Here is a 48486-nt window from a genome sequence, read left to right as displayed (position 1 = left end):
TTCACGCCATTTTTACTGATATTGCTGGACTGACACTTAGGACAAATCATATTTTCTAGAGGTAGAGGCTACCTCCTTATCATACCATAGATGTGCAACGCCTCTTTTATCCAACAACAACAATCGCTGTTTTCCCTTCCTCCGGTACTGCGGCAATATGGGAAAACTCTATGAGATTTACAATTTAAACTGACTGACTATTAAACACCCTTTACTCTCGTAGACGTTCAGAAATTTGAATCAATAACCGCAAGGCTTCATTCACCGATTCCTGGGTTGGGAACGCACGGGCTACATCTGGATCTAGCAGGACCAAATTCGTTCCTTGTTGATAACGCTCGACATATTTTCCCCGGACCCCTCCGCTTAATTGGGAAAAGTCATATTCATCCAACAATTCATCGTTAGGCATTATGATCAATCAATCAGTTGATAATCAAAAATAAATAATTTTACCCGTTGTTCCCCCCATAAATGGCCTGTTTTTGTGCGGCGACTAATTCCTGAATTCCGGATTCAGCCATATCTAAAATGCGGTTGAGTTCGGTGCGATTAAAACTGCCTGCTTCGGCAGTTCCTTGTAATTCCAGAATATCCAACCCATCGCTCATCACCACATTAAAATCAATATCTGCTGCCACATCTTCCGGGTAGTTGAGGTCCAGATAGGGTTCACCCTCAAATAACCCCACGGAAACAGCGGCGACTTGGCGACAAATGGGCGATTGTTCTAACTCTCCGGTTTGCACCAGTTTCTCGATCGCCAAGGCTAGGGCCACAAATCCCCCGGTAATCGATGTGGTTCGGGTTCCGGCATCGGCTTGGAGGACATCGGCATCAATCAGAATTGTCCGTTCTCCCAGTGCTTTTAAATCCAGTGCCGCGCGTAAACTGCGCCCGATGAGGCGTTGAATCTCTTGGGTGCGTCCCGACAGTTTCATGAATTCTCGGGATTGCCGTTGGGGGGTGGCACCGGGAAGCATTCGATATTCTGCGGTTAACCAGCCACTGCCTTGATTAGCAAGGAATCGAGGGACTCCGGGTTCGATGGTGACGGTACAGAGGACCTGGGTATCGCCACAACGGGTCAGGACGGAACTGTTCGCAAAGCGGGTAAAGTCTTTTTCAAACCGAATCGGACGCAGTTGTGCCGGTTCTCGGCCATCGGGACGCTGCCAAATCATGATTAGGATTGCGTTTTGTTAGGGTTGACCGTTTTCCAGATTTCTTTATGGATTTCTGTCGAGGGCCGATCGCCATCGAGGGTGAGGAGGCGATCGCCATAGTTGTAGTAGTCCAAGATGGGAGTCGTGCGTTCTTGGAATAACTGGATCCGACGACGCAGAAATTCCGGTTCGTCATCGGGACGCCCTCTTTCCGGTTTCGCCTGCGATCGCTCTAGGGACCGGCGCATTAACTCCGCATCGGATACGTTCAGCCAAATCGCCCAATCTAGGGTCTGCTGCAAGGATTCCAGTAAAAAATCCAGTTCTTCCGCTTGGAATGAGGTGCGGGGATAACCATCGAGTAACCACCCGTTTTGTGTATAGGGTTGGGTTAACTGTTCGCGAATAAATTCAATCATGATGGGGTCCGGGACCAGTTCCCCACGTTCTGCATAAGGTTGCGCCTGCCTGCCTAATTCAGTTTGGGCGGCGATCGCCTTAAACAGGATTTCCCCGGTTGAAATGCAAGGAATATTCAGGCGACTGCATAGCTGACTCGCCTGGGTCCCCTTTCCTGCTCCTGGCCCTCCCAGAATTACCAATCTCACGACAAAAACTCCTCATGTTGGCCCAAAATAGACTCTACCACTGTTACCCTTCTCAGGGAATAAATCTTAATTTCTCCCTAACTTTGTCCCAAGTTCCCACGCCTCGGGCATTTCGCGGGATTTTGTACATTTAGTGTTTTTTCGTGGCATAATCGGGTTACCAAACACTACATATTGACTTGATGGGATTGCCCGAATTCACTTCCTGGCAGTCTATCGGTCTATCTTTTCGGTTTCGTCACCCATCGGAAATATTGCCACAATGATTGCACAGCTAGAAAGTCCCACTCTCGATACGCCTTGTCGTCTACCCTACGCCGTGGAGGGGTTGCTACAAGTTTTTACCAGCAGCCATCGCAACTTTTTTACCAGTGTTATGGCCCAGGCCCTAAGAATTTCGGGTCAGGGGACCCCGGTCCTGGTCGTCCAGTTTCTCAAGGGAGGAATCGGTCAGGGTCCAGAGGCCCCGGTTCAACTCGGCCAAAACCTGGATTGGGTTCGTTGTGACTTACCTCGCTGCATTGATACGCCGGAGTTAGATGAAATTGAGGCCGGTTCTCTGCGAAAATTATGGGACTATACCCAACAAGTGGTTTTTGAAGGAAAATATTCTCTCGTCGTTCTGGATGAGTTGAGTGTAGCCATTAGTTTTGGCTTGATCCCCGAAGCGGAAGTTTTAAAATTTTTAGAAAAACGCCCGAGTCACGTTGATATTATTTTAACGGGACCGAATATGCCCCAACCAATTTTAGAATTAGCGGACCAAATCACTGAAATTCGCCGCAGTCATCGTCCGTAGGACAGGCAAGAATTAAGAATTAATGGGGGGCTAACTCTTAATTCTTAATTCTTTTAGATGAGGGATTGGTTGGCTACAGAGGTTGGGTTGATCAGAAAGGTGGCAGCTTTTTGGGCGATCGCCTCAGAAATATGAATTTGTTTGAGGGTAACTAACCCATCCTGAATAAACGAATCTCGCACTAACAGGCTGTTTCCACTGTTAAATCCGGTCTCGAAAAACACTTCATGAATTCCGGCAGAAATAATTAATTTTAAGCAAGATAAACAAGGTTCCAGAGTGACATAAATGCTGGATCCTTCAGTGGAAATTCCATGTTTAGCCGCTTGGGCGATCGCATTCGCTTCCGCATGAACCGCCCGAGAAGGCAAAGACTTACTTTCTGCACAGCTACTCAATCCGGGATAACAGTATCCCTGCGCCGTACAATGGGCCGTACCCGACGGGGAACCATTATAACCCGTTGCTACAACCTGCTTATTTTTAACAATCACTGCACCCACAGGAAAAGCAAGGCAAGTTGATCGCATCGCCGCCAATTTTGCCAACATGATAAAATATTCATCCCATGTTGGTCTCAGTTCTTCCAGTTCCATTAATTTTGAGCTATCCAATCGTTTCTATTCATAGTAACAGTTTGAGGCAGAAAATACTAATAAATCCAGGTTAAAATCATCGGTTTATAAGGCTTTAGATGCTGCTGAAGATGAAGCAATAAAGGGTTTATCATCAGGATGAGCTTGAAACCATAAGGCATCAGCACAAAAGTTAATTTCTCCCGGCCACTCAATAAAGCGACCGTCTTTTGAACATTTGATTTGTGAAAAGAAGGCCGTATCGGATAATCTGTAAACCACTCCACCACGCTCAATAAATGGGGAAAAGTCAATCCCAATAACCGTTCCATTACTGTAGAGGATGTGGAGGTGATAATTGGCTTCTGGGGTGACAATTTGAATGAAATAAGGCATCATAGTTTAATTGTACTGAGTTAAAAAGTCACTGAAACCGCCCAAGATGAAACTAAAAATTTATCCCTTGCATCCGGATGCCATTATTCCAACTTATGCCCATGACAACGATTCCGCAATGGATTTATCGGCGAATGAAGAGGTGACGCTACATCCGGGGGAACGGAAGTTAGTTGGAACCGGAATTGCGATTGAGTTACCGCCTTTGACGGAAGCACAAATTAGGCCGAGAAGTGGGTTAGCTTATAAACAGGGGATTACAGTTTTGAATACGCCGGGAACCATTGATGAAGGATATCGGGGGGAAATTAAGGTGATTTTAATCAATCATGGACAAGAAGTTTTTCAAGTCCTCAAAGGGATGAGAATTGCTCAAATGGCAATTACTCCAGTTTTAAGGCCAGAAATTGAGGTAGCAACCACGGAAATTATGGCAACTACAAGAGGTGCAAATGGTTTTGGATCGACGGGGGTATAGAGAGAGGGTTGGTCTCTCTATACCCTTCGGAAGTTAGGGAGATAAACGACCTTTTTTGAGACGATGTTTCTCATACCATTCTGCTATAGCGGGGACCCATTCTTGAAAATGCGGCCAAATCAAATCGCAGAGTTTTTGGCATTCGAGTTGGGCGTCGGGTTTGGCGCGCAGATCGAGTAAATGCATAAGACTTCGCGCATTGAAGGAAACCACCCAGTGTTGACGGACATCAAAGGGAATAATGCCTCGGGCGTGTTCTTCTGATGTCCCTTCTTCAATCAAAACCTGATAGCGTTTGGCGGCATCTAAACACCAAGCTAAATCGCGATCGCGTTGTTGTTGGGTATATTCATAGCGTTTTCCCTGGCGATCGGTATAGTAGCCAACGGGACGTAAATAAAACACATCTTCAATGTCGCGAATTCCTTTTGCCGCATCAACAATACGGTTACCCGTGTAACGATTAGAATTATGAACAACTACGCCATTCGCTACGAAATTATGCCAAGGACCTTCTACTTCGAGATCGTAGGTCGTTTGGTAACCTAAAAAATCAACACTAACCACATTAACTGGGTGCGCTCTTAATTTATTGCCCGGGGGTTTAGGTTTACCTTTCCAGTTTTTTGGTTCAAGAATCGGCTGATAGTTTTTAGCAAACTCAGCTTCTTGATTTTTACTATGAATCTCCTCGTGACAAGCTTTACACACAGTCACCAGATTATCAAAATCATAAGCGAGAGATTCATCCGCATATACAGGTACTAAATGATGCGCGTGCAACACCCCTCCTGTTTGTCCACAAGACTGACAAATGTAACAGAACTTTTTATGAACTTGGGGCGCTATTTGCCTTGTCCATGCTCCAATCAGTTCGCGCTCATTGGAGGTTCCCCCTTTCCAAAAATGAGAATCTTCTCCCCTCTTCGTGTAAAGTTTTGCGTTTTCTCGTCTTTTTTCAAAACTTTCTACAGAAAGGTTCAAACGGTATCCTTTCTTACCTTTATTCCAAGGATTTTTAGTTCCTTTAGGACGTTTATTTACCGATAACCCATGAAAATATACCCATTTTTTAACTGATTCTATTGAACAGCCTGCCATTTGAGCTATTTCATTAACATACAGCCCTTCACTTAATCGATGTTGGAGCCAACTTTTATCTCTGTAGAGACCTTCGCCTACTACAGTCCCATTACACATCAAACTGCAGTCTTTAGTGAATCGGAGAACTTTGCCATCTTTATCGGTTACTAAACCAACAGCTTCTCCCATTGTTCGCCAACCTTCCGATGTAAATAGACGGTGTTTGGTCGTACAATCCAATGTTTTTCCATCTTTTAGAGTTACTCGATAAACAGGCTGGACACCCTTAATAATAACGTTATTAATGTGTCCAATTTCAAAAAATCCTGTGGTTTCATTTAAAACCCTCAACCGAATTTTTTTGAGTCGCGTTTTGCAATCCCGGCGGTATTCTCCTGGTGGTTCTCCGTTTCTACCTCGTTTTAATCGCTGGCGGATAGCTTTTTCTCCGTTAGCCCACAAATCGTAAAGTTCAGCAATTTTTATTTTGCGTAAACTTCCACCAGCGTGTAAAAAAGTAACCTCGGTGTCTCCAGCCAGACATTGCACATCGAATGAAATTCCAACTCTGTGAGTCCTAATTTGCTGCATGACACTATGGGGAAAAAAGCCGCAATTGAACACAATTCCCACGTGTTCAATCGGTCCATAATGACCCCGTTCCCCGGCTAACAGACGCTTGACAATGAGTTCGCCACATTTGGATTCTGACGGCCAAGTATCTTGGTCATCATAGACAAAATCCTCGCTATAATCTTGGTGCATTGCTGCATAAATGACTTGCTGAGGATTGGGGGTTTTGGTAATTACTTCTACTCGAAATCGATCCATGATTTATTCCTAACTTCTAAATGGTTTCCCCTGGGGGAATCTCCCGATCGCGGATTGGTTCTGGGTTGCACTTACCGGGTTCTTAGATTTGCCAAATTTTTCATCCTATCATGACTTGCTGTCATCGGACACTTACAAATTGGCGATCGCCTCCGCAAATTTCTGGAAATTCTCCGGTTCTTGTTGGGATGCCAGGACGAGATAGTGCAAGGAGACGATCGCCAAGTCGGCGGATAAGCTACATTTGCGCGAATCGCTGACTCTCCAATCGTTGTTGACAAAGATATCCTCTAGTTTTTTATAAGCATCTCGAATCGCCTCAAAACAGCCTTGATAGCTAGATATCTGCTGCCATTGTTCGGATGATTCATACCTTTGAATCAGTAATTTAGAAGTCGGGTCGAATCCTTCGTTATGCCAGTAGGTTTGTAAGTCTTCAGCTATGGAATAGGGTTGAATAAATTCTTGAAACATTTCAGGATAATGTTCCGCCAGATAGGTTAAATATTTGGTGGAATAGACGGCTAAATCGGCAAAGGTATCCAGTACCGATTCGTCCGCAGTGGGTTTGACATTTTCAGTGAACATGGTTTCGAGGCGGTCGTATTTGCGGGAAATTCCAGCAAATACGCCGAGGGCTTCTCCATGTTTTTTCCAGCTATTTTTATAAACTAGAGTTTTCTTGTAATGGAGGGTGCTTAATAACTCGAATATACTTAAAAAAGAATAGGCGTGAGTTGGTTCTCTTCGTTGCCAGAGATAATCGAAGTAGTCTTTTTCCTGGGGGTCTAGGCGGATGATTTCGTAGTCGTTCCAGAGTCGGGAAAAATATTCGATTACGGCAATTTTGAAATCATTTTGAGGTAATTTGGCGATGAATTGGGCGATTTTTTCCGGTTTGTCTCCCTGGAGGTGTCGATTGTAAATGTACAGTAATTCCAAGCTATTTTTAACTAACTCATCGGGGATATCCTGGAGTTCATCCCAGACTGTCAATGACCCTTGCCGCATTTGATGTTCTAACTCAAACCAGCGTGATAGGGTACTATCAATTTCGCGAAATGGGGTGGTAAATTGAGGGGGTGTAAATCCGAATTCATATAAGGTTTTGGGAGTGTGGGAGTCTAGGACTTTTTGCGCCTGGGTAGCGTGGCGATCGCCGAGATGCAATTCGCTGATGAAGCAGCAATATTCCCCCACTTGGGTTCCCGTCCAATAGGCAACAGCTTCCTGAAAAATGCTCAATCCAAACGGATTAATTCCCGAAGTCCCGGACAACAGATCATGGGACTGAATACAAACATTCAAATGCAGTTTACCATTTCTGATTAAAAATTGCATCCAATTCTGGGCAATATTTCCGGGCTTTCCTAAGTCTGTTAGTTGAGGTTGTGATAAATTAATCACTGCATCTCGGCTACTGGAATCGGTGTTCAAAATGCAGACAATTTTTTGAATTTCTTTGCTGAGATGCCAGGATTTTAAACTGGGATTTTCATGGCTGTTCTGGGATGGGTCTTCTTCAAAAAAGTCGAGGGCTTGGGGTAAATAGTGATATAAGAATCTTAAGTCTTTACGACCGGCCATTTCCCAAAAGGTGGCGGCAATTTGAGCAAAGAGGTTAGAGTTGAGATGAGGAATGATATCAACTCGTTCGCGGGGAGAGGTAATTTTCATGAGGCGCGATCGCCCTGCTTTGAGTTCAATCCCACCCCACAAAACCGTTTCATTAGAGTCTAACAGTGCTTTCAGTTCGGAGTAGAATGCCTGAGTGGTATTTCTAAACATTTTTATAAACCTTTTTTCTTGGATGGCTTGCGATAATTAGGGTTCAATCGGATATTAGAATAATCGAGATAATTCCCGACTCTAACTTTAAAGTTAACTTAGAAAGCCATAAAATTTTGCAATTTTAGGTTAGAATAATTCCTTGTATTTCCCTTAAAAATTAACCCGATAATCGGAGAGTGAAGGCCGGTTATTATCCTGCCTTCCAATGAAAAACAGGGCCAAAACTATTTGGACCAATCGCGATGTTCAATATATCATGAAATTGACACAATAGAAAGAGGGATTGAGGGGGAACCCGCCGGATGCCAGGGGACCCAATGACTTACAGCTAATTTCCGTTAGGGTTTCAAGAGGCGATCGCACCGCCATCCCTTATGTTGGCTTGGGGGGTTCATGTTCAACTACAAACACATTGGCGTAAAGATTAGCAATAATTTGTTTTCCCTGTTGAGTCAACTCCAGACAAGTCAACCCATTTTTAATATATTGATGAACCACTCCCCAATAAAATTTAGGATAATTTTTTCTGAGATCTCCGGGATTTCGATAGCCAACTTTTTGATTAAACCCCGTTTCCTCAAACTCATAAAATAGCCCAGAAATCTTCTTAAGATAGCGGGGATCACTCAATTGACCGATGAGGTCAGCAGCCCGAACTAAACCGGGATAATTAACCGTATCTTGATGATCTGCCTCTGCCGGAACCGGAAAACGAGTGAGTTCGATGTTGAGTTTAATTTCTTCAGAATTGATTAACTTATGGCCGCCAAACCGTTCTTCAATAAACAGTTTACCGCGATCGACATGATAGGGAGTCAAACTGGCATCCGTGCAGCCCGGATCAAGAGAAACCATTATACCATTGATTCCGGTGGCATACAATCCTTCACTATCTTCTCGACAAACCCCCTTGACATAGCCAATATCATGGCATAACAAAGAAATGGTGAAATGCAGCCAATCTTCACAAGAAACCCCGCCTTCACGGATGTGTTTCCCTCGGAGAATTTCCTGACCAACAAGGGTAACTAAAATGGTATGCTCGACATTATGGTAAAGGGCGTCACTGTTGGCAATATTCTCTAAGGCCATGCCTCCGGCCCAAGCAATAATATCGGCATAGTCCGGCTTCAGTCCGCCATACATCCGGTAATAGCCTTCGCGGAGTTTTTCAACAAAGTCGGAAATTAATATCTGTGTGATGCTGTACATATCGGGTGGTTTCGCTATCAAGGCAGGCTATAGGGTAGGAATGGGAAAAGTTTCGCCCTGGTTCCCTTGGTTCGATCTCCCTTGGTGTTCTATGGACCTTCTAGGTTGCTGTTAGAGTTGACCCCACTCTGTAGGATCTGCGACAGTTGGGACGACCACCCAACCCGTGACTCTACTGGACTGTTAATTGCCCTTGTCTTTACCCCTAATATTAATCATAACTGTCCCCCTGGGCCAGTTGAATTTTTGAGATGGAATTCGCCTTTCCCCGGATTAGGGGGACTTTAAAACATCAAATTTTCTAGCAGAGATCCCCCCAACCCCACCAGCAGCAGGGAAATAATTTTTTGAAACCGCTTGGGCACTCCCTGGGATGGGTTGGTTTATGGGAATCTCCCCTCCCGATTTGCAACGGGGTGGGAAACCGCTGTGGATGTTGGGGTTGTGGAGAGGACGAGGGGAGATTATCCCGGTGATTTTGCACTGAGGCTCCCTTGTTCCGGAGAGGAAGGCCAGCCTTTTTAAGTTTTAGGGTGAAAAAATCAAATGGGGAAACCGGGATGCTGAGACCGGATTAGGAGCGTTCTACAGGTTTGGAGCGGGAGGCTTGGGCCTCGGCGATCGCCTCGTCAGAAAATCCCAGTTGATGCAACAAATGCTGCGCTTGTAGTGGAGTCAGGGGGGAGATTTCCTGGAACTGGGCAAGGGCAGTAAGCCATTGTTGAAACTCCATCAGACTGACGGGTTTGGAGGCGATCGCCTGGGGTCTTCCAGAAGCCGGGGTCAAATCGGCGGGTTGGGTTTTTAACAGGGTGATCAACTCCCGGACCTGTACCAGTTGTTCCGGGGTTAACCCCTCTAACTCCAGGCGGTCCCCTTCACTGGCCGACAATTCTTGATTTCCGCTTCCCGAGAGGCTTTTCCCTTTGGGGTGGCGGGTAGCAATTCCCGCCAGAAATGCCCCCAAAATCGTCCCCGTCCACAATCCAGCGGTGCCACCTTTGAACATTGCGGGACTATGCTGCACTCGGCACAAGGTATTTAACCACACATAATCGCTCGTGTTGCACTGTTGAGCATGGGCCAACCACCGCATTTGTCCGCCCCAAAATGAACCCAAGGCACCGGATAAGAGAGCCACTCCCGTGCAGATCAACATCCGTTTTTTTGATTTGTTCATAATCCTATCCTTATCCTGAATCAGGGTGGCTGGAGGGTGAACGCTCAACCGGACATTCCCTGTGTTAACTCAGAACTGAGGGAAACTGGATTCAGTTTCTGGTTGATGGGTGGGTTGCGATCGCCCTCCCCTGGGCGTGATTCACCCACAGAATCAACTGATAAGGGAGGGGATTGAAGGACCCCACCCTATACCCTCCCCTTGGCAAGGGGAGGGGACCGGAGATTGTTTCCACTGGAATCAGTTTAGCGAATCCCTGAAGGCATCAGCCGGTATTTCTCATCCCCGCAGCGATCCCGTTAATGGTTAACAAGGCACCCCGTAGCAATTCGCCCTTGCTGTAACGGGAGTGAATCACTCCCGTTACGGACTGACTTTGATGTTCGCGCAGGCGTTTGAGTAGGGACACTTGTAATAAACCCAGGGGAACGATAGTGGCATTTCGCAATTGAACCGATCGCTGTAAATCTGGGTCTCCATCTAACAGCCGTTGATGTTCAGTGATAGCGAGCACTAAATCGCGGGTGAGGTTAAATTCCGTCGCAATTTGAGTGAACAGGGCTTCAAAGCGATCGCGATTTTCCGGTTGAGTCAGTTCCCGAACATAGTGATGGGCAATTTCTAAATCCACCTTGGAGAGGGTCATTTCTACTTTAGAAATCACCATCTTAAAGAACGGCCATTTTAGATAGAAATAGCGCAAGAGTTTCAGATGTTCTTCCGGTTCCTGTTCTAGGAAATTATTCAGGGCAGTTCCGACGCCGTACCAAGCAGGGAGGAGGAACCGAGTTTGAGTCCAGCTAAAGACCCAAGGAATGGCCCGCAGAGAACCTAAATCCCGTTTGCCGCTACTGCGTCTTGCAGGGCGCGAGGAGATTTGTAACTTGCTGATTTCATCAATGGGGGTGACTTCATGGAAGAAATCAATAAAATCAGGTTGTTCATAAATCAAGGCGCGGTAATGTTGGCGAGAGCGATCGGCCAACTCTTCCATGATTTGATTCCAGGCTTCAATATCATCAAAGCCGGACCCGAGTAAGCTACTTTGAACTACCGCACTGGCGATAGTTTCTAAGTTATAAAGGGCTAACTCGGGTAAGGTGTATTTACTGGCTAAAACTTCCCCTTGTTCGGTAATTTTAATCCGCCCGTTAATACTGCGGCCCGGTTGAGCTAAAATCGCCTCATAAGCTGGACCGCCCCCGCGACCAACAGACCCGCCGCGACCGTGAAAGATGCGGAGGACCACACTGAAGCGATCGCCAATGAGTTGGAGCGCTTTTTGGGCTTTATGAATTTCCCAGTTACTGCTTAAAAATCCCGAATCTTTATTACTATCGGAATATCCCAGCATCACCTCTTGTAATTTAGGAACCTGAATGTGAGAAGATTTCAGGTTAGAAATGTTGGGGACATCCGTCTGAGTGACACTGGCCGGGAGAGCTTTTTGGTATCCGCCGGAGAGTAAAGCATGATAAAGTGGCAGTTCAAACAGATTCTGAATGACCGTCGGTGCGCGTTTTAAGTCCTCTACGGTTTCAAATAAAGGAACGACTTGAATGGTTCCCATGCCGGTAGCGGGGTCATAAAGACCGGCTTCTTTGGCAAGCAGGAGGACTTCTAACAAATCACTAACATCACGGCTCATGCTAATGATGTAGGTTTGACAGATTTCCAAGCCAAACTCTTCTTGAAGGGCCCGCAGCATTCTAAAGGTAGAAATAATCTCGCTGGTTTGCTCCGAAAAGGGCAGTTCTGCGGGGATTAAAGGCCGCCTGGTTTTCAGTTCTAGGGTCAACCATTCGGTTTTTTCGGCTTCCGATAGGTCATCGTAAGGGCGGGGTAAGATTTGCAGATATTCTGCTATTTCTGTAATCGCTGTACTGTGGCGGGAGGATTCTTGCCGAATATCTAAGTGGGCTAAAATAAAGCCATAGATTTCTACTTGGCAAATGAGTTGTTCTAAGTCTCGACAGCTTAAGCCCGTTGCGGCTAAATTGCGTTGAATCAGGCGTAATTCATCGAGAAATTCTGCACCGGAGTGATACATCGGAGCATTTTTGATATCACTCAAATGGCGATTCCAGTCGGATTCGGTATAAAGACGCTGATTGCGATCGCGGGTATTTTCCAGGCGATGCCAGATATAGGCGAGTTTTAACCGATAGGGTTCTTGTCGATAGCGAATTGCCAGTTTTTCATAAATGTCTGGCATTTGTAGTCGGTCTTGTTCCAGGGATTCCAGGAGTTCTGGTAAGACGTCACTCCAGTGCAGAGACAAGGACAAAAGTTGGGTCAAGCGATCGAGAGAACCCATGTATTTATCTAGGATTAACTGCCGCTGATAGCAGGCAGTTTTCCAGGTAATCGAAGGAGTACAATAGGGATTGCCATCGCGATCGGACCCGACCCATGAGCCAAATTTGCAGAAATTGTAACGGGGGGGTTGCAGATAGGGAAATGACGCTTGCAACGAGCGTTTTAGGCGGTGGTGGAGTTGAGGGACGGCATCAAATAGAACCTCTTTGAAATAGTGGAGGGTATAATCTACTTCATCGAGGACAGATGGTTTAAACTGATGTAATTCGTCTGTTCGCCACCACAGGCGAATTTCTTCAGTGAGTGCCTCTAGGAGGTCTTTCGTTTCGCAGGATGTTGTTTGGCTATCCGGTTGCCGACCTTCTTCTAGGGTGTCGAGTTCTTGTAAAATTTGAGCCAACCGCCGCTGTTTGGTCCGCAAGGTATGACGAACAATTTCCGTCGGGTGAGCGGTAAAGACTAAGCGAATATCCAGACTTTCCATAATTTTCTGGATTTGCTGGGGCGGGACATTCAACTGCTTTAATTTAGGAAACAAAGCAGAGAAATTGGCTAATTCTCGACGGCGCGTAACAGTTTGACTCGCAAAATAAGGGCTTTCTTTGGGAACCTCAAATTGCTCAGTTTCGGGGACAACGGGGTTAGTTGTTCCCGCAAATCGCAGGCGATCGCGCTGCTCGTAATGTTGCTCAACAATGTTAATCAGTTGAAAATACAATGCAAAGGCACGAGCGGCTCGAATTGCATCATTAAGGTCCAACTGTTCTACTAATTTCAGAACACTGGATTCTGAAAAATTGTAGGCTTGTCCCTCGGCGGAATACATCGATCGCAATTGCGCCAGTAGAACCACTAATTCCTGACCGCATTCAGTCCGTAGGACGGACTCCCATAAGTCCTCGACGACTTTGAGACGATGGCGTAAAAATAAGTCGGACGAACTAACTGTCATAACAGAATTTGAGGGTTCGAGTCGTAAAGTCATCAGAACCTCCTGAACGATTGGAAAACACCCGGTCTACACTGGGTAAAAACGACTCAAGGGACTGTGATCCCGGTGAGGGAATAAATGGTATTTGTGCGCTGATCCGGGGGAAGTTGGTGAACCTCAATAAACCCAACCTGTAGTTATTCAGACCAAAGAAAGGCTGTTATCCCGCCGCTAAAGCTGGATAACCTAGTTTTTCTGTCCCCAATTCTATTTTTACCTTGATTCGGTTCACTTCCCTTCAATCCAATTCATCAAAGCGCGGGTCGATGTGAACGGGTTAAACTAATACGTTGGTTGTCAGAATACGATTACGGTCCTGCCTTGATCCCGAGTTCCTATAATTTAATCGTGATTAAGGCGCGGCCCGAATCCTATGACCGACTTAAGCACCTGTGCCAGGACAGGCTCCCAACTCGTTGACCCCCCTCGCTCCGAGCGAGGGACTTGCAAGGCTTAGACGGGTAGGGTGACTCAACAAACTTTAGTCGGTTAAAACGAAAGGTGAGTCGGCGCTATTCTGCGGAATCGAGGGATACCCCCGGGTTGTTCAGAATGGGATACTGGACCTTCCCAGCCTGCTGAGGTCAGATATTAGCTAATTTTACGGTCGATCCGGGGATTTTTAGCAGGCTTCGTGCCAGGAGGCGATCGCAGTCTGGACGGACTCAGTTTACCCCCTAACTGCTCCTAAATCTCGCTTTCTTCTCGATCCACTCTTGTCAAACTCCTGAGGATTAGCGCCTTGAATCAACTAGATTTCCTGACAATTGCAGTCGGTGGCCCTGGAAAATCCTCCAGATGGCCCCCTCGGTTTGACCGTGAATTTACATAACCCTTAAAATAGAGACAACACCCGGGGATTTTACCCGGGTCCTGTCTCGGGGTTGAAGAACATCCAGGGAACTGCCAAAGCTGAACTCCCAGGGTGGAATTCCTCCCCTGGCGATCGCCGGGGATCTGGCTCTAGCAAACCCTGGATTGAGATTCAGTCCTCCTCAGCATGGGGAAAATTGAGGACCGGGAGGCGATCGCCTCGAAACACTTCTTCACTCGCTTGACCCATCGATTGCAGCATTTCACTCACGGCTTTTCCCCCCAGCAAAGCCCCTAAGAAAGGCGGGGTGAGTAACGTAATCAGCCATTCTGAGGAAATTTTGACAAAGGGTTCTTGGGTATCAGGATTCAAGGAGGTAGGTTCGCCATTCGGTGAGTTGGATGAGTTCATAGGGACCTCTTTTCTAGCTTGACAACATTATTAAAATGAGAATCGGAGAATGACCCGGTTAGGTCATCTCAACTATGACAAAATTTACGAGTTATGCTATTTGGAGCAAACCCAGTCCGCACCCCTCCCCCGTGGAAGGGACTTCGGGCAACCCTCGGGACTTCTATGCTGAGATTGCCCAAGGGTTACTGGGTCAAGGGTCCAACGATCTCCCGAGGTCAGATTATCTGCTGTTTAAGCAGTTACCAGACTGGTCTTGAGCCGCCATAAGGCGGACATCTGGCTCGGGTTTAACCCATTAGCACAGAGGGTTTCGGAGAGTTCCCGGGATGATATTCCCGAAAAAAACTTTCCACTTAATCGCCGTAAATGACGGGGTTTCAAACCCGTTTTGAACAGATGAGGAGCGGGGAGAGGAATCATTAAGATGGTAAACACACAGGAGCTGGTCCAAACTAATACAGGGACAACCCTAACCCAATGGGCAGCCCAAGCCCTAGGGGTAACGGAGGACAATATTCATCTGCGTTTCCGTGGGAACACGCTGCACATTCTCTGGGAAAGCGAAAGCTGTCCATCGATGGCGATCGCCGTGGCAACGCTGACGGATGCGCTCAAAAAACAGGGCATCGACAGCCTGCTACCCCCGGATCATCCCCCCATTGATGAAATCTTCCTCTACGGTCGCACCCTGGGGACGAAGCGTCCAGATTGGAGTGTCAGAATTGAATCCAGTCAGCCGCATTTCCCGACATCGGAGGACTCGCTGTTATCCGAAAATGAACCCTCCTGTGCCGAACTCAAACCCACTGAGACTCTCCCCACGCCACCGCCTTCTCCCACTCCCCCGACAGAAAATCTCCCCTTCTCCATTACCGATGCGCGGATGATGCTTAAGGTGCAGAGTCGGGCTTCCCTGGGAAATCCCGAAGCTGAAGCGCTGCTGGCAAAAGGGATAGGGCGGTATCTCACGGAAACCCTCAGCCTTTATTCTATCTCCGTCAAAGTCCTGATCCGACCCCTGAAACGAGCCGATCGCACCTGGGGCGATCGCCCCTATCCCCCGCGTCGTCTCTGGATCTTCTGTCAGTCCCCGGATTCCCCAGATGCCAACGCCCTCACCTTGCCGATCGCCGAACGGTTGCGAGAACTCCAGTTAACCGGATGCACCGATGCGGCGCTTCTCGGACGCACCACCCCCGAGGGCAAACCCGAATTACTCCGACGCGTGGACCTCACTCCCACCGGAGAACGCCTTAAAAACTGGGCCAAATGGGGGGATCTCCCGGCCATCACGCGGCTGTTAAATCAGGCCCTCGCGCCTCGGGGTCTGGAAGTCGGCGCAGTCCAAAAAGATGCGACGCTGCATCTATTCTGCGGCAACTCCGCCCCGGACTCAGACCTAGCCGCTGCAGATAAGTCCCTCTGCATTGATGCGATCGCCCCCATTCTCAAATCCCTCTCTCCCCAAGGACTCCACGCCGTTACCCTCTATGGCTGTCGTTACGGTCGCCACCTGGACACCCCCTCTAACGCCCCACCGCTTTGGGTCGATTGGCTCGACTTACCCGCCGCCCGGGACCCCCTCCTAGCCCTCTCCCCCCGGGAACTCGCCACCCAAGGCAACCTGGACGCCCTCCAGTTCTTGCTCGATCGCCTCGTCAATCCCGATCTCGATGCCAAACTCAACGGCAGTGGTCTTTCCATCTTCCTGCGTCAAGACCCCGACCTCCTGCATCTCATGGTCGAAGGCTCCACCTGTCCCGACCAAGACACCCTCGCTCCCCTCGTCCTGGAATTCCTCCAGGAATTGAACCTCAATGGGGTTGAAGAGCTTCGTCTCTATGGTCGTCGAGGGGGAGATAAGCATCCCTCTTGGCGCTACCATACCTCCATTTTTGCCCCCTCTAGCCTGGTCCCCCTAGAGCCGGAACCCACTTTAGCCCCCTCCGAAGACCCAACTCCAGAACTACCCGAAGCCCCCGAACCTGAGTTAGTCGAGGAAACTCCCGAACCTGTCATCGCCTTTACCCACGGGGAACCCGATGCCACGGAGGACCTTCCGGAAGCGGTAGAGTCCATGTTTGCCTCGGACCCACCGGAGGAATTACAATCCTGTCTGACCAAACAGGTGATCCCCCCTGCGCCTCGGGAGCGTCCCTCCCCGGGTTGGGTCACCCGACTGCTGTTGCTCACAGGTTTGTTTATTCCCGCTAAAACCTTCCGTCGGGGTCCGGCAAGCAGCAGTAAAGTCGCCTTTATTTGGGGCTTCCTCGGTTTATTAGGTCTATTCCATGCTGATTGGCTCCTGGGTCGGGCTGCCTTGTTCCCTGTCTCCCCCTCGTTAGAAACCGCCACGGTAACCGAACCCTCCCAGGCCGACCCCAATCCCCTATCGGATGACAGTCCCCAGGCTGAATTGAGCTTCGGTGAACTCTCCCGGAATCCATCGGCGGACGACGAGGATGACCCCATTTTTAATGGTTCTAGCTTTACGGAGTTTCAGGAGGACCCGGCGATCGCTGCTAATCCTGAGACTGTGCCCACCTTTGAATATCCAACCTTTAACTCTCAGCAGTTAGATGAACAACTGCGGTTGTATTTGCAATATTTAGCCACTTCGGGTCCCCCGGATGTGTTGATTATTGGCAGTTCCCGTGCCTTACGGGGAGTGGCTCCCATGACGATTCAGGAGTCTCTCGCCGCCCGTTATCCGGGACTGAAGGTGTTTAATTTCGGGATTAATGGGGCCACCGCTCAAGTGGCTGACTTTGTGGTTCGTGAACTGATTCCTCAAGAGCAATTACCGAAACTGATTCTCTGGGCTGATGGAGCCAGGGCCTTGAATAGTGGTCGGAGCGATCGCACCTTTGAGGCGATTACCCGGTCCCCAGGATATCGCCATCTCCTCCTCGGCAATCGACCTCAGATCCCGGAAATGGCGAAGGATGATGAGGACAGTCAGTCCCTTTCATCCCTGAGTGAAACCCTGGTCCAACGCGCTCGAACTGGGTTAAATGTCAAGGAAAGTTATGAAAAACTTGACCTTTGGATTAATGAGCAACTGGCATCCTTGTCCGCCAATTATGAAAACCGCGATCGCCTCCAAGGGTTTCTGAGGAGTCAACTCCTCTTACCCCTAGCGGACATCGCGAACAATTTCATTCCCGAACCCAGTCGTCCCTCGGAAGAGGCGGAGGAAGAAGCGATCGCAGAAACCACCACCGACCCCACCTTGGATTCGGTGGAACAAAGCATCATCGCCTTGAGTGAAGAATCCGCCGCGTTATCCAGTCCCGAAACTCTCGAAGCTGGCACCCTTTCTAATGGATTCTTACCCTTGTCTGTGCGGTTTAATCCCATGACCTATTATGAAAAACACGCTCGGGTTTCAGGGGACTATGATGCGGATTACGAGTCGTTCCAATTAGCGGGAATTCAAACCGCTGCGGTTACTAACCTACTAGAATTTACCCGCCAGCATCAGATTCCCCTGGTGTTTATTAATATGCCTCTAACTCAGGAGTATTTGGACCCAGTACGCCTAGAATATGAGCGGGAGTTCCAAAAATATATGCTGAGTTTATCCTTAGAAAAAGAAGGACTCAGTTTCCGCGATCTCAGTCAACTTTGGCCTACCGAAATTGATCGCTTTTCCGACCCCAGTCACCTCAACCGCTATGGTGCATACGAGGTTTCTAACCGTTTATCCCAAGACCCCATGATTCCTTGGCCCCAAACTCAGTGAGGATGAATAGGCAATACAAACCTCAACTCTTCTCCCCTGTTTTTGATGATATTCAGTCGTCATGGGGATGGGGTATTTCGGTGTGGATTAGTCCCGACGCATCCAGCTTAATAGCCAAGAAAATAAGGCAAAAACAATAGTACCCACGGCAATACTAATGAGGATTACCAGGATAAATAATGCGACGGAGGGGAACCGATCGGGGGAATTGAGGGCGGTGACGGGTTGATCGAAACTGAGGTAAATGGAACTGGCAGCGACAACAGCAGCCGTTCCAACTCCAACGGCGATCGCTTCGAGTTTAGTTTCCAGATGTCGTTCGTGATCAATGCGTTCGATTTCGACAATCCCCCGAATTGTGGCGATCGCCCGATCAACCAGTCCCTTTCCATGCACAAAATAATCTAAATCCGCTTTAATTCGTTCTTGAAAATAAGGCACTTCTTGTCGGGTAAAATTTTCTACAAAACTTAAATCAATCGGTTTTAAATAAAACACATCTAAATTTTGCTTGCGCTGAATTTCATCAAGGGCGGCATCATATTTTTTAGCATCAATGGCAATCGTATTTCGATTCCGTTCTAAAACCTGCTGCAATCGGGAATATTCCAACGCCAGTCCTGGCATGATTTTGAGTTTATGCTTCAGGCTTTCTAAATATTTATATCCTAGCCTTTTATTCGGAACTAAGTTAGAAATTTGGTGATTTACCTCTGAAATAATTCTTTCAATTTCCTCATATTTCCGATAAGTTTCTTGATATCCACTTCGCGTAAAATCAAAACTGGTTAATATTTTATTCCGATAATAAAACAATTCAATTAAATCCCAATAGGCGGATTCAAACTTACGTTTGAGGGTATCATCTCGAAAGAACAAAACTAAAACATGACGATAATCAGATTGAGTTTCTAAGGTTTCAATATCTCCAAATTCAAAAATGGGACTCCCAAATAACCGACCTTTGTTGCTGTAAGCAGGCCGTTTTTTGGGGTCCTCAATCAATTCATCTACACATTGGCAAGCCAAGTTTTTTAACCCTTCGGGAGAAAACTGTTTTTGTTCTTCTGTTAAATCCGCAGTGAGGAGGAGTGTTTGGCCTAAAGAACTTTGAATAAAGTCGGGGAGTAACAGATTGGCCTGGGTATTAAATTCCCCATAAATTGAAATAGGAATTGCATCGGTTCGACGCTCATTTTCTTTTTCGGGCCGACGAATATTCAAGGCTAAGGCATAACTATCATAAACCCGCCGGGGACAAGCAATCCCGGTGAAATTGACGGGATATTCATCGAGTTCTAAAGTGCCTTTAAAGTCAATCAAGCCATTTTTGTGGAGATTGATGATATTGCCCGGTCCTTCTTCTTTGGGGTCGTAAGCCTGTTCTCCTTTCGGTGCATAATACCCCAACAAATCCAGAGGATTATCATACCCATATTGGTGGAGAATTTTACCAAGTTTTTCCCATAATTTTTCGGCATTAGGTACGATCCGGGGTTCGGAACGAATGCCGCTTTCATGGCGTAAATGAAAAGCAAATAAATGAATATTTGGAGCGTTTACTTTTGGAGAATTCATCATTAATTATGTATATTTTTTGATTAATGCTGTTGCCAATGACAAGGTAAAATTTAGAAATTTACAAGCCTGGAGACTGATGGATTGGGTTTAAGTTCCATCCTATACAGTCCCTTTCTTGAGTGGTTTCAAACCCTTGTATCTTAGCCGAGGGGTTTATTTCTGGCAATCCGTCGAGAGGGGGAAAGTCTCCTGTTTTTTTGAGGGCTTCTCCCGCTTGACTCCGCCTGAACTAACCCCCGATCGCCTGATTGCTGAACTTTAATTTATGCCATGAACTGTCCTAATCATTGTGATACAATATTAGACTCTTAAAGTTAGAGGGTTTTAGCCCTCGCCAGAGGGAGTGGAAAACCGCTCCGTAAACTTTTGTATAAAATGTTATAAAATAGCCAAAAATCTCCAATCCGTAAAGGGTTAAAGAGGTGAATGGATCCTGAAATATTTTTGCAGGCCCATACCAGACCCGATGGCGATCGCGACCTGAATTAATTTTATCATCTCCTTGCCATCAGGCGGCTATTTTTAAACCCTCTTAACTCCCATTGCAATTGTTCAATATCCCTCAGCTTCAATTTGCCGAACCGCTGTGAGTGCGGAATAACTCACCCCAGCCGTTCCTTCCCCGGGATGGGTTGAATCTCCCACTAACCAAAGATGCGGAATGGGAGTGCGAGTCGCTAGTCCAAAGGGTCCAAATGTTGCCACACGCTGACCCACACCTCCCACAATCCCGCGATCGCGTCCGGTAAACCGGGCAAAGGTGCGCGGAGTCGCCGATTCCTGATAAACAATCGTCTCTGGATTCAGGGTAAAATACGCTCCCAACCGGGCGATCGCTTCGGTTTCATACTGTTGCTTTAACTGAGAATAATCCTCACAATTGGTCCAAATTTGTGTATCGGTAAACGAGGAAGCCGTAATCGTTGCCATGCCTTCGGGCGATCGGCCATCTCCAACGCGACTCACGGACACAAATAAAGAATTATTCTCCCCAATTTCTCCCTCATAATCATACAAAAATTGTAAATGTGGCGGACAATTCTCCGGAATCGCTTCCTGTTTCACCCCCAAATAAACCACAAATGCCCCGGATGCCGGAGGTAAATTCTCCACCCGACGGCGATACAACTGCTGAAATAAATTTTCTGAACCTTGGGGCAACTCCACCAGGTTAACAAGATTTTGCACCGGCACATTAGCAACCATTAAATCCGGTTGTTCGGTCCAAATCTCCCCGGTTTTTTGATTGAGAATCGTCACCGTGGATGAGCCGGTTTCTGTAACCTGAATCTGTTTGACCGTATGGCGCATGAACAGTTCACCCCCATGTTTTTCTAACCCTTCAACGAGGCGATCGCTCAACACCTGCATACTCCCTTTTAAATGGGATAACCCTTGAGGAGATTGGGACACCCCTAACGCCGTTGCTGCATACAATAACGCCGTTTCCTGGGCATTCACCTGGGAATATAATTTCAGTTGCAAATCCAGAAAAGTTTTCAGCCGCTTATCTTGTTTTAATCCCAACCATCCCAAGGTATCCCCCACGGTCATTAAGGTAAAGGGAACCGTAACCATTGTATCGAGACGGAGGGCTTTAATTAACTGCCAAACATCCCAAAAATTCCTCGGAGGTAACACCGGATCTCGGCCTTGAAACTGCCAAGAAGCCCGAAATAAAGTCGCCATTAACTGCCAAAAGGGTTCGCTACCGGGAAACTGGCGCTGCCGTTCCCTCTGCCATTGTTGCGGGTCCCGCCAAATATTAATTGGGGTGGTTTCTCCAGGCAGAAACACCGCGCAGGCAGGGTCACAATCGCTTGCATCTGGGAGATTAATTCCTAATTCTGAAAAAATCCGGTGATGAATCCCTCCTGGTTCTAATCCAGCCACTTGGGTTGCGCCCACATCAAAGGTAAATCCTTGTCGCCGGAAGGTCGAAGCGCATCCCCCGGGAACGATCGCTAGATCGAAAATCCGCACTGCATAGCCTCGTTTGGCTAATAAGGCCCCGGCAGTTAATCCACCAATTCCTGCCCCAATCACAATAACGCGCGGTTTATTTTTACCCTGATGATGGCTTGACATTCGAGATAAGCTTTACATTTTTTAATATTTTTTTAATTGTAAAGGATTTTTCAGTATTTGGGAACGGTGGACGAGGGGCAAAAATTGAAAAGTGATCCAGTGCAGGGGCTGATACCAAAGGTCTCCCCCCTCTGAGATTTGGGACTTTTACCCAGAATTTAATGAGGGGCAGTCGGTAATTTTAACAAAAATACGGCAACGGTTAATAAGCTGTAATTAGGGCGAATGGCTGTCAATCCTAAGTCAGAAATAAAGTTGGCATAGTAGATGAGTGCCTGATCCTGTGAAGGCGATCGCCTTGCGAATTAGACTTGGATAGTTGTGCCGACTCGAAGCATTTCATCATCATACCCGGACTCTACAATATCGAGTTCACAGGCAAGGTCACTAATTTCCAAAATGTATTGAACGGAAGTATTTAAGTTGCACAAACTTAAGCGTTTGCCAGTTTTACGAACTAGGCGATCAACCGCCAATAAGGTGCTGACCCCACAATGACCTAAAGACTTGACCCCGGCCAAATCAATGAAATAATGGTTATAGTTTTCCGCCACTAAAGCTGCAATTTTTTGCTGAAGCATTGCGGAGACTTTCACATCTAAATTGCCCTGGGGTTTAACAATGACGTTCATGCTGGTTCTCCTCCAAAACGATCCATTGAATGGTTACCCTGATTAGTAATTCATTTGATGCCCCTGAATAGAATCGGCCAACTGGTGTTGGTTTTTCCAGAATGAGGGAAAAATCCTATCCGTTCCTATTATATGGGGATTGGGGGGAATTGGGAGATGGGGGAGATGGGGGAGAATTGGGGGATGGGGGAGATGGGGGAGAATTGGGGGATGGGGGAGATGTAACGGGTTAGTAATGGTATATATTTCGGGATGTAATAGTAGGGCTAGATATTTGGGGCGATCGCCTTGGGGTAAAACTGCTGGGCAACTGAGAAATCTGTGATTGTACCCTCCCCATTGCGTAAAGAATGATTAAGATAGAAAAAGAAATCTCAAATAAACGAGTATCTAATGACTTCAACGCTTGTTAAGTTTTCCTCTCTCCCTCGTCTGAACTGCCCTAAGATTCATCGCCTGCCGAATGGATTGACGATTATCGCAGAACAGATGCCAGTGGAGGCGGTAAACCTGAGCATTTGGGCAAATGTTGGTTCGGCGGTGGAATCCGATGAAATCAACGGGATGGCCCACTTTTTGGAGCACATGGTTTTTAAAGGAACTCAACGCCTGGAAAGCGGGGAGTTTGAGCGCCGAATCGAGGAACGCGGTGCTGTAACAAATGCTGCTACAAGTCAGGATTATACGCACTACTATATTACCTCAGCCCCCCAAGATTTTGCCGAACTCGCTCCTTTACAAATTGACGTGGTACTCAATCCGAGTATTCCCGAGGATGGGTTTGAACGGGAAAGACTGGTGGTGTTAGAAGAAATTCGGCGATCGGAGGATAATCCCCGTCGCCGCATTTATTCTCGGGCAATGGAAACCGCCTTTGAACGATTGCCTTACCGTCGCCCGGTTTTGGGTCCGACGGAAACGATCGCCAGTTTAAAGGCACAGCAGATGCGGGATTTCCACGGAACTTGGTATCAACCGCGATCGCTCACTGCTGTGGCGGTGGGTAATTTACCCGTAGAACAATTAATCGAAATTGTGGCAGAGGGGTTTGAAAAAAACGGACGTCCTGCCTTCTCTCTCAATCCAAACTGGCAACTTGCTACCGATGACGAACAACTCATTCCTGAACCGAGTCAAGTCATCGGCGCAACCCCCGAACCAGCATTTCAGAACATTGTCCGCCGGGAATTCATTGATGAAAAGCTGCAACAGGCAAGACTGGTGATGATGTGGCGAGTTCCGGGATTAACGGAGTTAAACAAGACTTACGCTTTGGATGCCGTCGCCTCGATTCTGGGACGGGGACGGATGGGACGGTTAGTCCAGGATTTGCGCGAAGAAAAAGGGTTAGTTTCTGGCATTTCAGTCAGTAATAGTTCTTTTCATCATCAGGGGATTTTCACGATTTCTGCTCACTTGCCCTCGGAAAATCTGGAGAAAGTTGAAGCGGCAATCCAGGAACATCTTCGCCGGTTCCATCGCGAGATGGTGCGTCAATCAGAAATCGATCGCATTGTCACTCAAGTGGTGAATCGGTTTATCTTTAGTAACGAGACCCCGAGCGATCGGGCTAACCTTTATGGATATTACCATTCCCTGATGGGAGATTTAGAACCGGCGTTCAATTATCCGACTCACTTACAGTCCCTCACTCCGGAAGATATCCAGCAAGCGGCATTAGACTATTTGTCGGCGGATGCTTATGGCGTTGTAACGATTAAACCCGCTGTATAAAATACCGAGTCCAAAGGTTAGGAAGACGCGATAATAATTCGCGTCTTTTGTATTTTAGGAAGACTTGCGATCGCCCGCCTAAAATTGCCCGACCCTTGGGTAAACCCGATGGGATATAATTTGGGGTGGTGAAACTCCAGAGAATGCTAAAGCGCGATCGCCCCAATTCTCTGTTCATCCGCTAGGTCACCCTACCCCTGAAATTGAATATGGAAGTATCAAATTTAGCCCTCAAACAATTATGCAGATATTTAGCCGGTTATCAATGCGAATTGTCCGAAATCAACAACTCTTTACTCATTGGTTCAACCCAGAATGGATTGCTTGAGCTAGATTATTATGTTGATGTCGATGATGAATTTTATGAAGAAATCCTAGAACTCCTTGCTTTTGCCGACTTTGCCCCCTTTCTAGGAACCCTGCGTCTATCTGCCCCGGATGAAGGCATCAACGGAACGCGATCGTGGGATTTAGAACCCTTAACCCGAGGAGAAGGAACCTATCAAAACCTGAAACTTTTAGAGATCCAAGGCACTCAACCCCAACACCATAATCGCACCATTATAGGTAAATTTGCCGAACAGGGCATCGTCGCGCGACTTCTGGATAAAATGCCCAATTTAGAACAACTCTCCATTCCCTCCGCCCCTAGTCCCGCCTTTTTTAAACGCAATTCTCACCCCTTAAAACATCTCACCATCCAAACCGGCTACAATACGCAAGATTTTATTTTAAATTTAGCCCAATCCACTTGCTTTAGTCAACTCAAAACCCTGGATTTTACCGACTATTCCGAAACCTATATTCAAAACCATGAAGAACACAAAACCCCCCTTTCTCATTATTTACAACTCTTTAATTCCAACGCCCTCCCCCATTTAGAATCTCTAACCCTAAGATATTCCCTTTTAAATGAAACAGACACCGCCAATTTAAAGAAAACTCCATTAGGAAGCCAATTAGACCTCCTAAAACTTCTGCCCAGTTCTTAGTCAAGTCTTTTCTTTTTCCTCAATTAAGGTCGGTTAAGGGGTCAGAACAATCTCGGGCTGTTGCTGATTAAAATTAACCTCACTTGGGGCGGGTGAACCCCAAATTTTCAGCCAGATGAAGACTCGTCTCCTTTCTCACATCAAATTAACGAAGTTAATAACCTGTAATTTTAAAAAATAGCTATTGACAAAATAGATGATTTATGATATGAGCAATTTACCCTACACAGAGAAAATCGCAGCCCAGTTCCCCCGGAAAAGGGAGAGATTTGCAGAATTCGACAATTATGATTGCCTTGTAGAGGCGTCCTTTCTATGATTAGGGAAATCCCGTGCAGTTAGTGTGAGGAAATAATCGTGAACCTGGAATATCCTGAAGATCTCAAATACCTTGATAGCCATGAGTATGTTCGCCTAGATGGGGAAATTGCTACCATAGGGATCAGTGCCTTTGCCCTGGATCAACTGGGGGACATCGTATTTGTGGAACTGCCCGATATTAGTGAAGCCCTGGAAAAAGGCTCGACTTTTGGTACGATTGAGTCAGTTAAGGCAGTAGAAGACCTGTACGCCCCTATATCCGGAACGATTGTAGAACGGAACAATGAAGTGATTGAAGCCCCAGAACTGATTGGAGACGACCCCTACGGTGAAGGTTGGTTGCTGAAGGTGCGTGTTAATGACCCCGATGAACTGGAAGATGCGATGTCCGCGAATGAATATCGCGCCCAAGTAGAAGGAGAATAGCTGTGGGTTTGCCGACTGCCGTCTGAATTGCTAATATCAGCCCCCATCCGGAACCGATATAAGAAATTTTCAGAGTAATCATGCTTCCGGTGACGTTGTAGGGGCGCACCACGGTGCGCCCTCCCTCCTCCCTGTTAAAAACCTCTCCCCAATTCCCTAACTCATGCTAAATTTCGAGACAACCGTGAACGACACAGATTTAGTCAGACAGTCTCCGCCTACTCCCGAATCTCCACCGATTATGACCCCTGATGCCTTTGTTCACCGACACAATGGACCCTCCTCAGAGGAAGTTGAACAAATGCTACAGGAAGTCGGGTTTTCCAGTCTGGATTTCCTGATTGAGTCTACGATTCCCAGTCGGATTCGCCGCAATACTCCCCTGAATCTGCCGCAACCCCTCAGCGAAACCGCAGCATTAACCCAACTCAAACAAATCGCCTCCCAGAATCAACTGTTCCGGTCCTTTATTGGCATGGGATACCATGATTGCATCACGCCGCCAGTAATTCAGCGGAATATCCTAGAAAATCCGGGGTGGTACACGGCATACACTCCCTATCAGGCAGAAATCGCCCAAGGACGATTGGAGGCCCTGCTGAATTTCCAGACGATGATTGTGGATTTGACGGGATTGGAAATTGCCAATGCTTCGCTGCTGGATGAGGCGACGGCAGCAGCGGAAGCAATGACTCTGAGTTATGGGTTGTCCAAAACGAAGGCAAATGCTTATTTTGTCAGTGAGGATTGTCATCCCCAAACCCTTGAAGTGGTTCAAACTCGCGCTAGACCCCTAGGGATTGAGGTAATTGTCGGCAATCCTAGACAATTTAAGTTTGATCGCCCGGTATTTGGAGTGTTGTTACAATATCCGGCAACCGATGGGGCGGTTTATGACTATCGGGAATTTGTGGAACAAGCGCATACTGCTGGCGCAGTTGTTTCGGTTGCAGCGGATATTTTGAGTCTGGCATTACTCACTCCTCCCGGCGAATTTGGGGCAGATATTGCCGTAGGAAGTACCCAACGGTTTGGAGTCCCTTTGGGCTATGGGGGACCACACGCGGCCTATTTTGCGACGCGGGACGAGTATAAACGGCAGGTACCCGGACGAATTGTGGGCGTGTCTAAGGATGTGAATGGCGATCGCGCCTTACGCTTGGCCCTGCAAACCCGCGAACAGCATATCCGTCGGGAAAAAGCAACCAGCAATATTTGCACCGCCCAAGTCTTGTTAGCGGTGATTGCCTCCATGTATGCTGTGTATCACGGACCGAGTGGAATTAAACGAATCGCTCAAACCGTCCATCATCTTACCGTAATTTTAGCCGCCGGATTAAACCGTCTGGGATACAATCTCGGTTCTGAACCCTTTTTCGATACCTTGCGGGTTGATTTGGGCACAAAATCCCAGTCACAAGTTCTCGCAGCAGCAGCGAATCATCAGATTAATCTCCGGGTTCTGGATGAGACGACCCTGGGAATTAGTTTAGATGAAACCACCACCCTGGAAGACTTACAGAATCTCTGGCAGATTTTCGCTAGTGGGGAACCGTTGCCGTTTACAGTGGAACAATTGGCAACCGAGGTGAATAGCAGCTTTGACTCGACCTTTGCCCGCCGGAGTAAGTATCTCACGCATCCGGTGTTTAATCGCTATCACTCCGAAACGGAACTGTTGCGCTATCTGCATCGCTTGGAATCCAAGGATTTATCTCTCACGACTTCGATGATTCCCTTGGGGTCTTGTACCATGAAGCTGAATGCAACAGCAGAGATGATTCCTATCACTTGGCCGGAATTTGGGAAAATTCATCCCTTTGCCCCAGTCGCACAAACCCAGGGATATCAACTATTATTCCAGCAATTGGAGGCGGGGTTAGCAGAAATTACCGGATTTGCCGGAATTTCTCTCCAACCCAATGCCGGTTCCCAGGGGGAATATGCGGGATTGTTGGTGATTCGTCAGTATCACGAACATCGCGGGGAATCTCATCGTAATATCTGTTTAATTCCGACTTCCGCCCACGGGACGAATCCCGCAAGTGCGGTGATGTGCGGAATGAAGGTGGTTCCAGTTGCCTGTGATGATAATGGAAATATTAATGTTGAGGACCTGAAGGCGAAGGCGCAGAAGCATTCTGAGAACTTGGCGGCGTTGATGGTGACTTATCCTTCGACTCACGGGGTGTTTGAGGTGGGGATTAAGGACCTGTGCCAAGTTATCCATGATTGTGGCGGTCAAGTGTATATGGATGGGGCGAATATGAACGCCCAAGTGGGATTATGTCGTCCCGGAGATTTTGGGGCCGATGTCTGTCACTTGAATTTACATAAAACCTTCTGTATTCCGCATGGGGGTGGCGGTCCGGGGATGGGTCCGATTGGAGTGATGCCCCATTTGGTGCCGTTTCTGCCGGGACATTCCGTGGTGAAGGTGGGGAGTGACGAGGCGATCGGGGCGGTTTCGGCGGCCCCGTGGGGAAGTGCGAGTATTCTGCCCATTTCCTGGATGTATATGGCAATGATGGGTTCGGCAGGATTGACCGCTGCAACTCAAGTGGCGATTTTGAATGCGAATTATATTGCCAAGCGGTTAGACCCGTTTTATCCGGTGTTGTATAAGGGGAAAACGGGGTTAGTGGCCCATGAGTGTATTTTGGATTTGCGATCGCTGAAAAAATCCGCAGGAATTGAGGTGGAGGATATTGCAAAACGCTTGATGGATTATGGATTCCATGCACCTACAGTTTCTTGGCCCGTAGCGGGAACCATTATGGTGGAACCGACGGAAAGTGAGTCTAAGGAGGAGTTGGACCGCTTCTGTGAGGCCATGATTGCGATTCGCGAGGAGATTCGGGCGATCGAGGCGGGGAAGATGGATGGGGAGAATAATCCCTTGAAGAATGCGCCGCATACCGCAATGGTGGCGATCGCCTCGGAGTGGAATCGTCCTTATAGTCGGGAACAGGCAGTATTTCCGGCCCCTTGGACGCGAGAACACAAATTTTGGCCTTCGGTGGGACGGATTGATAATGCCTATGGCGATCGGAATTTAGTCTGTGCTTGTTTACCGATGGAAGCTTATTCCCCGGAGTAATTTAAGGGAATCGGATATTGCGGGAGAGGAGGGGTGCGATCGCACCCCTCCTCTCTACAAAATTTTCTCTGATTATGATTTAAACTATCTGGAAAACGCCGGTATTTTTTACCGGGAATTTTCTCTGAGGAAGATTTAAACCTCACTCAATTTGAGTGAGTTTCCAGATCAGTATTTAAAAGGGAAAAAGTGGCGATTAAGGTTAACAACATCGAAATATGAGTCAGCGGCGACTGACGACACATCACCGTACAACCCTTACTACAAAAGGCGCGTATTTTTCTCACCCGTTAGACTGGAGGATTTTAGGGCAGTCGAGAATGAATGAACCCCCTTCTCCTTTGAAACTCAAACCGGCACTTTCCCACATTTTTCCCGGTATCCGGAAAATAGGGAACCCATCCCCCAAGGGAGACGTCTCGATTTCGGAGTGACTAAAAATCCGACCTCAACCCTTTCTCTAAATTATAGCCCTTATTAAATGTACTTAGTTCAAGTTAACGCTGAATCCCTGACTTCTAAGATGATAGATTTCTACCCTAATCGGGAAAAAATTAGTTTTAACCCCATTTGTATTTTATTCTAGGGACTTAAGTGAAGTTCACTTAGGGGGCAGTTCAGGGATTTAATTTAAAAAGATTTTAATAAAGATTAAAATTGACTAACTCTTTCAATTCTCGGGTATTTTAATAAGTTTTAGGGGAAAGTTTTTTAAAAGTCATCCCTAGACAACCCTCCCTTTATTTCAGGTTCCCAAATTAATTTATTTTTTAACTTGCAGATTTTCTTAAGTCAATATTTTTTAATTTGCAAGTTTTTACGGAAATTACTGAATTCTTTAAAAGTAATATTTGACTGAAAAGATTAGGATTTTTATACCTTCCCACAACCCTAAAATTCCCCTAACTCTTAAATTAGCCGTATTGATCGGGACTTCCTTTCAAGGATGTCCAAGGTCTAAATTTTCATGAATTATTAACTTTTCTCGTAAATAAAAATTTCCCAAATTATGAAGGGTAACTCCCTGCCAGAGTCTTGGTTCAGACCAGGCAGGGAGCGGACTCTCCCATCGCATTCACTAAATAAGAGTGGAAGTTTCAACAATTTTTTTGACTTTCTTTGATGATTTAAACAAAAAATAAAAAGTTGTAAAATCCGCAAAAATACGGAAGGCAAGAGGTGCTTCTATTGGGTAAGGTAAAACGTATGGTTTATGAATTTCGACGGCGGGCAGGGTTTCAATTTAATTTTTAGGGCGGTTGCTCAAAAGAAATAAATTTCAACCCTCGGAAACATTCCCGGAATAATCAAGTCTAAGCCATTAACGGGAACATCCTGCATTTGGCAAATGTCAAACAAGGGAACAAGGAAAATCAAAATCTTGTCTTTCCTTGATGTACCGCGTAATCAGCAGTAAGTCAGGATACAATCCGGGGTGTTTAGAAGTGGACATCATTATTAAATTAGAAAATTCCCTCGTTCAAATTAAGAATGATGCTCAAGATGTCCTCAAACTATCTAGGCAAAATAAACATTCTAAATCAGGGACTCCCTACCTATTATAGGGAGCATCTATAGCGAAATCAGTCCCGGAAATGGGAAACCCCGTCTTCGGTTTCCAGGACGCAGTTCTCCGACCTTTTATTGACTCTCAAACACTGGAGTTCATTTATGTTGACCCAAGCAGAATTACTCGAACAAGTAAACAGCACCACCACTGACCCAGAAGCCACAGCAACTGATGATAGTGCCGTCGTGGTAACAAGCGAAACCCCCGAGGAAACAGCACCACTGGAAGCCACTGTGGAGACAACGGAAGCGACTCCGGGAGAACCTGTAACGGAAGAAGCCACAGCCGATGGAACAACCGCAGGAGATGACACTATGAGCGATGCGGACCTAATAGCCACGAGTTTTCTTGTGGACGACGGTACCCAAGCCGAGACAACTGCAGAAGATGGCATCGTCAGTAATCCAGAGCTGATGACCATGACTTCTGTTGTGGACGATGGCACCGAAGCCGATACAACTCCAGAAGATGGCACCATCATGGAAAATGACCCGATCGCAACCACCTCCATTCCAGAAGCAGGGACCGAAGGTGAAGCCACCCCAGAAGATGGCATCATTGTACAAGGTGATCTGGTGACGATCGCAGAAGATGGCACCATCATGGAAAATAACCCCATCTCGATGACCTCTGTTGTGGACGATGGCACCGAAACCAATGCCCCCACAGAAGAAGGCACTGATGAAGTTACCGCCGAAGCTGACAGCCTGACCGACGGTGACCCGATCGCCACCACCTCCATTCCCAAAGAAGATACAGAAGATGACGCGATCGCAGAAGAGAGCCCCGTCACCGAAGGGGAACAGATGGTGCAAACTACTGCCGTAACCGAAGAAGAAGAAATCGCCGAAACCATCCAAGAGGTCGAAGAGTCCGGCTTATTTGATGAAGCCCACTATCTGTCCGACAACCCAGGTGTCTTAGAAGCGGTCATGCGTGGAGAAACCACTGCGATTCGCCACTTCGCCCAATTCGGGATCAAAGAACAGCGCAGTTGCAACGCCTTTATCGACTTCAAAGGCTACGTCGAAAATAACGAAGACATTAAAGAAGCCGTCGAAGCGGGTGAAATCACCCCATTTGGTCACTTTGTGCGTCACGGCCAGTTCGAGAAACGGGTCGCCCATGCCTTATTCAAAGCTGAAGAATACGAAGCCTTTAACGCCGATGTTCAGCAAGCGGTCGCCGAGGGTAAAATTACCGCTTGGGGTCACTTCCTGCAGTTTGGCTGGAAAGAAAACCGCCAGTTTAGCTCCTTCTTCAATGCTGAATATTATCTCCAGCAAAATACCGATGTTGCAGAAGCTGTAGCCGCAGGTCAAATTACCGCCACTGAACACCTGTTTAAATTTGGCCTGAAAGAAAAGCGCAAGATCCACCCCTTGATCGACCTCAAAGTTCTTGCCGAAGCCAATAGTGAGAACATTCAAAGCTTCTTCAACGTGAGCGAACTCTCCGCCGTGAGTGGATTTGAGCTCATCTCTTATGCGATCAATGTGGCCTTCGTCCAAGGATTGCAAACCTCTGAATCCTTCAGCTTCAGCAGTCTGGAATCTATCTTTGGTTCGCAGTTGACGAGCATTTTCAGTGTCAGCAGCTTCTCGGAAATCAGCATCGAGCAACTGTTCGCCTTCTTCGGTAGCGCTGAAGGTCAAGAACTCTTAGGCAGTGCCGGTGGCGATGACCTGAGCGAGGGTAGCGGCGACAACCTCAGCGGCAGTGGCGATGACCTAGATGAGGGTAGTGGCGATGACCTCGATGAGGGCAGCGGTGGCCTCGAAGGGGGTAGTGAAGACCTCGATGAAGAAGAGGAGGGCGACGACGCCGAAGACGGATCCGATCCCCAAATCGTCTTTGATAACCCCAACTTTGTCTCTTCGGGTAATAACTCGAATAACCCCCCTGACGAAACTCCCGAAGAACCCACCGGCGAAACTCCCGAAGAACCCACCGGCGAAACTCCCGAAGAACCCACCGGCGAAACTCCGGAAGACCCCACCAGTCTGCCTCCTGCACCGACTGCGTTATTCAACCTCCAATACGTTGTCAAAAATAACCTAGAGGCACTCCAAGCAAAGTTTACAGGCTTTGATTTCAACAACTTGACGGCAGAACAAGCCGAGCAAATCAAAGAATACGCAGCGGCAGAAGGATTGGATCCTTCCCCCTTCGTCAAGTTGAGCTACTTCGAGTCTGCGGTCAAAACCCAAGTTGAGACCAAGCTTTTAGAGCAAGGGATGACCGAGGAAGAAATCTCCAGCCTCACCTCAGAAGAGTTGCTTGAAAAAGCCCTGGAACTGGGATTTAGCCCGACTCCCTTAATCGATTTGTCCTACTGCAAATCGGTCAACAGCACCGAACTGACGGAACTGGGGACTAAACTCGGTGTAGATATCTCCACCTTGTCTAACCAAGAACTGTTTGAACTGATTGTCAAAGAAGGTATCGAAGCTGGTTTAAATCCGTCTCCCTTCTTCAGTGTTGGCTACATCAAGAAGCTCTACATCGAAAGCATTCGCGAGTTTTACAGTGTCGCGAGTATCACGGAACTGGAAACCCCTGAAGTTTTAGATAATGTCTTCAGTAGCGGTGAGTTTGTGATCGATCTGAAATACTATCGCACGACCTACACCGTAGAACTTGATGCCTACGCCAAAGAATTGTTGGGTGACGAGGCCGCTACTGGGGAAGACCTCAGTGACGATCAGGTGAAAGCTTATGCCTGCAACGAAGGGAAGGATGCTGGTTTACAGACTTCTCCATTCGATATTGAAGGCTTCAGCGTACAATATGAAGTAGAACTGAAGGCGTTCTACAGCGTAGAGTCGGTTGAAACCCTCAGCCAGCATGAAATTTACAGCTTCATGGTTACCGAGGCGATCGCCCAAGGACTGGAAGTTAGCGAATATATTGATGTCTCCTACTATCAAAGCACCTTCGAGGCGGCTCTCGTTGCCACCTTTGAACTTACCGCGATTACTGAAATCACCGCTGAACAAGTGGTCAGTTTCCTGTTCGGTGATGCTGCTCCCTTCGTCGATACGGACTACTTTAAGCTGAAATACGGCGAACAAGTCACCGCTGACGGCAAGGCAGTCAAAGACCTGAGCGGTAAAGAACTCCAGTTCTACATCTTCAGCGAAGGTTGGGAAGCCGGATATACCAGTCTGTCTGCTTTCAACCTAGAAGCGATTACCGCTGACGCCACGATTTCCAGCCAACTCCTGACCTTCTACGGTGTTGCCACTATCGAAGAGGTCACTTCCGCCCAGATTGTCAGCTACATGACAGAGGGCGCTTGGAAAATGGGCATCGACCTGTCTGCGTTCGTAGCCGCAGAAGATATCGAACTCTATCGTGACCAAAATGCTGCCCTCCTGGCGGAATACTACGGCATTGAACTCACGGAAGTGGAAACCCTGAACAGTGAACTGGTCCTCGACTTCCAGTTTGGCTGTGCCACTGAGGTTGCTGATATCGAGTACATCCGCGCTACCTTGGGTGAAGAGATCCTGGCAGCAGTGACCGCTCAAGGGGCTACAATCACCGATGTGAGCCAATTGACCAAGCTGCAAATTGTTGAGTACCTGTATGCACAGGAAAGCTTAGAAACGGTCAAACTGTCCGCCTTTGATGTGGCCGGATATGTAGAAGCCAATGGTGAGGCGATCGCCAATGCCTTGGGTATCGAAGTTGACAAACTCAGCGAAATTGATAGCAAGCAAATCGAGAAGTTCATGCTCAAAGAAGGCGTGGCACTCGGTCTGACCTTAGATGGATTCGTGGAAACGACATACATTAAAGAGGCTTATGGTCTGGCGATCGCCGAATCCCTGAGCATCACCGTAGAGGAAGTTGCCGCTCTCGACAGCGCAGCGGTTCTCAACTGGGTCAGCAGCGACTTCTCCAAACTTGATGTCAACTTCCTCGCCTACCAGTTCGAGCAACTGACTGAGGCTCAACAAACTGAACTGTTGACCGGATTAGAAATCACCCTCACCGAAGGCGCGTCCTTGAGCGTGGAACAAGTGCTTCAGGTTGCCTACAGCGAAGAGTTCAAGGCTGTCTTAGCGGTTGAAGAACTCAAACTGAGTGCGATCGATATTACCGCCTATGTGACCGATAACACTGAGGCATTAACCGCCTTCTACGGCGGTGAAAGCAAGCCCGTTAAAGTCAAGAGCGGTTCCTTCAAGCTCGGTAAGAGCGGCTCATTTGGCTCATTGAAATCCATGAGCGGTTCTGCTAAGTTCAAGAGCGGTTCCATCAAGCTCAAGAGTGGTTCTCTGAAACTCAGTGGAGCCCTCGACGAGGGGGGTGAGTTCGATGTGAACTCCCTGAGCGATAAGCAAATCATCAAGTTTGCTCTCACTGAAGGCTTGAAACAAGGAATCGACCTCACTAAGTATGTCGATGTTGATTACCTCAAGCAAGAGTTCAGCGTTGACCTGGCGCGTCACTACAATATCGAAGTGAGCACCGTGGTTGACCTCAAGCAAGAACTGGTTCTGGACTACCTCTATGGCGGTCTCTCTAGTGAGATTGACTTCGAGTTCATCGAGACTCAGTATGCAGCGGAAATCGCAGGCCAGTTTGGAGTCACCGCTGACCAAATCACCGATGCGCAAATCCTAGAATTTGCTTACGGCAAGTTTGCTTCGACAGAAGACTTCTCCTTAACCCCGGTTGATGTGGAAGGATTTGTCGAGCAATATGGGACTAAACTCCTGGAAATCGCTGGTGCTGCCGCTACCTCGGGCGTCTTCAGCAAGTCGGATATCGTTTCCTTCATGTTCAATGAAGCCTCTGAACTGGGCATTGATATCACCCCATTTGTCGAAATGGATTACTATACTGAGAAGTTCTCAGATAAAATCCTGGCGAACTACAGCCTCGAAAATGTGTTCAACATCAGTGGTGAGCAAGTTTACGACTTCATGACGACTGAAGGTATCACTCAAGGGTTCAACACCTCTGCTGTGATTGACTTAGAGTGGTATAAGACAGAATATGCCACAGTGCTGGAACAAGACAAGGCACAAATTGACGTCGATGCCAACGGCGAAATCTCGAACGATGAAGCCTTTGACTATATAACTGGTGCTGGGTTAGAAAAGGGTCAAAATCCATCGGAGTTGGTTAACTTTGAGTCCTATCTGGCAGAAGGCTCGGCCTCAGCACAAGCCCTGCTGGCCTGGGCCGGTGCGACCTCCGGTGCGACCTCCCTCGAACAAGTCAGCTACTCACAAATCCTACAGTATATGTTCAGTGCCGGATTAGAAGCGGGGTTAGCGCCCTCTGCTGGTCTGGATGTGAATGCACTGAAAACTCAAAATGCTGAAGCCTTGATTCAGTTCTACAGCGCCAGCTCCATCACGGAAGTGACAAACGTCCAAGCGTTCAACTACGCCTACGGTTCCGGTTTCCAACAACCTGAAGAACCCGCCGTGGTATAACGTGACTCACAAAGAGGGCGGCGGCGATCGCCACCCTCTGGACAATTGGGGCTAATCTAAGCGACTCAAGCCCCGGTTGACTACTATAGGCCACCCACTCGCTCAACATTGCTAGATGGGTGGCTATTTTTATGGCGGTGCAATTACAATATCGGATACTAATCAAGAGCAACGACTTATGGCTTGGCAACCCGGAGAACAATTACTCAACGGTAAATACACCATCGAATCCCAACTCGGCCAAGGCGGGTTTGGGATTACCTATTTAGCTCGGGACGATCGCGATCGCCCTTTTGCGATTAAAACCTTGGGACGAAAAGCTCGCTTTACTCAAGAACTCGCTAAATATAAGGAAGAATTTCTCAAGGAAGCGGACTGTTTGTCACGGTGCATTCATCCCAGTATTGTGCGACTGGAAGAGGTGATTGATACGGACTCCCTCTGCTGCATGGTGCTTGAATATATTGATGGCACACCCCTCGCTCGGTTGGTGAAGCAAAAAGGCCGATTATCTGAACGGGAAGCTTTATTTTATACATATCAAATCGCGGATGCTTTGTCCCTGGTCCATCAACAAGGGTTCTTACATCGAGATGTTAAGCCGATGAATATTGTCTTGCGAAAAGAACGCTCTGATGCGGTGTTGATTGACTTTGGATTAGCTCAGGAGTTTTCCCAGGATGGGGTAGATATTCATCCTAAACAAGGGTCGCGGGGATTTGCCCCTCTGGAACAGTATGATCTCCGGGCATTACGCGGCGCTTATACCGATGTATATGGGTTAGCGGCTACTTTATATGCGCTATTAACGGCTAAAGTCCCCCCATCGGCCAGTTCTCGCGATCGCAGTTGGGTGAAAACCCAAACCGATCCCTTACTTCCCCCCCAGACCCTCAATCAAACGGTGAGCGATCGCGTCAATACGGCAATCCTCAAAGGGTTGGCATTAGTCCCGGAAAATCGTCCCCAGTCGATTGAGGCGTGGTTAGAATTACTCTCCGATGGGCCAGCGGATTTGTCCCCCCAATCGCCTGACTTGACAGCGGCCATCCCAGAAATCGCCAGTTCCCTATCAGCGGTGGGAATGGACTATACGACCCTAGAGAATCTGTTAGCTGCGGGTCAATGGCAAGAAGCCGATCGCGAAACCGATACCCTAATGCTTAGAGTTGCAGGTCGAGAGGCAGAAGGCCGCCTCAACATAGAAGATGTCAAACATTTTCCCTGCCGAGATCTGCGCACCCTCGATCGCCTCTGGACTGAATACAGCAATGGACATTTTGGCTGGAGCATTCAAAGACAGATCTGGAGCAAAATCGCAGGGGACTACGAACAATTGAGCGATCGCCTCGGATGGCGACGAGATAACGAATGGGTCTCTTATAGTGATTTGACCTTTGATATCACCGCACCCGCCGGACATCTCCCGAGTTGGGGACGACGCGGGCGATTATGGTCATTTTTAGCCACCCGAGTGAAAAAATGTAGCCTTTAATGGCACAGATCACAACCGGGTGCATCTTTCAACTCTCTCCCTGTTTTCCAGCGGGCGATCGCCGAGTCCCAGATTGGGGATCACCCCTGAGTCCTCTCCACTCTCCCTACTCCAAAAGGTCAACCCAGATCATGCCCAGGTTAGGTACAATTTTCTACAAAGCCCTTCAGGGCTATTCCAATCTTCTTGCACGGTAGTAGCTTCCTCTACCTTCTCAAAACCATGAACCCTGAGCCAAGCCCTAACTCGTCCAACCCCAACCCTAGCGACAACTCCTCTTCAGTTAACCCTTCAGAGCGAGGAAACAATTCCCTTACTCCCGAACAATTGAGAGGGACCGTAGGGAGTGCCACCCCAGAACGCGATCGCAATCCAAGGAACAATGGTGTCATCGTAGAACCCTTAAGCCCATCGGAGGCATTAGCCGAGTTGGATGAATACCAACAGAACCTGGGGAGGACACAACTTTCGGCGCTCAGTTTACCCCCTTTGGAGGACAACCCCAGATCTAGCCCTGGGGGAGTTCTAGTGTTAATGGCGATCACCCTGATGGTCTTCGGTTTGGCGATCGATAATATCTTACTTGGGTTCGCCGGTGCGGTTGCTACTTTTGCAATTTCTCTGCGAATCATTTGGCCGAACTGGAGCCGGATTTGGATCCAGTTAGTTCCTAACCCTTGGCGGGCCGTTGTAATTGCGTTTGTGGGGCTACTAACGGGGATCATCGGCCTGCTGATGCTCAGTGGCTCCAATCAGGAACCGGGAAGCCGGAATATCCAGATTAACTGGGAGGCGATCGGGGCGGTTGGTGAAATTGTCGGTGCGTTGGGTCAAATTTTGATTGCCATTATCGCCGTCTATGTGGCATGGCGACAGTATGTCATTTCCAAAGAACTGACCATTCAGCAAAACCGGATTACCCAACAGCAAACGATTGATACCTACTTTCAAGGGGTATCTGACTTAGCTTTAAATGAAGAAGGATTACTCGAAGACTGGCCTCAAGAACGGGCGATCGCCGAAGGTCGGACTGCTGCAATTCTCGCCAGTGTGGATAGTGAAGGGAAAGCCAAAATTATCCGATTTCTCTCCCAATCTAGGCTCTTAACCCCCCTGATGCGCGATCGCCATCTCGGTCGTCCCATTCTCGATGGGGATGGAGGGTATGCAGAGGACCGGACAGATGGGGTCCGCGTCATCGCCTTGGGCGTTATGTTAGCCGGTTCTGACCTCTCTGGCACGGATCTGCGCTGGACTGAATTAAGCGAAGCCAATCTCGTGCGCGCGGATCTCCAGAAGTGCGATTTAGTCAAAGCCAATCTCTCCCGGGCTATTTTGTACGAAGCCAACCTTTCTGGTTCGGACATCAACTCGACCCGGTTCTTCTACGGACCTGTAGAAACCGCTTCCCCGCGCAGTCGGACCAAACGCCCCAATTATCAAACCGGGGAACATACCGGCGCAGTCATTGAAAATGCCAATTTCTCTAAAGTTGAGCGGATGTCTGAGAGTCAACGGTATTATATTTGTGCCTGGGGCGGGTCCAAAACCCGAGCAACGGTCCCGGGAGGGTGTGAAGGTATTCCGAATCTCCTAGGCCGATAAAGCAGCACCCGTTAATCTTTAGAATCAGCCCAGGCGATCGCATTGATCTCATGAATGCGCGATCGCCGTTGTCAACGTCCTATCGCCTTCCCCATTCAAAAATAATCCGACGGCAAAATTCCGCGTTTTTTCCGCGCTTGCATCGCTTTTTCTAATAAGTCTAATAGTCCCGGGGCTTCTTCCTGTAAAGTTAACAGCAGCCGTTCTCCAATATCTTCATCCCCCGGGTCTTTTCCGGTTTCCATGACGGTTTTCAGCCGAGGCATGGCAATATCATCTACGATTTGAATTAATCCACTCAAACACCGATTAAATTGTCTCTCGGTCAACTGGGAATCTTCTAAGGGAAATTCAATAATGGCTCGGATTTCTCCATCGGTCGGGTCATATTCCCATTGCAGCATTTTGGTTTCCCAGGAAATGCAGAGCATGGTCTGAAGAATTGACTCTTTGTAAGGATGATTGCTAATTCCCGATAAAACTTTCGGCGCAAACAACTTAAAAAATTCTCCATCTTCATCAAGTTGAATCACGATGGGAAAACTTTCCAGGTTTTCTGCTTGGACGCCGGTGATAATCCGATGATGTTCTGGATCGACCTCATATTGCCAAGCTCGGTTGTCAAGATAATCGGCGATTTGTTGGAGACTCGCGCCCATATTAACTCCCTTTGATTGCAGATTGGAATGGTGACGGTTATCTATTTATCTATTCTATTAGCATCAAAAAAGACAAACCTAAGAGTGTCTCTTTTATCCTAGCCGGAACTGGGGGATCATGAGTGGGCGATCGCTATCTTGCCCTCCCTTCCAGTTACTGCCCCTTTAAAGATTGGGTTCAGACTCTTCCTGTAAGGCGATCGTCTTTCCGGTTTCAGAGGCTAGGCGAGCAGCATCCGCAACTTTGAGGCTATAGAGACTGGCCCTGGGGTCAATATATAATGGGGTTCCCTGGGTTAAATGATCAAGGACCATCTGGGTATCTTTGGCAAATAATCCCCGTCGGGTCCCTACTTCCAGGGGGGTACTGTTACCATCTCGCACCAGTTGACCCTGATCTCCATCAAATATCAAGGTTCCCTGACTTCCATGCACTTCTAATTTTCGCTCGCTGGCGGAAAAGATTTCTCCTTTACCATAGAGGACTTCGGCGATCGCCCCGTTGGTAAAGCGTAACTGAGCGCTACATAAACAAGCCCGAAAATACTCCGGTTCTGTGGGTACGTCCCAAAACCGGCTTTGACAGCTTACCGTCGCGACTTGGCCCAAAACATCCGTCAGGCGATGCAGCCGCGAGAGGGCCGCAGTCAAGGGAAAGCCCAACAATTCTCGGTTATAGCTCCACTTGCGCCCGACAAACCTTTGGGGATTTAAGGTACTGTAGCGGGCATAGGCAACCTCCCCCACTTCAGACCAGGACTGTTTCAGGGCCTGATGAACTCCCCCTAATAGTTCAATATGTTCCACATGAAGCAGCCGTTGCCTTGCGTCGGCTAAGGCGAGCAGGTCCTCCGCTTCTGCCGGATCCAGACAGAGGGGATATTCAACGACGACATGGCAATCGGCTAAGAGGGCCGCGCGAATGATGGCACCGCGATCGCGATTGATATTGCAAATAATCACCAGATCCAGGTCCCCTCTGGCGATTAAGTCTTGCCAGGAGTTCATCGCCGTAGTCCGATGGAGTTGGGCAAATTCCTCGGTTTTTTCAGGCGTATGTCCTGCCACCGCCACTAAGCGCGATCGCTCATCCTCTTGTAGGGTTTGCCCTCGGAGTTTGGCGACGAAACCTGTGCCGATCAGACCCACTCGGATTGGGAGTTCGGTGAGCAGGACCCGGGAGGGCGATCGGTTCTTACTGGGACTAGAGGATGTCGTCACGGTCTGAGTTTGCCAATTCATCAGAATCGATACTACTCTAACTTTTGCCCGCTGGATACCCACCCTGATTTTGGGGTGGGGCCTTCTTTAGGTATAAGTAATCAGGATTAAATTAGAAATTTTTATAATAAATTTTGTTGGTATAAAGGTCCCCCAGGGTGTTGCAACCTTGAATTTTTCCCCTACTATCAGAGAAAGGCTGATCCTACCCGCAGACTGGCGCGTTAATCAAGGCGTGACCTCTGCATTAGCAAAACTTATAAGCCTGTCGATTATCTGGAGAAGATCACTAAATGGCAACTTACAAAGTCACCTTAATCAACGAAGCCGAAGGTCTCAATCAAACCATTGAAGTGGAGGATGATACCTACATTCTGGATGCTGCGGAAGAACAAGGGCTCGACCTGCCCTATTCCTGCCGTGCTGGTGCTTGCTCTACCTGTGCAGGCAAAATTACCTCCGGCACCGTTGATCAGTCTGACCAGTCTTTCTTAGATGATGACCAAATTGAAGCCGGTTATGTCTTAACCTGCGTGGCTTACCCGAGTTCTGACTGTACGATTCTGACTCATCAAGAGGAAGAACTCTACTAAGAGAACTCCCCCCCTTAAAATTTTCTCATTTTCAAGAAGTAGGGGCGCACAACAAACGGTGCGCCCCTATTGTTGTTCTGAGGCGGTGGGCTCAGTCCGAGAGTGCCAACAACAAGCGCCGGTTTTAACCCTCCTCGGTTGTGGCTAAGGGATCGCGCCAAAAGATAATCTCCTCAGAAACGGGTTCAATTTCGGTGCCGGGATAGTAGAACTGAAGAATGCGATCGCTGGTCCATCCTAATTTCGCAAGTCGATGGGAACCGCTTTGGCTTAATCCCACCCCATGTCCAAATCCGCCTCCGACAAAGACATATCCCTTAAAGCTTTTATCCTCTCCATACATCCGTTCTAGGTAAAAAAAGGTACTTAAGGGGGCCCAGAATGCGCGGAGAATTTCATCTTTAACCAGTCTGACCGAACCCTGGTCTGTAGTCACATTGACGGCGATCGCTCGACCGGCATTGCTTCTTTCCACCACTTCCACTGCCTGAATGGTCTGGAAATTGGCCTGGGGATGCTGCTTCTCTTGCAAATAATCTTTAAGATTTTTGTTCATTTGCGCCAGACTGCTAACTTCGCGCCACCGAAATACATCCCATTCTTCTTCATTAAATCCTTTGTCCAAGGTAATAAATCGGCGGAAGTTTTGTTCGTTGGCTAAACTGTAGCGAGATAAATCCCAGACGTTGCCTACGGAGTCGAGGACCGCTCTCAAATACGGGCGATCGGCTCCATCCCACATATCCTGGAAAGGCGCGGTGATCCCCCCGGTGGTGGAGGAATACAGGGCGTCGATTAATTCATTGTTATAAGTGAGCACTTTTCCCGCTGTAGCGGCGATCGCGCGATCGGAACGGTCCCAAGTCTCGCCAATTCCTTTATAAACCTGACACTCGGTATTGGCACATAACTCGTAATTATCGATCGCAAATCGTCGCAGGTTCCGTAGGACGTAGGTTCGGGCAATAATCGCCTGAGCTTCTACTGCCGGATAAGGCGCTTCTGCCCCAATTTCATGGGGGACAACTCCCCGTAAATAGTCTTCGATGGGGACTTTATTCACCAGGGTAAAGCTCCCGTAGGCATTCGGCTGGACTCGCAATGTCCCAGGATACAGTATGGGGTTACGATCCTCTTTTTCTCGACTCACCTGAATCCGATCGCTACGGGCCCAAATCTCTAGGCGATCGCGATTATAGCGGAACCCCTCAAAGACCCAACTGGGTTGGGGTTTCTGCTGAAGGATTGCCGTATCTAAAAACGCCGTTTCATATCCTTGCGCTTGCAGACTTTGCAGCAACAACCGTCGCAGTAACGGAGTCCCATAAACCTCCCGCTTGGCCCAAACTTGCCAACGTCCCGGATGAGCAATTTCTACCTCAATCCCCTTTTTGCGCCATTCATCGGCATTCTGTTCCGCATTCTCGAAACTGCGATGGGTACTCAACACCAGCCGTTCTTCGAGGATGGGTTCGGCAAGGGGTTTCATGATGATTTCTAGCTGCATCTCGGTCACTTCCTGGGTTTGAGGCGTCCCATCACCCCCCTCAAACCGGACATAGAGGCGATCGCCTTCTACGGCTTTCAGAATCAGCTTATCGGTGGGTTTGCTGCCAAACCGCTGCACTACCCCAATCTGTAGTTCTCGATTCTCAACTTGATTTGCGCGGACGACTTCCCCAGGAACGCTCCAAAAGCACAGAATCGTAAACATTAACCCAGATATCCGCCCGAACCATTGGCCCCCCAACCGTTTTGCTGCTGGGGTGACAGGAGTCGGTTTCGATCCCCCTGTACCTGGACTGGGAGCCAAAAATAGGCGATCGCTGACCATTGGGACATGAACCCCCAGATTCTGTTCTTGATATGCTGTTGATTTCACCGTTCGATCCCCTTCTGTTTCCTTTTAATATCCGCTCTAAACTCTCGACAATGGCCTAATTTTCCTCACCCAGCAAGAATTTCACTCCCTCAATCTCGAACTGGGCGATCGCCCCGGAAGGCAATCATTAATTTTATCCCCTCTTATTCTGGTCAAAATCCCCCCCAACTTTCAACCCATTTTCCACCCAATCCCCCCCATCCTCCCCATCTCCCCCATCCTCCCCATCTCCCCAATCCTCCCCAATCCCCCCATCTCATTGTTGCAACTCATACTCATTCCGACTATGATATAAGAAAGCCACCAAAAACTCAGAAATCACAACTATGAGAGTCGAAGAAATCCCGATCGCCAAGATTCGGCGTCCCTTACCGCGCCAGAATGACTTACAAAAAGTACAGAAGCTGATGGCGTCCATCCAAGAAATCGGACTACTAGAACCAATTGACGTGTTAGAAGTAGAAGGGGAATATTACGGCTTTTCTGGTTGTCATCGCTATGAGGCTTGTCAACGCCTAGGCCATAAAACCATTCGCTGTAATGTCCGTCGTGCTCCGCGATCGGTGCTAAAAATGCACCTAGCCTGAGTCGATGTGTCCAATAGAGGCGGTACAGTATTGGATCAATGGGACGATTACCAGGTTACTCAACCTTTCTTTGTTCCCGTGCCAGCCGAGTGTTATTAAGAAACCCGATTTCTAACCCGACTGTACCGACACTCTAGTAATCCTGTTAACAACAGACTCGTTCTAAAGGAGACCGAATCATGGGAAAAGATAAAGACAAAGACAAAGATAAAGATAAAGAGAAAGACAAAGGGTCAAAAATCAATACCGGGATTAATGCACAAGACCGGCAAGAAATCGCCGAAGGATTATCACGACTCCTCGCCGATACTTATACCCTCTACTTAAAAACCCATAATTTTCATTGGAACGTTACCGGCCCAATGTTCCAGACCTTGCACGTGATGTTTGAGACCCAATACACCGAATTGGCTTTAGCTGTAGATGCGATCGCCGAACGGATTCGGGCCTTGGGATATCCTGCACCCGCCACTTACACCGAGTTTAGTCAATTAAGCTCCATTGAAGAAACTCTCGGGGTTCCGAAAGCCAAAGAGATGATTCAGTTGTTAGTAGAAGGACAAGAAGCCGTAGTACGGACTGCTCGTTCTGTGTTCCCCACCGTTGATGCAGCAAACGATGAACCCACCGCTGATTTATTAACCCAGCGGATGCACATTCATGAAAAAACCGCTTGGATGTTAAGAAGTCTACTAGAAGAATAAAACATCGGTTAAACTTTGCCAACCCGAAACTAGAAATCGGGTATTTAGGTGAGTGAACACCTACAGGAGATCACGATTGAAGTCGTTACTACAAACAGGGGAAATCTACTGTTCGTAGTAACGACTTCAGTCGTTTCTTCGCGGTTTATAATATGATGACCAAGATTACATTACATTGATCAACTCGAACTCATGAGTGATACTCCAGACGCCAGCCAACAATTACAAGGGTTAATGCAACAGGTGGGAATCTCCAGCTTTCGATCGCTCGCTCGTCAAGCGGGGGTGTCTCACTGGCAGGTGAGACAACTGCGTGAAGGAAAGGCGTTGCAGATGCGTGTCGAACCCTTGCTGATGTTGGCTAATGTGCTACAAGTCACCCTATCCGAGTTATTAGTGAGATGTGCTGGAGTGGAAGCCGCAGAACCCCGTGAGCAAAGTTCCACGGTGCAAGCGGAATACGATCGCCTCCAAATGCAGATGCAGCAGCAACGGGAGACGCTGTTGCAGGAATTTCAACTCACCAGTTTAGATATTTTAGAGTCTTGGTTGCGGAACTGGCCTACTGCCGCTTATGCTGCTACCCAAAATCCGGAGTTGCCTGCGGTGCGGTTGCTGCCGTTGTTGCATCCGGTGGAACGGTTGCTGCAAGAATGGGGAGTGGAGGCGATCGCCTCCGTAGGGTCAGAGATTCCATACAATCCCCAGCAGCATCAGTTACGGGAGGGAATGGCTCAACCCGGTGAACTTGTGAGAGTCCGCAGTACCGGATATCGCCAAGGGGAGAAGCTGCTTTATCGAGCAGAGGTCAGTCCCAGATAGGAACAGGGATGAGGGAAACATCAGTTTAGAGGTCTCATGGATGGGATAGGATTGAGCCAACGGATGATTTCATCTTTGAGGCGAACGGGTTCGCGATACATTTCTAGGCGAACCCATTGGGCGATCGCATCCAAAGGAGAGAATTCCGTCCCCGACTTCCAACCCGGGTCTTGACTTAAGGGAGTGAGATGATTTCCCGGGATAGTGAGCATAGACACCAAGTTAGGAAAGCGTTCTTGCATCACCGGAAATAACAGCAGGGTTTGATCCAGGGTATCATCTTTAAATTTGACAACCAAATTCCGCTTAATTTGATAGTTTCTAGCAATAATTTGGTTGGTTTCTTCTGGAGAAGGGGTAAATTCCACCGAGAAAGCTTGGGGTAATTTTGCCCCCCAAGTTGTGGGGATTTGTTCGACTAATTCTAAGAAAGGAATGGAACGACGGGCGGGGTAATTATTATAGGAAATCAGGATATTCCCAGCGCGTTCGACTTCAAATAAACTGCCGATTAGCAAGTGGAGTTTACAACCCATGCTATGACCGATTCCATAGATGGGAAGATAGCCTTTAGGCAATTTACCGGATAGGCGCAATTGTTCCACACACCACTCGAACCGATCTACAATATCAGCGGCGATCGCACCGTGGTCGAAATTACTAACAAACGGCGTAGCGATTATCGCATATCCTTGGAGACTGAGTTGTTCAAGTAACCATCGATAGGTGACTTGAGGCGCTGCCGCCAGGAACGCGCCCCCCAGGAAATGAATAATGCCCCTTGTCCGGGGAGGAATATGGACCCAATTACCGGAAATTTCTTGCCAATTCATGCCTAAACTCTATAAAAGTGCAGTTGTTCCCTAATTTTAGGCGATCGCCAGAGTAACTTCCCACTCCACAGTTGCTGCCGTAACAATCTCAACCCCAATTTACAGATAATTTCTAAGCCGTTTAGCATTGAAATCGAAGGATTCTACCAAGCAACCAAAACCCTCATCTGTAGCCGCGATTCGCGAATCGCCAGTCCCCACCTAACACAAAAAAATTAAAAATAATCGCCCAATCAACTCTTAAAACAATAAAATTTATGCCCAAATCCACCATCAAGACTGAGAAAGAATCGCACTCAATAAAATGCCTAAAATCTTAGCAACTTCCGACAGATAATACTCGACCCTATCAATATAAACCATCTGCCCCTCCAACTTCAAAAATCTCCAAACCGTCCCCGAAGTCACCGCCCCATAAATCGTAGAAATCTGAGTTCCCTCCTGTTTATTAAACAACTGCGCCGCCAACATCTCCGCCACACATTGCCCGAAACCCGCCTTAATGTCTTCTTTTTTCGCTTCGACTAGAGTAATGACTGGGGCGCTGATAAACAGTCGTTCCGGTGATAAACTGATTAAAAAATCACAAGTTCCATTCAATCCTCGTTCTGGGGCAACATTAAACTCAGAACCCGAAAACAAACCAACTTGATACTTAACCTGCCGCCTGACCTCCAATAAAATTGGCGCAATAATCAGTTCAAAACAAGCTTTTTCGGTATTAATATCCACCGCCAATGCAGCATTTTCTTTTAAAAAAAATCTCAAGAATTTCGCTGGGATTCACTGCGGCGGTATTAACAAGTAAATCAGTATTTCCATTTAAAGTTAAGTTAAATTATTTAATAATTCGATTGAGTTTAAAATCGCTATAAACCATTGTTTACTCGCCCTACAAAAAAAATGAGTTAGAGTTTGCACAACCGAGATTCATATCCTTGGGGTATCTTACTGCTTTTCTTGCAGCAGTGCATCATAGAGAACACCCGCAAGACGTGGTGACTGTTATTGTAACGGTGAAAATCAGCTATACTGGGGAAGAAAATCCCTTGGGGCTGCCTCTGTACTTTAACCCCAAATTACCCCACCGCTAATCCCCTGGCAAGACCCTCGGAGGCATTCCTAAACCGCTCAGGAGAAAACCGTTATGACACCCGCAATTCAATCCCTGACTGAGATTACCCTAGAAGAATTCTTGCAGTTACCCGAAACCAAACCTGCCAGTGACTATAACCCTTTTTTGTCACTTTTGTGAGGGTATAATAAAGAAAAAGCGGCTGAAAGCCAGAGCCGGACTATGATTGCTCCCAAAACAGCCAAGCCCACCCACCCTCTAATTGATGAATACTGTGAAGACTATAAAAACCTGTTTTCAGAGGTTAGAACCTATGAGGCATTTTAAAATACCCATGTAGGAATATTATCAGAAATAAAACGAAAAACTTTACCAGAAATCGCAAAAGTTTTGGGATTAAAAAAATGCTCAGGGATTACAGCATTTTCTGACTCGCTCTCCTGGGGAAATCCACCAGTTCAAGACTTGAGGATTGAGGGGGTTTTAAAGCATTTAAAAGGTAGAAAAATTTGGGTGATTATTGATGAAATAGGCGACCCTAAAAAAGGAAAACTGGATCTTCAGGACTTGTGGTGATAAGTTTATCTAATAAATACCCCAAATCTTCAATGTTTTTGAGTGACTAAATCTGTAATACCAATTTAAAATGAAATAGCATAAGATGGAAGCAGTATTTGATAGAGGTGGCTGATGGCAGGTCGGATGAAG

At 47.6% G+C, this 48486-nt stretch carries 37 protein-coding genes and 1 pseudogene; 17 read left to right on the top strand and 21 right to left on the bottom strand.

Going from position 1 to position 48486, the window contains the following annotated elements; all coding sequences use genetic code 11:
• Positions 1 to 211: 211 nt before the first annotated feature.
• Genes NG796_RS22695 through NG796_RS22685 form a run of 3 tightly spaced genes read right to left on the bottom strand, consistent with a single transcriptional unit; the run spans position 212 to position 1774 of the window.
• Positions 212 to 412, bottom strand: a complete 201-nt coding sequence (locus NG796_RS22695) for a hypothetical protein (RefSeq protein ID WP_261209416.1) — start codon at positions 410 to 412, stop codon at positions 212 to 214.
• Between the two features lie 40 nt (positions 413 to 452).
• On the bottom strand, positions 453 to 1184 hold the full coding sequence (rph, locus tag NG796_RS22690) for a ribonuclease PH (protein ID WP_261209415.1): 732 nt from the start codon (positions 1182 to 1184) through the stop codon (positions 453 to 455).
• Between the two features lie 2 nt (positions 1185 to 1186).
• Entirely contained in the window at positions 1187 to 1774 is a 588-nt protein-coding gene (locus NG796_RS22685; protein ID WP_261209413.1) for an adenylate kinase, read from the bottom strand.
• Between the two features lie 262 nt (positions 1775 to 2036).
• Here NG796_RS22685 and NG796_RS22680 point away from each other — a divergent pair, with 262 nt between their 5' ends.
• A complete protein-coding gene (locus NG796_RS22680) occupies positions 2037 to 2573 on the top strand; it encodes a P-loop NTPase family protein (protein WP_261209412.1) in 537 nt (178 codons plus the stop codon).
• 53 nt (positions 2574 to 2626) lie between these two features.
• Here the strand turns inward: NG796_RS22680 and NG796_RS22675 are convergent, their stop codons facing one another.
• Both NG796_RS22675 and NG796_RS22670 read right to left on the bottom strand, forming a co-directional pair.
• Positions 2627 to 3169 carry a deoxycytidylate deaminase gene (locus NG796_RS22675; protein ID WP_261209419.1) on the bottom strand — a complete coding sequence of 181 codons (543 nt, stop codon included), beginning with the start codon at positions 3167 to 3169 and terminating at the stop codon, positions 2627 to 2629.
• Positions 3170 to 3253: 84 nt separating this feature from the next.
• Positions 3254 to 3547: a DUF2442 domain-containing protein gene (locus NG796_RS22670; RefSeq protein WP_261209411.1), complete on the bottom strand. Its 294-nt coding sequence runs from the start codon at positions 3545 to 3547 to the stop codon at positions 3254 to 3256.
• Positions 3548 to 3590: 43 nt separating this feature from the next.
• On the opposite strand from NG796_RS22670, the gene dut reads away from it, so the two are divergent.
• Positions 3591 to 4022 (top strand): dUTP diphosphatase, encoded by a 432-nt coding sequence (dut, locus tag NG796_RS22665; protein WP_261209410.1) that lies wholly within the window; start codon positions 3591 to 3593, stop codon positions 4020 to 4022.
• Positions 4023 to 4055: 33 nt separating this feature from the next.
• On the opposite strand, the gene thyX is transcribed toward dut, so the two are convergent.
• The 6 genes from thyX to NG796_RS22635 all read right to left on the bottom strand — a co-directional run bounded on the left by thyX (position 4056) and on the right by NG796_RS22635 (position 14654).
• On the bottom strand, positions 4056 to 5936 hold the full coding sequence (thyX, locus tag NG796_RS22660) for an FAD-dependent thymidylate synthase (protein ID WP_261209409.1): 1881 nt from the start codon (positions 5934 to 5936) through the stop codon (positions 4056 to 4058).
• A 132-nt stretch (positions 5937 to 6068) separates the two neighbouring features.
• On the bottom strand, positions 6069 to 7724 hold the full coding sequence (locus NG796_RS22655) for a thymidylate synthase (protein ID WP_261209408.1): 1656 nt from the start codon (positions 7722 to 7724) through the stop codon (positions 6069 to 6071).
• Positions 7725 to 8099: 375 nt separating this feature from the next.
• Positions 8100 to 8939 carry an Npun_R2479 family HD domain-containing metalloprotein gene (locus NG796_RS22650; RefSeq protein WP_261209407.1) on the bottom strand — a complete coding sequence of 280 codons (840 nt, stop codon included), beginning with the start codon at positions 8937 to 8939 and terminating at the stop codon, positions 8100 to 8102.
• Positions 8940 to 9513: 574 nt separating this feature from the next.
• Positions 9514 to 10119 carry a hypothetical protein gene (locus NG796_RS22645; RefSeq protein ID WP_261209406.1) on the bottom strand — a complete coding sequence of 202 codons (606 nt, stop codon included), beginning with the start codon at positions 10117 to 10119 and terminating at the stop codon, positions 9514 to 9516.
• A 265-nt stretch (positions 10120 to 10384) separates the two neighbouring features.
• Entirely contained in the window at positions 10385 to 13423 is a 3039-nt protein-coding gene (ppc, locus tag NG796_RS22640) for a phosphoenolpyruvate carboxylase (protein ID WP_261209405.1), read from the bottom strand.
• Positions 13424 to 14414: 991 nt separating this feature from the next.
• A complete protein-coding gene (locus NG796_RS22635; RefSeq protein ID WP_261209404.1) occupies positions 14415 to 14654 on the bottom strand; it encodes a hypothetical protein in 240 nt (79 codons plus the stop codon).
• Between the two features lie 74 nt (positions 14655 to 14728).
• Between NG796_RS22635 and NG796_RS22630 the strand changes: the two genes are divergently transcribed.
• Positions 14729 to 14914 (top strand): hypothetical protein, encoded by a 186-nt coding sequence (locus tag NG796_RS22630; RefSeq protein WP_261209403.1) that lies wholly within the window; start codon positions 14729 to 14731, stop codon positions 14912 to 14914.
• Between the two features lie 167 nt (positions 14915 to 15081).
• Positions 15082 to 18402, top strand: a complete 3321-nt coding sequence (locus NG796_RS22625; protein ID WP_261209402.1) for a hypothetical protein — start codon at positions 15082 to 15084, stop codon at positions 18400 to 18402.
• An 87-nt stretch (positions 18403 to 18489) separates the two neighbouring features.
• Here the strand turns inward: NG796_RS22625 and NG796_RS22620 are convergent, their stop codons facing one another.
• From NG796_RS22620 to NG796_RS22610, 3 genes are all read right to left on the bottom strand, one after another.
• A complete protein-coding gene (locus NG796_RS22620) occupies positions 18490 to 19983 on the bottom strand; it encodes a hypothetical protein (RefSeq protein ID WP_261209401.1) in 1494 nt (497 codons plus the stop codon).
• A 552-nt stretch (positions 19984 to 20535) separates the two neighbouring features.
• Positions 20536 to 22071: a C-3',4' desaturase CrtD gene (crtD, locus tag NG796_RS22615; protein ID WP_261209400.1), complete on the bottom strand. Its 1536-nt coding sequence runs from the start codon at positions 22069 to 22071 to the stop codon at positions 20536 to 20538.
• Between the two features lie 305 nt (positions 22072 to 22376).
• Positions 22377 to 22703 (bottom strand): STAS domain-containing protein, encoded by a 327-nt coding sequence (locus NG796_RS22610; RefSeq protein ID WP_261209399.1) that lies wholly within the window; start codon positions 22701 to 22703, stop codon positions 22377 to 22379.
• A 101-nt stretch (positions 22704 to 22804) separates the two neighbouring features.
• On the opposite strand from NG796_RS22610, the gene NG796_RS22605 reads away from it, so the two are divergent.
• Positions 22805 to 22936 carry a hypothetical protein gene (locus NG796_RS22605; protein WP_261209398.1) on the top strand — a complete coding sequence of 44 codons (132 nt, stop codon included), beginning with the start codon at positions 22805 to 22807 and terminating at the stop codon, positions 22934 to 22936.
• A 160-nt stretch (positions 22937 to 23096) separates the two neighbouring features.
• Entirely contained in the window at positions 23097 to 24437 is a 1341-nt protein-coding gene (locus tag NG796_RS22600; protein ID WP_261209397.1) for a M16 family metallopeptidase, read from the top strand.
• Here the strand turns inward: NG796_RS22600 and NG796_RS22595 are convergent.
• The gene (locus NG796_RS22595) at positions 24421 to 24615 is read right to left on the bottom strand and encodes a hypothetical protein (protein WP_261209396.1); all 195 of its coding nucleotides are present in this window, start codon (positions 24613 to 24615) and stop codon (positions 24421 to 24423) included. The genes NG796_RS22600 and NG796_RS22595 overlap by 17 nt on opposite strands.
• A gap of 31 nt (positions 24616 to 24646) precedes the next feature.
• Between NG796_RS22595 and NG796_RS22590 the strand changes: the two genes are divergently transcribed.
• The 6 genes from NG796_RS22590 (at position 24647) to NG796_RS22565 (ending at position 39402) form a co-directional block, all read left to right on the top strand.
• Positions 24647 to 25429 carry a hypothetical protein gene (locus NG796_RS22590; RefSeq protein ID WP_261209395.1) on the top strand — a complete coding sequence of 261 codons (783 nt, stop codon included), beginning with the start codon at positions 24647 to 24649 and terminating at the stop codon, positions 25427 to 25429.
• A 357-nt stretch (positions 25430 to 25786) separates the two neighbouring features.
• Positions 25787 to 26176, top strand: a complete 390-nt coding sequence (gcvH, locus tag NG796_RS22585; RefSeq protein WP_207088180.1) for a glycine cleavage system protein GcvH — start codon at positions 25787 to 25789, stop codon at positions 26174 to 26176.
• 241 nt (positions 26177 to 26417) lie between these two features.
• Positions 26418 to 29276, top strand: a complete 2859-nt coding sequence (gcvP, locus tag NG796_RS22580) for an aminomethyl-transferring glycine dehydrogenase (RefSeq protein WP_261209418.1) — start codon at positions 26418 to 26420, stop codon at positions 29274 to 29276.
• Positions 29277 to 30947: 1671 nt separating this feature from the next.
• Positions 30948 to 36302, top strand: a complete 5355-nt coding sequence (locus NG796_RS22575; protein WP_261209394.1) for a hypothetical protein — start codon at positions 30948 to 30950, stop codon at positions 36300 to 36302.
• Positions 36303 to 36417: 115 nt separating this feature from the next.
• Complete coding sequence (locus NG796_RS22570) at positions 36418 to 37797, top strand: serine/threonine-protein kinase (protein WP_261209393.1); 1380 nt, start codon at positions 36418 to 36420, stop codon at positions 37795 to 37797.
• A 222-nt stretch (positions 37798 to 38019) separates the two neighbouring features.
• Positions 38020 to 39402 carry a pentapeptide repeat-containing protein gene (locus NG796_RS22565; protein WP_261209392.1) on the top strand — a complete coding sequence of 461 codons (1383 nt, stop codon included), beginning with the start codon at positions 38020 to 38022 and terminating at the stop codon, positions 39400 to 39402.
• Positions 39403 to 39497: 95 nt separating this feature from the next.
• Here the strand turns inward: NG796_RS22565 and NG796_RS22560 are convergent, their stop codons facing one another.
• Both NG796_RS22560 and NG796_RS22555 read right to left on the bottom strand, forming a co-directional pair.
• The gene (locus NG796_RS22560) at positions 39498 to 40061 is read right to left on the bottom strand and encodes a hypothetical protein (protein ID WP_254566437.1); all 564 of its coding nucleotides are present in this window, start codon (positions 40059 to 40061) and stop codon (positions 39498 to 39500) included.
• A gap of 165 nt (positions 40062 to 40226) precedes the next feature.
• Positions 40227 to 41216, bottom strand: coding sequence for a Gfo/Idh/MocA family protein (locus tag NG796_RS22555; RefSeq protein WP_261209417.1), 990 nt, complete (start codon positions 41214 to 41216; stop codon positions 40227 to 40229).
• A gap of 359 nt (positions 41217 to 41575) precedes the next feature.
• On the opposite strand from NG796_RS22555, the gene NG796_RS22550 reads away from it, so the two are divergent.
• Positions 41576 to 41875 (top strand): ferredoxin, encoded by a 300-nt coding sequence (locus tag NG796_RS22550; protein WP_261209391.1) that lies wholly within the window; start codon positions 41576 to 41578, stop codon positions 41873 to 41875.
• A gap of 124 nt (positions 41876 to 41999) precedes the next feature.
• Here the strand turns inward: NG796_RS22550 and NG796_RS22545 are convergent, their stop codons facing one another.
• A complete protein-coding gene (locus NG796_RS22545; protein WP_261209390.1) occupies positions 42000 to 43757 on the bottom strand; it encodes a SpoIID/LytB domain-containing protein in 1758 nt (585 codons plus the stop codon).
• Positions 43758 to 44083: 326 nt separating this feature from the next.
• On the opposite strand from NG796_RS22545, the gene NG796_RS22540 reads away from it, so the two are divergent.
• The 3 genes from NG796_RS22540 (at position 44084) to NG796_RS22530 (ending at position 45870) form a co-directional block, all read left to right on the top strand.
• Positions 44084 to 44344: a sulfiredoxin gene (locus NG796_RS22540; protein WP_261209389.1), complete on the top strand. Its 261-nt coding sequence runs from the start codon at positions 44084 to 44086 to the stop codon at positions 44342 to 44344.
• 179 nt (positions 44345 to 44523) lie between these two features.
• Positions 44524 to 45048, top strand: a complete 525-nt coding sequence (locus NG796_RS22535) for a Dps family protein (protein WP_261209388.1) — start codon at positions 44524 to 44526, stop codon at positions 45046 to 45048.
• A gap of 192 nt (positions 45049 to 45240) precedes the next feature.
• Complete coding sequence (locus tag NG796_RS22530) at positions 45241 to 45870, top strand: helix-turn-helix domain-containing protein (RefSeq protein WP_261209387.1); 630 nt, start codon at positions 45241 to 45243, stop codon at positions 45868 to 45870.
• A 20-nt stretch (positions 45871 to 45890) separates the two neighbouring features.
• Here the strand turns inward: NG796_RS22530 and NG796_RS22525 are convergent, their stop codons facing one another.
• From NG796_RS22525 to NG796_RS22515, 3 genes are all read right to left on the bottom strand, one after another.
• Entirely contained in the window at positions 45891 to 46703 is an 813-nt protein-coding gene (locus NG796_RS22525) for a DUF1350 family protein (RefSeq protein ID WP_261209386.1), read from the bottom strand.
• Positions 46704 to 46705: 2 nt separating this feature from the next.
• Positions 46706 to 46831, bottom strand: coding sequence for a hypothetical protein (locus NG796_RS22520; RefSeq protein WP_261209385.1), 126 nt, complete (start codon positions 46829 to 46831; stop codon positions 46706 to 46708).
• 145 nt (positions 46832 to 46976) lie between these two features.
• A complete protein-coding gene (locus NG796_RS22515; protein WP_317619344.1) occupies positions 46977 to 47471 on the bottom strand; it encodes a hypothetical protein in 495 nt (164 codons plus the stop codon).
• Positions 47472 to 48000: 529 nt separating this feature from the next.
• Between NG796_RS22515 and NG796_RS26615 the strand changes: the two are divergent.
• Positions 48001 to 48172, top strand: a pseudogene (locus NG796_RS26615) (IS701 family transposase); the annotation flags it as partial.
• Between the last annotated feature and the right edge of the window lie 314 nt (positions 48173 to 48486).

Source organism: Laspinema sp. D2d (assembly GCF_025370755.1).
GTDB lineage: Bacteria > Cyanobacteriota > Cyanobacteriia > Cyanobacteriales > Laspinemataceae > Laspinema.
Note: the sequence above shows the minus strand (reverse complement) of the source record. Positions and strands in the feature narration are given on the sequence as shown.

What these genes read in the sequence shown, in the direction of transcription:
- NG796_RS22630 (WP_261209403.1), top strand. Translation starts at nt 14,729, where the DNA reads ATGACAAAATTTACGAGTTATGCTATTTGGAGCAAACCCAGTCCGCAC.
- NG796_RS22520 (WP_261209385.1), bottom strand. Translation starts at nt 46,831, where the DNA reads ATGCTAAACGGCTTAGAAATTATCTGTAAATTGGGGTTGAGATTGTTA.
- NG796_RS22590 (WP_261209395.1), top strand. Translation starts at nt 24,647, where the DNA reads ATGGAAGTATCAAATTTAGCCCTCAAACAATTATGCAGATATTTAGCC.
- NG796_RS22675 (WP_261209419.1), bottom strand. Translation starts at nt 3,169, where the DNA reads ATGGAACTGGAAGAACTGAGACCAACATGGGATGAATATTTTATCATG.
- NG796_RS22620 (WP_261209401.1), bottom strand. Translation starts at nt 19,983, where the DNA reads ATGATGAATTCTCCAAAAGTAAACGCTCCAAATATTCATTTATTTGCT.
- NG796_RS22540 (WP_261209389.1), top strand. Translation starts at nt 44,084, where the DNA reads ATGAGAGTCGAAGAAATCCCGATCGCCAAGATTCGGCGTCCCTTACCG.
- NG796_RS22635 (WP_261209404.1), bottom strand. Translation starts at nt 14,654, where the DNA reads ATGAACTCATCCAACTCACCGAATGGCGAACCTACCTCCTTGAATCCT.
- thyX (WP_261209409.1), bottom strand. Translation starts at nt 5,936, where the DNA reads ATGGATCGATTTCGAGTAGAAGTAATTACCAAAACCCCCAATCCTCAG.
- dut (WP_261209410.1), top strand. Translation starts at nt 3,591, where the DNA reads ATGAAACTAAAAATTTATCCCTTGCATCCGGATGCCATTATTCCAACT.
- crtD (WP_261209400.1), bottom strand. Translation starts at nt 22,071, where the DNA reads ATGTCAAGCCATCATCAGGGTAAAAATAAACCGCGCGTTATTGTGATT.
- NG796_RS22645 (WP_261209406.1), bottom strand. Translation starts at nt 10,119, where the DNA reads ATGAACAAATCAAAAAAACGGATGTTGATCTGCACGGGAGTGGCTCTC.
- NG796_RS22570 (WP_261209393.1), top strand. Translation starts at nt 36,418, where the DNA reads ATGGGTGGCTATTTTTATGGCGGTGCAATTACAATATCGGATACTAAT.
- NG796_RS22565 (WP_261209392.1), top strand. Translation starts at nt 38,020, where the DNA reads ATGAACCCTGAGCCAAGCCCTAACTCGTCCAACCCCAACCCTAGCGAC.
- NG796_RS22535 (WP_261209388.1), top strand. Translation starts at nt 44,524, where the DNA reads ATGGGAAAAGATAAAGACAAAGACAAAGATAAAGATAAAGAGAAAGAC.
- NG796_RS22695 (WP_261209416.1), bottom strand. Translation starts at nt 412, where the DNA reads ATGCCTAACGATGAATTGTTGGATGAATATGACTTTTCCCAATTAAGC.
- ppc (WP_261209405.1), bottom strand. Translation starts at nt 13,423, where the DNA reads ATGACTTTACGACTCGAACCCTCAAATTCTGTTATGACAGTTAGTTCG.
- rph (WP_261209415.1), bottom strand. Translation starts at nt 1,184, where the DNA reads ATGATTTGGCAGCGTCCCGATGGCCGAGAACCGGCACAACTGCGTCCG.
- gcvP (WP_261209418.1), top strand. Translation starts at nt 26,418, where the DNA reads ATGACCCCTGATGCCTTTGTTCACCGACACAATGGACCCTCCTCAGAG.
- NG796_RS22530 (WP_261209387.1), top strand. Translation starts at nt 45,241, where the DNA reads ATGAGTGATACTCCAGACGCCAGCCAACAATTACAAGGGTTAATGCAA.
- NG796_RS22610 (WP_261209399.1), bottom strand. Translation starts at nt 22,703, where the DNA reads ATGAACGTCATTGTTAAACCCCAGGGCAATTTAGATGTGAAAGTCTCC.
- NG796_RS22560 (WP_254566437.1), bottom strand. Translation starts at nt 40,061, where the DNA reads ATGGGCGCGAGTCTCCAACAAATCGCCGATTATCTTGACAACCGAGCT.
- NG796_RS22650 (WP_261209407.1), bottom strand. Translation starts at nt 8,939, where the DNA reads ATGTACAGCATCACACAGATATTAATTTCCGACTTTGTTGAAAAACTC.
- NG796_RS22550 (WP_261209391.1), top strand. Translation starts at nt 41,576, where the DNA reads ATGGCAACTTACAAAGTCACCTTAATCAACGAAGCCGAAGGTCTCAAT.
- NG796_RS22670 (WP_261209411.1), bottom strand. Translation starts at nt 3,547, where the DNA reads ATGATGCCTTATTTCATTCAAATTGTCACCCCAGAAGCCAATTATCAC.
- NG796_RS22600 (WP_261209397.1), top strand. Translation starts at nt 23,097, where the DNA reads ATGACTTCAACGCTTGTTAAGTTTTCCTCTCTCCCTCGTCTGAACTGC.
- NG796_RS22575 (WP_261209394.1), top strand. Translation starts at nt 30,948, where the DNA reads ATGTTGACCCAAGCAGAATTACTCGAACAAGTAAACAGCACCACCACT.
- NG796_RS22595 (WP_261209396.1), bottom strand. Translation starts at nt 24,615, where the DNA reads ATGAACAGAGAATTGGGGCGATCGCGCTTTAGCATTCTCTGGAGTTTC.
- NG796_RS22525 (WP_261209386.1), bottom strand. Translation starts at nt 46,703, where the DNA reads ATGAATTGGCAAGAAATTTCCGGTAATTGGGTCCATATTCCTCCCCGG.
- NG796_RS22655 (WP_261209408.1), bottom strand. Translation starts at nt 7,724, where the DNA reads ATGTTTAGAAATACCACTCAGGCATTCTACTCCGAACTGAAAGCACTG.
- NG796_RS22625 (WP_261209402.1), top strand. Translation starts at nt 15,082, where the DNA reads ATGGTAAACACACAGGAGCTGGTCCAAACTAATACAGGGACAACCCTA.
- NG796_RS22680 (WP_261209412.1), top strand. Translation starts at nt 2,037, where the DNA reads ATGATTGCACAGCTAGAAAGTCCCACTCTCGATACGCCTTGTCGTCTA.
- NG796_RS22605 (WP_261209398.1), top strand. Translation starts at nt 22,805, where the DNA reads ATGAGGGAAAAATCCTATCCGTTCCTATTATATGGGGATTGGGGGGAA.